The 41128-nt window shown below is 71.2% G+C and carries 40 protein-coding genes and 1 pseudogene; 17 read left to right on the forward strand and 24 right to left on the reverse strand.

What is annotated here, in order from left to right:
* The coding region (locus ITI46_RS11170; protein ID WP_209239320.1) for an AMP-binding protein at nucleotides 1–1226 on the forward strand (1226 nt) is incomplete at its 5' end.
* Nucleotides 1227–1237: 11 nt separating this feature from the next.
* Here the strand turns inward: ITI46_RS11170 and ITI46_RS11175 are convergent.
* On the reverse strand, nucleotides 1238–2080 hold the full coding sequence (locus ITI46_RS11175; protein ID WP_209239321.1) for a LysE family transporter: 843 nt from the start codon (nucleotides 2078–2080) through the stop codon (nucleotides 1238–1240).
* A 96-nt stretch (nucleotides 2081–2176) separates the two neighbouring features.
* On the opposite strand from ITI46_RS11175, the gene ITI46_RS11180 reads away from it, so the two are divergent.
* Entirely contained in the window at nucleotides 2177–3136 is a 960-nt protein-coding gene (locus ITI46_RS11180) for a LysR family transcriptional regulator (protein ID WP_209239322.1), read from the forward strand.
* 390 nt (nucleotides 3137–3526) lie between these two features.
* Nucleotides 3527–5314 (forward strand): CoA transferase, encoded by a 1788-nt coding sequence (locus tag ITI46_RS11185; RefSeq protein ID WP_247745808.1) that lies wholly within the window; start codon nucleotides 3527–3529, stop codon nucleotides 5312–5314.
* Between the two features lie 73 nt (nucleotides 5315–5387).
* Here the strand turns inward: ITI46_RS11185 and ITI46_RS11190 are convergent, their stop codons facing one another.
* Both ITI46_RS11190 and ITI46_RS11195 read right to left on the reverse strand, forming a co-directional pair.
* Nucleotides 5388–5984, reverse strand: coding sequence for a hypothetical protein (locus ITI46_RS11190; protein ID WP_209239323.1), 597 nt, complete (start codon nucleotides 5982–5984; stop codon nucleotides 5388–5390).
* Nucleotides 5985–6053: 69 nt separating this feature from the next.
* The gene (locus ITI46_RS11195) at nucleotides 6054–6623 is read right to left on the reverse strand and encodes a glycoside hydrolase family 25 protein (RefSeq protein ID WP_209239324.1); all 570 of its coding nucleotides are present in this window, start codon (nucleotides 6621–6623) and stop codon (nucleotides 6054–6056) included.
* Nucleotides 6624–6861: 238 nt separating this feature from the next.
* Here ITI46_RS11195 and ITI46_RS11200 point away from each other — a divergent pair, with 238 nt between their 5' ends.
* Genes ITI46_RS11200 through ITI46_RS11215 form a run of 4 tightly spaced genes read left to right on the forward strand, consistent with a single transcriptional unit; the run spans nucleotide 6862 to nucleotide 9864 of the window.
* Nucleotides 6862–7287, forward strand: a complete 426-nt coding sequence (locus tag ITI46_RS11200) for an OsmC family peroxiredoxin (protein WP_209239325.1) — start codon at nucleotides 6862–6864, stop codon at nucleotides 7285–7287.
* A 42-nt stretch (nucleotides 7288–7329) separates the two neighbouring features.
* Nucleotides 7330–8229, forward strand: a complete 900-nt coding sequence (locus ITI46_RS11205) for an Fpg/Nei family DNA glycosylase (RefSeq protein WP_209239326.1) — start codon at nucleotides 7330–7332, stop codon at nucleotides 8227–8229.
* Nucleotides 8230–8250: 21 nt separating this feature from the next.
* Entirely contained in the window at nucleotides 8251–9456 is a 1206-nt protein-coding gene (locus ITI46_RS11210; protein ID WP_209239327.1) for a saccharopine dehydrogenase family protein, read from the forward strand.
* Between the two features lie 18 nt (nucleotides 9457–9474).
* Nucleotides 9475–9864, forward strand: coding sequence for a VOC family protein (locus tag ITI46_RS11215; protein ID WP_209239328.1), 390 nt, complete (start codon nucleotides 9475–9477; stop codon nucleotides 9862–9864).
* Between the two features lie 9 nt (nucleotides 9865–9873).
* Here the strand turns inward: ITI46_RS11215 and ITI46_RS11220 are convergent, their stop codons facing one another.
* The 4 genes from ITI46_RS11220 to ITI46_RS11235 all read right to left on the reverse strand — a co-directional run bounded on the left by ITI46_RS11220 (nucleotide 9874) and on the right by ITI46_RS11235 (nucleotide 12537).
* Complete coding sequence (locus ITI46_RS11220; protein WP_209239329.1) at nucleotides 9874–10296, reverse strand: YchJ family protein; 423 nt, start codon at nucleotides 10294–10296, stop codon at nucleotides 9874–9876.
* A gap of 92 nt (nucleotides 10297–10388) precedes the next feature.
* On the reverse strand, nucleotides 10389–10952 hold the full coding sequence (locus ITI46_RS11225; protein ID WP_209239330.1) for a dihydrofolate reductase family protein: 564 nt from the start codon (nucleotides 10950–10952) through the stop codon (nucleotides 10389–10391).
* A gap of 177 nt (nucleotides 10953–11129) precedes the next feature.
* A complete protein-coding gene (locus ITI46_RS11230) occupies nucleotides 11130–11333 on the reverse strand; it encodes a cold-shock protein (protein WP_030405997.1) in 204 nt (67 codons plus the stop codon).
* A gap of 220 nt (nucleotides 11334–11553) precedes the next feature.
* Complete coding sequence (locus ITI46_RS11235; RefSeq protein ID WP_209239331.1) at nucleotides 11554–12537, reverse strand: multicopper oxidase domain-containing protein; 984 nt, start codon at nucleotides 12535–12537, stop codon at nucleotides 11554–11556.
* A 208-nt stretch (nucleotides 12538–12745) separates the two neighbouring features.
* Between ITI46_RS11235 and ITI46_RS11240 the strand changes: the two genes are divergently transcribed.
* Together ITI46_RS11240 and ITI46_RS11245 are read left to right on the forward strand one after the other, a co-directional pair.
* Nucleotides 12746–15253, forward strand: a complete 2508-nt coding sequence (locus ITI46_RS11240) for a ThuA domain-containing protein (protein WP_209239332.1) — start codon at nucleotides 12746–12748, stop codon at nucleotides 15251–15253.
* 95 nt (nucleotides 15254–15348) lie between these two features.
* Nucleotides 15349–17243, forward strand: a pseudogene (locus ITI46_RS11245) (OmpL47-type beta-barrel domain-containing protein).
* Between the two features lie 404 nt (nucleotides 17244–17647).
* On the opposite strand, the gene ITI46_RS11250 reads toward ITI46_RS11245, so the two are convergent.
* Complete coding sequence (locus ITI46_RS11250; protein WP_209239333.1) at nucleotides 17648–18187, reverse strand: TerD family protein; 540 nt, start codon at nucleotides 18185–18187, stop codon at nucleotides 17648–17650.
* 65 nt (nucleotides 18188–18252) lie between these two features.
* Nucleotides 18253–18897 carry a TetR/AcrR family transcriptional regulator gene (locus tag ITI46_RS11255; RefSeq protein ID WP_209239334.1) on the reverse strand — a complete coding sequence of 215 codons (645 nt, stop codon included), beginning with the start codon at nucleotides 18895–18897 and terminating at the stop codon, nucleotides 18253–18255.
* Nucleotides 18898–18994: 97 nt separating this feature from the next.
* On the opposite strand from ITI46_RS11255, the gene ITI46_RS11260 reads away from it, so the two are divergent.
* Nucleotides 18995–20365, forward strand: coding sequence for an NAD(P)/FAD-dependent oxidoreductase (locus ITI46_RS11260; protein WP_209239335.1), 1371 nt, complete (start codon nucleotides 18995–18997; stop codon nucleotides 20363–20365).
* 4 nt (nucleotides 20366–20369) lie between these two features.
* Here ITI46_RS11260 and ITI46_RS11265 read toward each other — a convergent pair whose 3' ends face one another.
* Both ITI46_RS11265 and ITI46_RS11270 read right to left on the reverse strand, forming a co-directional pair.
* Nucleotides 20370–20996: a DsbA family oxidoreductase gene (locus tag ITI46_RS11265; RefSeq protein WP_307808134.1), complete on the reverse strand. Its 627-nt coding sequence runs from the start codon at nucleotides 20994–20996 to the stop codon at nucleotides 20370–20372.
* Nucleotides 20993–21688, reverse strand: coding sequence for an SDR family NAD(P)-dependent oxidoreductase (locus ITI46_RS11270; protein ID WP_247745809.1), 696 nt, complete (start codon nucleotides 21686–21688; stop codon nucleotides 20993–20995). The genes ITI46_RS11265 and ITI46_RS11270 overlap by 4 nt, the downstream gene beginning before the upstream one ends.
* 214 nt (nucleotides 21689–21902) lie before the next feature.
* On the opposite strand from ITI46_RS11270, the gene ITI46_RS11275 reads away from it, so the two are divergent.
* Nucleotides 21903–22736 (forward strand): helix-turn-helix transcriptional regulator, encoded by an 834-nt coding sequence (locus tag ITI46_RS11275; RefSeq protein ID WP_209239337.1) that lies wholly within the window; start codon nucleotides 21903–21905, stop codon nucleotides 22734–22736.
* 113 nt (nucleotides 22737–22849) lie between these two features.
* Entirely contained in the window at nucleotides 22850–24175 is a 1326-nt protein-coding gene (locus ITI46_RS11280; RefSeq protein ID WP_307808135.1) for a DUF1266 domain-containing protein, read from the forward strand.
* A 106-nt stretch (nucleotides 24176–24281) separates the two neighbouring features.
* Here ITI46_RS11280 and ITI46_RS11285 read toward each other — a convergent pair whose 3' ends face one another.
* The 4 genes from ITI46_RS11285 to ITI46_RS11300 all read right to left on the reverse strand — a co-directional run bounded on the left by ITI46_RS11285 (nucleotide 24282) and on the right by ITI46_RS11300 (nucleotide 28744).
* Nucleotides 24282–26459, reverse strand: coding sequence for an MMPL family transporter (locus ITI46_RS11285; RefSeq protein ID WP_209239338.1), 2178 nt, complete (start codon nucleotides 26457–26459; stop codon nucleotides 24282–24284).
* A 2-nt stretch (nucleotides 26460–26461) separates the two neighbouring features.
* Complete coding sequence (locus ITI46_RS11290; protein ID WP_209239339.1) at nucleotides 26462–26719, reverse strand: hypothetical protein; 258 nt, start codon at nucleotides 26717–26719, stop codon at nucleotides 26462–26464.
* 131 nt (nucleotides 26720–26850) lie between these two features.
* A complete protein-coding gene (locus tag ITI46_RS11295) occupies nucleotides 26851–27519 on the reverse strand; it encodes a response regulator (protein ID WP_209239340.1) in 669 nt (222 codons plus the stop codon).
* Nucleotides 27520–27577: 58 nt separating this feature from the next.
* Entirely contained in the window at nucleotides 27578–28744 is a 1167-nt protein-coding gene (locus ITI46_RS11300; RefSeq protein WP_209239341.1) for a sensor histidine kinase, read from the reverse strand.
* A gap of 176 nt (nucleotides 28745–28920) precedes the next feature.
* On the opposite strand from ITI46_RS11300, the gene ITI46_RS11305 reads away from it, so the two are divergent.
* On the forward strand, nucleotides 28921–29349 hold the full coding sequence (locus ITI46_RS11305; RefSeq protein WP_209239342.1) for a hypothetical protein: 429 nt from the start codon (nucleotides 28921–28923) through the stop codon (nucleotides 29347–29349).
* A 22-nt stretch (nucleotides 29350–29371) separates the two neighbouring features.
* Here the strand turns inward: ITI46_RS11305 and ITI46_RS11310 are convergent, their stop codons facing one another.
* Both ITI46_RS11310 and ITI46_RS11315 read right to left on the reverse strand, forming a co-directional pair.
* Nucleotides 29372–29779 carry a RidA family protein gene (locus ITI46_RS11310; RefSeq protein ID WP_209239343.1) on the reverse strand — a complete coding sequence of 136 codons (408 nt, stop codon included), beginning with the start codon at nucleotides 29777–29779 and terminating at the stop codon, nucleotides 29372–29374.
* 97 nt (nucleotides 29780–29876) lie between these two features.
* A complete protein-coding gene (locus ITI46_RS11315; protein ID WP_209239344.1) occupies nucleotides 29877–30842 on the reverse strand; it encodes a TIGR03557 family F420-dependent LLM class oxidoreductase in 966 nt (321 codons plus the stop codon).
* A 146-nt stretch (nucleotides 30843–30988) separates the two neighbouring features.
* On the opposite strand from ITI46_RS11315, the gene ITI46_RS11320 reads away from it, so the two are divergent.
* Both ITI46_RS11320 and ITI46_RS11325 read left to right on the forward strand, forming a co-directional pair.
* A complete protein-coding gene (locus ITI46_RS11320) occupies nucleotides 30989–31915 on the forward strand; it encodes an SDR family NAD(P)-dependent oxidoreductase (protein ID WP_209239345.1) in 927 nt (308 codons plus the stop codon).
* A 59-nt stretch (nucleotides 31916–31974) separates the two neighbouring features.
* Nucleotides 31975–33165, forward strand: coding sequence for a zinc-dependent alcohol dehydrogenase (locus ITI46_RS11325; RefSeq protein WP_209239346.1), 1191 nt, complete (start codon nucleotides 31975–31977; stop codon nucleotides 33163–33165).
* A gap of 181 nt (nucleotides 33166–33346) precedes the next feature.
* Here the strand turns inward: ITI46_RS11325 and paaK are convergent, their stop codons facing one another.
* On the reverse strand, nucleotides 33347–34633 hold the full coding sequence (gene paaK, locus ITI46_RS11330) for a phenylacetate--CoA ligase PaaK (protein ID WP_209239347.1): 1287 nt from the start codon (nucleotides 34631–34633) through the stop codon (nucleotides 33347–33349).
* A 13-nt stretch (nucleotides 34634–34646) separates the two neighbouring features.
* Nucleotides 34647–35021, reverse strand: coding sequence for a hydroxyphenylacetyl-CoA thioesterase PaaI (paaI, locus tag ITI46_RS11335; RefSeq protein ID WP_209239358.1), 375 nt, complete (start codon nucleotides 35019–35021; stop codon nucleotides 34647–34649).
* A gap of 125 nt (nucleotides 35022–35146) precedes the next feature.
* On the opposite strand from paaI, the gene ITI46_RS11340 reads away from it, so the two are divergent.
* Entirely contained in the window at nucleotides 35147–35479 is a 333-nt protein-coding gene (locus ITI46_RS11340; RefSeq protein WP_209239348.1) for a hypothetical protein, read from the forward strand.
* A gap of 45 nt (nucleotides 35480–35524) precedes the next feature.
* On the opposite strand, the gene ITI46_RS11345 is transcribed toward ITI46_RS11340, so the two are convergent.
* A complete protein-coding gene (locus ITI46_RS11345; protein ID WP_209239349.1) occupies nucleotides 35525–35794 on the reverse strand; it encodes a DUF397 domain-containing protein in 270 nt (89 codons plus the stop codon).
* Complete coding sequence (locus ITI46_RS11350; protein WP_209239350.1) at nucleotides 35791–36642, reverse strand: helix-turn-helix domain-containing protein; 852 nt, start codon at nucleotides 36640–36642, stop codon at nucleotides 35791–35793. The genes ITI46_RS11345 and ITI46_RS11350 overlap by 4 nt, the downstream gene beginning before the upstream one ends.
* Before the next feature lie 154 nt (nucleotides 36643–36796).
* Between ITI46_RS11350 and ITI46_RS11355 the strand changes: the two genes are divergently transcribed.
* A complete protein-coding gene (locus ITI46_RS11355) occupies nucleotides 36797–37231 on the forward strand; it encodes an ATP-binding protein (RefSeq protein WP_209239351.1) in 435 nt (144 codons plus the stop codon).
* A gap of 20 nt (nucleotides 37232–37251) precedes the next feature.
* Here ITI46_RS11355 and ITI46_RS11360 read toward each other — a convergent pair whose 3' ends face one another.
* The 3 genes from ITI46_RS11360 to ITI46_RS11370 form a co-directional block, all read right to left on the reverse strand.
* Nucleotides 37252–38739, reverse strand: coding sequence for a hypothetical protein (locus tag ITI46_RS11360; protein ID WP_209239352.1), 1488 nt, complete (start codon nucleotides 38737–38739; stop codon nucleotides 37252–37254).
* Nucleotides 38740–38928: 189 nt separating this feature from the next.
* Nucleotides 38929–39525, reverse strand: a complete 597-nt coding sequence (locus ITI46_RS11365; RefSeq protein WP_209239353.1) for a hypothetical protein — start codon at nucleotides 39523–39525, stop codon at nucleotides 38929–38931.
* Between the two features lie 103 nt (nucleotides 39526–39628).
* Nucleotides 39629–41005 (reverse strand): nucleotidyl transferase AbiEii/AbiGii toxin family protein, encoded by a 1377-nt coding sequence (locus ITI46_RS11370; RefSeq protein ID WP_209239354.1) that lies wholly within the window; start codon nucleotides 41003–41005, stop codon nucleotides 39629–39631.
* Between the last annotated feature and the right edge of the window lie 123 nt (nucleotides 41006–41128).

Raw genomic sequence — 41128 nt, forward strand, 5'->3', positions numbered from 1 at the left:
ACCCGCCCCATCCGGCTCACCCGCCCCATCCGGCTCACCCAGCTCACCCGGCTCACCCGGAGCATTACGCCGACTACGAGGCCGCGTTGGCCGCGTCCTCGCCGGTGCCGCCCGCCCGCCAGCCACGGGGCGCGGACATGCTCTACTCCTCCGGCACCACAGGGCGGCCCAAGGGGATTCGGCCCGCGCTCTCCGGTGAGGAGCTGACGGAGGCCGCATCGCCGCTCGTCACGCTGTTCTCCGCGCTCTACGGCTTCGACTCCTCGGCCGTCTACCTCTCCCCCGCGCCCCTCTACCACGCGGCGCCGCTGCGGTTCTGCGCCGTGGTCACCGCGACCGGCGGCACCGTCGTCCTGATGGACGCGTTCGACCCGGTGCGGGCGCTGGAGCTGGTCGAGCGGTACCGGGTCACGCACAGCCAGTGGGTGCCGACGATGTTCGTCCGGATGCTGAAGCTGCCCGCGCAGGTGCGGCAGCGGTACGACCTGTCCTCGCTGCGGGTGGCGATCCATGCTGCCGCGCCCTGCCCGGTCGAGGTGAAACGGCGGATGCTGGAGTGGTGGGGGCCGGTGCTGTACGAGTACTACGCCTCGACGGAGGGGAACGGGCTGACCGCCATCACCCCGCAGGAGTGGCTGCGCAAGCCGGGCTCGGTCGGCCGGTCAGGGCCGCTGGGCGAGGTCCGGATCTGCGCGGACGACGGCACCGAGGTACCGGCCGGCACCACCGGCACCGTCTACTTCGCCCGCGACGAGCTGCCGTTCCGCTATCACAACGACCCCGCGCGCACCGCCGAGGCCCAGCACCCCCGGCATCCCACGTGGACAACGACCGGCGACATCGGCCACGTCGACGAGGACGGCTATCTCTTCCTCACCGACCGCAAGGCGTTCACCATCATCTCCGGCGGGGTGAACATCTACCCGCAGGAGATCGAGGACTGTCTGACGCTGCATCCGAAAGTCGCCGATGTGGCGGTGATCGGCGTACCGGACGCGGAGATGGGCGAATCGGTGCACGCCGTCGTCCAGCCCGAACCGGACGCGGCCGGCACGGCGGGCCCGGATCTGGAAGGCGAACTGCTGGCGTACGTACGGGAACACCTCGCCGGGTACAAGGTCCCGCGCACCGTGGAGTTCACCGACCGGCTGCCGCGCACTCCGACGGGCAAGCTCGCCAAGGGAGTGCTGAAGCGCCGGGGAGCGGCTGCGGCGGTCAGCTCCTGAGGGGGTGGCGCTCAGGTTCCGATCCCGGCGGCCAGGGCCACCGCCAGCGCGGCGATGACGGCGCTGGAGGCCAGACCGGTGACGGCACGGCCGCGCGGCCCGGTCAGGGCGCGGCCCAGCGCGGCACCGCCCGTGGCGAGCAGCAGCTGCCAGGTCACCGAGGCGAAGACGATCCCGGCGACGAAGGCGGCGCGGCCGGGCCCGTCGGTACCGCCGAGGTGCTGGTTGCCCAGCGTCAGCGCGGAGAAGTAGATGATCGCCCAGGGGTTGAGCAGCGTCAGCCCGAGCAGCCCCAGATAGGCCCGGGAGGGGGTGCCCAGCGCGGGGTCGCCGCGAAGGACCGGCGCGGCGGTCCCGGGCTCGTGGCAGCCAGGCCCCTGGCAGTCTGGGCGCTCGCGGGCGCGGCCGGCGTCCCGCTCGGCGGGCCCGCCGTCCGGCGGTGCGGTCTGCAGCTGCAGCCGGGCCGCGCGCTTCGGCTGCCGCAGCCGGTCAGCGCGCGCCTGGCGCAGGCCTCGTACGGCTGCGCGGGCCGAGCGGGCGGCCATCAGCACCAGCACGGCGGAGGCCGTCCAGCGCAGTGGAACCGCGATCGGTTCGACGGCCTGGGCGACGGCCGCCCCTCCCACGACGGCCACGGTGGCGTAGGCACCATCGGCGGTCGCCACGCCCAGGGCGCCCGCTGCGCCCACCCGCAGCGAGGTACGGGCGGTCAGGCTGATCAGCAGCACGGCGAGGGCGCCGACCGGGATGGCGACCGCGTACCCGGCCACCAGGCCGGCGACGACCGCGTCCGGCACGGAGGACGGCGCCGAAGCCGCTCCGAGGTTCGCCGTATGCGTGAGCGAGAGCGTCATACTTCGCAGCTTCACGGCCGCACACCGTTCGAGTCCATCGAAAGTTTCCGCACCGTATCGTTCGGCAGAGCGACATGGTGGCGCCATGATGGGTGGATGATAGATCCCCGTCTCCAGACGCTCCGGGTGCTGCACCGGTGCGGCACGGTCACGGCCACCGCCGAGGCGCTGCATCTGACGCCCTCCACCGTCTCCCAGCAACTGCGGCAGCTCGCGGCCCGGTTGGACCTGCCGCTGCTGGAGCCGGTGGGCCGCCGGGTGCGGCTGACACCCGCGGCGCTGGCGCTGCTGGAGCACGCCGACGCGCTGCACGCCCGCTGGGAGGCGGCAGCCGCCGAGCTGGCCGCCTACCGGCGCGGTGGTGCCGGGCGGCTGTGCTTCACCGCGATCTCCACCGCACTCGCCACGCTGGTCGCCCCTGCAGCGGCACGGCTGCGGCAGGAGTTGCCGCAGGTGACGGTCGAGCTGTCCGAAGACCCGGCGGAGGACCGGCACGGCCTGCTGCTGAGCGGCGCCGCCGACATCGCCGTCGTCCTGCCGTCGCCCGGCAGCCCGCCCCCGGACGACCGGCAGTTCCTGCACCAGCCGCTGCTCACCGAGCCGCAGGACCTGCTGGTGCCCGACGGCCACCGGTTCGCCCGGCGAGCACGTTCGCAGGACGGGGAAGCCGGGGACCCCGCCGGGGTGACGCTGGCCGACGCCGCCGAGGAGTCCTGGATCCGCGCCGGCGATCCGAACGACCAGCACCAGTTGCTGCTGGCCGCCTGCGCTGCTGCCGGGTTCACGCCCCGGGTCGCCCACGCGGCCGTCGACTGGACGCCGGTCGCCTCCCTCGTCGCGCACGGCTTCGGCATCTGTCTGATCCCCCGGCTGGCGCCCGTGCCCACCGGCCTCCCGGTGACCCGCGTACCGCTGTCCGGCCCGCACGCCCCCATACGCCGCGTACTGACCTGCGTCCGCCGGGGCGCGGAGCAGCAGCCCCTCGTCGCCCGCGGTCTGGCCGCGCTCAGGGCCGCAGCCGCGGAGTACGCGACGACTCAGCCCGGGCCGGGCTGAGTCACGGCGAGGGGACGCGCCCCGTTGCGGGCGCGGGGTTGCTCCCCCAAGCCTTTCGAGTAGGGGGTGCCCCACCAGCTGTCCCACCAGCCACCTCCCACCCGCAGGGTTCACGTACGGCGAGCGGGGCAGCCCCTGGCCAAGCGCGGCCGAGCCGCAGGCGCCGCCGAGCCCCAAGCAGGGTCCGGAGCCGCCGGCAGGCTCCCCCGAGCCGCACGCGGGGATCCCGAGCCGCACGCCGAGGCCCCCGCGCCGCACGCGGGGACACCGAGCCGCACGCGTGGACGCCCGTCCGACCGGCCCGCGGTCCGGCGATCCGACGGCCGGCCGCCGCAACGTCGGCCCCGCACCGCCCCGCCGTCACCCGATCCAGTGCCAGTGGGTGTCAAAATGCCTGCTATGGATCAGTTTTCTGCGGCCGGGAAGCCTGGGGAGGCCGGGGACTTCGCCGCGCGCGACTCCGCGAGCGCCCCGAAGTCCGACACCGAGTTCGTGCCCGGCGAGTTCGTGCCCGGCGAGTTCGAGCACGGAGGTGGCCATTCCGGCGGTGCCGCGCCGTCGGCCACCGGCGCCGCGGCATCAGGTCCCGGCGGACCGCAGTCCCCCGAGGGCGCAGCAGCCACCGCCGGACACTCCGCGCAGCAGTCGGGCGCGGCACAGGCGTGGACGGCGCTCGGCGGCGATCCGGCGCTGCTGGCCCGCGTCTCGCGCGAGCGCCGCGCGGGCCTGCTCCCCTCCGCGCTGCCCGTGCTGGAGCTGGCCTCCGCCACCGTGGCTGCGTGTTCTCTTGCGGCAGCCGAGTTCTCGTGCGTACGCGCCCGCAGCGCGCTGTTGCCGCCGGTCCGGGTGGACGACGGTGCCGTGGCCACCGCCTTCCTCAGCGACCGGCTGGTGCGCATCGACGGCCGGGCTCCGGTGACCTTCGCACCGCTGTCCCGCTTCTGGCGTACGGCTGACGGCTGGGTGCGCACTCACGCCAACTACCCCCATCACCGCGCCCGGCTGCTGTCCGCACTCGGCATGTCCGACCACGGCCCCGCGGAGGACGAGGCGGCGGCGGGCCGGGTGGCCACCGAGCTGGCGGGCCGTCAGGCGCTGGACGTCGAGGAGGCGGTGTACGCGGAGGGCGGGCTGGCCGTCGCCGTGCGGACCCCGGAGGAGTGGGAGTCGCATCCGCAGCGGGCAGCCGTCGCGCCGACCCCGCTGGTGTCCCTCAGCAGGCTGGACGGGGCCCCCACGCCGGCGCTGGACGGTCCGCCAGGCCCTGGCGGGCTGCGCGGTCTGCGCGTTCTCGACCTGACCCGGGTGCTGGCCGGCCCGGTCGCCACCCGTACGCTCGCGCTGCTCGGCGCTGACGTGCTGCGGATCGACGCACCGGAACGCCCCGAGTTCCTGGACACGCACGCGGACACGAACCTGGGCAAGCGCTCGACGCTGCTCGACCTGTCCAGCCGCGCTGGCCAGACCACCTTCGAGGAGTTGCTGGCCTCAGCGCACGTGGTGGTGACCGGCTACCGGCCCGGTGCGCTGGACCGGTTCGGGCTGGCACCGGAGTCGCTGATGGACCGTCGGCCGGGCCTCGTGGTGGGCCAGCTCAGCGCCTGGGGCGCCCACGGACCGTGGCAGCGCCGCCGGGGCTTCGACAGTCTGGTGCAGGCCGCCACCGGTATCGCCTGCCTGGAGGCGGCGGGCGGGTCCGGAACAGCGGGCAAGGTGAGCAGCTCCCCGGATCTCACGCCCGGCGCACTGCCGGCCCAGGCACTCGACCACGGCTCCGGCTATCTGCTGGCCGCCGGGCTGCTCCGCGCCCTCACCGAGCAGCGCACCGGCACCGCGGGTTCCCGGCTGGTCCGGCTCTCACTGGCCCGCACAGCGCACTGGCTGCTGCACGACCTGCCCGCGGCGGAAGCCGGTACGGGGGCCGGTACGGGGGCCGGTACCGAACCCGGCGCCCAGCCCGGCGGGGCGGCGCGCGAGGCGGCGGGCGCGGCGCAGCCCGCGTTCGACCAGGCGCCCTGGCTGACGGAGGCCGACAGCCCGCTCGGCCGGCTGCGGTACGCGCTCTCCCCCGTCGGCTTCGGCCCGGCTGGCTCCGCGACGCCGAGCGCGGCAGGCAGCCCCCTCGACTGGGCCCGGGTCACCGGCCAGGTGGGCGGCGATGCCACCGAGTGGGTCTGACGGCAACGCCCCGGCCGTCGCCGCTGGCGGCACCCCGCCCGGCGTCGCCGGTGAGCCGGGAACGGCGAGGGGATCAGGGGCCGCCCGAGAAGCCCAGCAGCCACTCGCCGAACACGACGAGGACGAAACCGAGCCCCAGTACCGCCGTCGCCACCCGGGTGCGGCCCCTGCGGCTGAGCGCGATGGCCGTGCCCGAGAGGATCAGCGCGACGCCGTAGAAGCCGACGGTGAGCACCGAGGGCGCCGACTCCAGCCGTACGACCAAGGCGACGGCCACCGCGAGCATGACGACGGCGGAGAGGACTATGCGTATGCGCCGCGCCTGGCGTGGCGTCAACGCCGGCCGGTCCTCCTCGGGCTCGTCGTCCGGCTCGGCCGGCCCGCTCGCCGCACGCCCCTCCGTCGGCTCGTCCGCCGCTCCGTCCGACGCGGGTTGCTCGTCCCGGCCGGAGGGCTGCCCGGGCCCGGAGGACTTCCCCGTCCCGGCGGGCTCGTTCGAGCCGGCCGGCGCGGGCGGCGGCGTTCCGGTGCTGTCGGAACGAACGCTGCTGTCGGAACGAGCACTGGCGTCGGCAGCAGCGCTGTCGTCAGCAGGACCACTGCCGTCAGCAGGAGCGCTGTCGTCGGTGCGGGCGGGGGCTGGGGAGGAGGGGGAGTTGGCTTCCGGCATGCACGGGAGCGTATCCCTCCCTGGTGACGGGCGGGACCCTAGGCCACCGCCCGTGAAGGCCGCACCGGCTCACTTCCCGCCCGAGTCGTCCTTCTTGCCGCCCGCCCAGGTGCGGAGCGCCTCGCGGCTGTCGAACTCGCCCAGGTTGGTGTCGATCGGGTCGCTCGTGTACTGGTGGAAGCGCCAACGGTGCTTGATGCCGGGCTCACCGGGCTTGCCGTTGTAGTCCGCGATCCACAGGCCGTCCCCGGCGAAGGATGTCTTGTCGCGGTTGAGCCAGAAGTCCCGGTTGCAGTACAGCAGGACCTTGTGGCCGTCGGCCTTGTCCTGCACGTACTTGATCCACTCGTCCTTCTCGTCATTGCTGACCTTGGGGTCCTCCCAGTCCAGCGCCAGGATGTCGCCCGCGACGAGTTTGATCTTCGAGAGGAAGTAGTCGGCCTGGGACTTCATGCTGCCCGGCCTGACGAAGTGGTAGAAGCCGGTGACCAGGCCGGCGTCCCGGCCGGTCTTGCGCTGCTCGACCCACTTGGGGTTGGTGTAGGACTTCCCCTCGGTGACCTTTATGAAGACGAACTCGATGCCCCGGGTGCTGTAGTCCTCCGGTTGGTACGAGGAGACGTCGATCCCCTTGATCATAACTGTGCGCCACCCACTCTCTTTTCACTCTCTGCATGATGCCGATTACGCTTTGATACCCGCTGAGCGTCACACCGTACCCCCGCGCAGGCCCTCGTACGGCCGGAAGTTGTCGAACGTGTTGAGCGGAAAGCAAACACCCGGCGCGTCAGGGAGTGCGCCGCAGGTGGTGGGGGCGCAGGATCGGGTACTGCGAGTCATACGACACGGTTGATGCCGACGTTATGGAGAGAGCGCAATGGCCACCACACGCACCGCCCACACGGTCTGGAACGGCAACCTGACGGAGGGTTCGGGCACCGTCACCTTCGACTCGTCGGGCATCGGCCAGTACCCGGTCTCGTGGGCATCCCGCGCCGAGGAGCCGGGCGGCAGGACCAGCCCGGAGGAGCTGATCGCCGCGGCGCACTCCAGCTGCTTCTCGATGGCGCTCTCCGCCGCCCTGGGCAAGGCGGGCACTCCGCCCACCAGGCTGACCACCAAGGCCGCCGTCGACTTCCAGCCGGGCACGGGCATCACCGGTATCCACCTGACCATCGAGGGCGAGGTGCCCGGCATGGACCAGGCCGCCTTCGCTGCAGCCGCTGCGGAGGCCGCCCAGAACTGCCCGGTCAGCCAGGCGCTGAAGGCCACACCGATCACCCATGAGGCCAAGCTGGTCTGAGGACCGGCGTCCTGGCCGGGCCGCATCCCGGGAGGAGGGACCATGCCGGAGCTTCCCGAAGTCGAGGCGTTGCGCGGCTTCCTGACCGAACGGCTGACCGGGCGCACCGTCCGGCGGGTGCTGCCGGTCGCGATCAGCGTGCTCAAGACGTACGACCCGCCGCTGGACGCCCTGGAAGGCCGGGCCTTCACCGAGGTCGTACGGCACGGAAAGTTCCTCGACCTGGCGCTGGGCGGGGAGCGCGCCGGCAGTGCCCGGCCGGATGACGGCCTGCATCTGGTCTTCCATCTCGCCAGGGCGGGTTGGCTGCGGTGGCAGGATGCGCTGCCCGCCGCGCCGCCCCGCCCGGGCAAGGGCCCGCTCGCGCTCCGCCTGGAGCTGGCGGGCGAACCGGCCGAGGGGTTCGATCTGACCGAGGCGGGCACCCAGAAGCGGCTCGCGGTCCACGTCGTACGGGATCCGGAGGACGTGCCCGGCATCGCGCGGCTCGGCCCCGACCCCCTCTCCCCCGGCTTCGACCGCGAGGCGTTCGCGGCGCTGCCGACAGGCCGGCGGCAGCAGATCAAGGGGCTGTTGCGGGACCAGTCGGTCGTCTCGGGAATCGGCAACGCGTATTCGGACGAGATTCTGCACGCGGCGAAGATGTCGCCGTTCCGGCTCGCGGCGGATCTGTCCGATGCCGAGGTCACCACCCTGTTCACGGCGCTGCGGGAGGTCCTCGTCTCCGCCGTCGAGCGGGCGCGTGGGATGTCGGCCGCCGAGCTGAAGGCGGGCAAGCGGCTCGGGATGCGGGTGCACGGCCGCGCGGGAGAGCCGTGCCCGGTGTGCGGGGACACCATCCGTTCGGTCTCCTTCCGCGACTCGACGCTGGAGTACTGCCCCACGTGCCAGACCGGTGGGAAGCCCCTCGCGGACCGGCGGCTGTCGCGTCTGCTGAAATGAGAGCCGACGGAGAGGTTGGTTGTGGCTGACGCGAAGGCGCCCGAGGGCGGGCCGCGGGAGTTCGATGTCGTGCTGTACGGGGCGACCGGCTTCGTTGGCGTACTGACCGGTCGGTATTTGGCCGCACATGCCCCCAGGACCACCCGCTGGGCGCTCGCCGGGCGCGATCAGCGGAAGCTGAAGGCCCTGCGCGAGCGGCTGGCCGCGGAGCACCCGCACACCGCGGACGTTCCGTTGCTGAGCGCCGACGCCGACGACCCCCGCGCCCTGGCCGAACTGGCGGCCCGCAGCCGGGTGGTGGCCAGCACCGTGGGGCCCTACCTGCGGTACGGCGCCCGGCTGGTGGCCGCGTGTGCCGAGGCCGGTACGGACTATCTGGACCTGGCGGGCGAGCCGGAGTTCGTCGACCTGATGTATCTGCGGCACCACTCCCGAGCCAAGGAGACCGGCGCCCGGCTGGTGCACGCCTGCGGCTTCGACTCGGTGCCGCACGACCTGGGCGCCCGCTTCACGGTGGAGCAGCTGCCTGCGGGCGTACCGCTGAGCGTGGACGGCTTCGTACGCTCCAACGCGGCCTTTTCCGGCGGTACGTTCGCCAGTGCGCTGCTGTCCTTCTCCCGGGCCGACCGGATGCTCCGTACCGCCAAGGCCCGCCGCGCCGCCGATCCGCGCCCCGCGCACCGTACGATCCGCACCCCGACCGGCACGGTGCGACGCGAGGACGAGCTGGGGCTGTGGGCCGTGCCGCTGCCGACGCTCGACCCGCAGATCGTGGGGCGCTCGGCGGCGGAGCTGGAGCGGTACGGCCCCGCGTTCACCTACCGCCATTACGCGGCCGTACGCCGGCTGCCGGTCGCCGTCGGCGGCATCGCCGGTGTCGGCGGCCTGTTCGCCGCGGCGCAACTGCCGCCGTTGCGGCGCTTCCTCGCCTCGCGGCTGGGTCCCGGCGAGGGGCCCGACGAGGGGCGGCGGGCGCGCAGCTGGTTCTCGGTGCGCTTCGTCGGGCGGGGCGGGGGGCGCCGGGTGGTCACCGAAGTGGCCGGCGGCGACCCGGGCTACGACGAGACGGCCAAGATGCTCGCCGAGGGGGCGCTCTGCCTCGCCCATGACGACCTGCCGTCCACCTCGGGCCAGGTGACCACCTCGGTCGCGATGGGCGAGGCGCTGACCGGACGGCTGATCCGCGCCGGGCTGGAGTTCCGCGTACTGGAAGAATCCGAGGACTGAGCCGTCGGAAGGCCATTCATGCGAGTAAAGGATTTCGACCATCTCGTGCTCAATGTGCGGGACGTCGAGCGCGCGTTGGAGTTCTACTGCGGACCGCTGGGTCTGGAGCCGGTCAGGGTCGAGGAGTGGCGGGCCGGCCAGGTCCCGTTCCCGTCGGTGCGGGTCAGTCCGACCACGATCATCGATCTGCTGGACCGCCCGCGCGGGGAGTCGAACGTCGATCACCTCTGCCTGGTCGTCGAGCCGCTCGACTGGCAGACGGTCATCGACTCGGGCGACTTCGACGTACTGGAGGGTCCGGTCAGCCGCTTCGGGGCGCGGGGCTCGGCCCAGTCGATCTACGTGCGGGACCCGGACGGCAACACCGTCGAGCTGCGCTGGTATCCGCAGGACGTCACCGGGGACTGAGGCGGGACCTCAGGACACCTTTCCGTCCACATACATCCAGACCCGGTCCAGCCGCGTGAACCGGCTGCGCTCCTGCTGCACGCCGGGGCTGCCGTCGGCTCCCAGGTAGTGGGCACGGAAGGTGACCGTTCCCTCGTCGTGGAAGGCGCTGCCGCCGGACGTGCCGAGGATCTCCAGCCCCGTCCAGCGGGGACCGCCGTCAAGGTCGAGGGCCGCGGGACGGGTGTCTGGATGCCACGTGCGCAGCAGATACGCCGTCTCCCCCAGCGCGAAGGCGGCGTAACGCGAACGCATCAGCTCCTCCGGGGTGGCGGGTGTCGCCTCGCCGCGGTGGAAACGGCCACAGCACTCCGCGTAGCGGGCGCCTCCGCAGGGGCAGGCCGAGGGCACGGCGGGGCGGCGAGCGGTGCGGGCGGATGTGCGTCGGGCCATGTGCTCATGATGCCGGACCCATGGACGGCGGAGGCATCAGGCCGGAAAAGGGGGAGGGAAACGAAAGCCCGGCGGCTCGGCGGACGAGCCGGCTAGCGTGCCACGCGGTAGCGGAGGTAGACGACTTTCGAGCTGAAGGTGCGGGTCTCGACGAACTCGAGGTCCACCCGGCGCTCGCGCTGGGGAAAGAACGGGATGCCACCGCCGACCAGCACCGGGTGAACCATGGCCCGGTACTCGTCGATCAGATCCGCCGCGGCCGCCTCGGCGGCGAGAGTCGCGCCGCCGATCGCGATGTCGCCCTCCCCCGGCTCGGCTCGCAACCGCTCGATCTCCTCCGCCAGGCCGCCAGAGGCCAGCCGGGCGTTGCCCTGCACAGCTGAGAGCGTGGTGGAGAACACCACCTTCGGCAGCGGCTTCCAGAGCGCGGTCCACTCGAGCATCGCCTCGTCGAGCGAGGGGTCCTGGTCGGCGGTCTCCCAGTACAGCATCGTCTCGTACAGCCGTCGTCCCAACAGGTGGACGCCGACCTCTCGGATGTCGTCGATCCAGAAGCGGAAGACATCCTCGTCGGGCGCCGTCCAGCCGAAGTCTCCGTCCGGCCCGACGATGTAGCCGTCAAGTGAGACGTTCATCGCATAGGTCACGCTGCGCATCAGAAGTCCTCCTCGGTACGGGCTCGACAGTACGACCGCCGGAGGCCCCGGAACTCATCGCGACTCGCGGGATCTCGCGTGGGCCGGCGTGGATGCTGCCGTGACCGGCCCCCGGAACAGGCGCTGGGGCCCGCACCGGATGGTGCGGGCCCCAGCGTGGTGCTACGCGTCAAGCGTTCAGGCGGGGGTGATGTTCTCCGCCTGCGGGCCCTTCTGGCCCTGCGTGACGTCGAAGTTGACCTTCTGGCCTTCGTGGAGCTCACGGAAGCCCTGGGCCGCGATGTTCGAGTAGTGGGCGAAGACGTCGGCGCCGCCGCCGTCCTGCTCGATGAACCCGAAGCCCTTTTCCGAGTTGAACCACTTCACGGTGCCGGATGCCATCTTCTTCTCCTTCAGGGTGGCTGGGAGTCGTACACCTCGTACGCTCCGCGTCGCCGCATTGACCCCCATCCAGAAAGGCTCCGGAAGACACAACGCGCCCGAGCCACAAAGCTCAGGCGCGCATAAGTATGGGTACCAAAACTGCAACGTCTTCACGCTACCACGCCCGGCGCAACAGCGCGTTGTCGCAGCTCAGCGGCGCTGTGGCAGGGGCCTCTGGTCAATGGTGCCCGTCGTGGCCCGGTACGGTGCCGTCCGGTTTGGCGATCAGCAGCAGGCCCGCCATCCCCATGTCGGAGTGGCTCTGGACGTGGCAGTGGTACATCCATGCCCCCGCTCCCACCCCCTCCCCCGCGATGAGCTGGAAGCCGAAGGAGTCGGCGGGGCCGGTGATCTTGTTGTCGATGATCCGGCTGGTGTCCTCGGGGCCCTCCAGCAGCCCGGTGCGGTTGTCCGCCCAGCGGTGACCGTGCACGTGGAAGGTGTGGTAGTACTCGCCGTGCGTGATCATGATGATCTCGATGCGGTCGCCCACCGTCGCCTTGAAGTCGGGTCCCTTCTTGAGGTTGTTGATCGTCATGTCGTTGAAGACGATGGTGAACTGCCGGTCGGAGTCGGGCAGGATGTCGCCCTCGCGGCGCACGACGACGGGACCGTAGAGGCCGTTGCGGATGCCTCCGGTGCCGTGTTCGGTGCCGACCACGTGGTCGTGGTAGTGCCAGTAGCCGGCGCTGCCGGGACGCCAGGTGCCGTCCTTGCGGCGGCCGGGCTTGTGGGTGCGCCAGGTGTAGGTGCGCTTGCCGCCCGGCTCGACGTGGCTCTTGTTCATCCTGGTGCCGTCGCTGGCGGTGTCGTAGTCCACGCCGTGCGGGTGCAGGCTCGCGGCGACGTCCATGGTGTTCTCGAACTCGATGTGCAGGGTGTCGCCCTCGACCAGCTCGATGAGCGGTCCCGGGATGGTCGCCTTGCCCTTCTCCAGGCCGTAGCCCATCTGCCCGTCGGGGAGCTTCTCCGCGTACAACTTGATCCGCCGGGTCTCGCCGCCGGCGCCGGCTCTGCGTACCGCCGCCGAGCGGGCCGGTGCGGCGGTGGACGGCGTGGTCGCGGCTGTCAGTGCGCTGCCGGCGACCGCCGCGACGGCGCCCGAGGCCAGCAGACCTCTGCTGAAGGAGCGGCGGCTCGGGGTACTGGGGTTTCCGGTCATCGTTCTGCGTCTCCCCCGGGAGCGATGGCGGGTGGGGTGGTGAACGGTGCGCCGTGCGTAGCGAGTTGAGGGGGACGGTAGCGCCGACCGCGCCGTTTATCCACAGTCAGGACAAAGTTCGTCGAGTTGCGGTCATAGACCTTGGCGAACCGCCGAAAGAGGTCTAGCTTCTGCCACGTTTCTGTGACCGAAGAGGGGTGGATCACGCATGCGGCTCCAACCGCACCCGAAACGGGCCAGACCCCGACGACTCCGCCGGTCCCGACGCAGCAGGATCGCCACCCTGCTGGCCGGTGCCCTCACCGCCGGTCTGCTCGGCGCCCCCGCGCTCGCCGCACCGCCGCCGGGGGCGCCGGCGCCCAAGCTGGCGCTGCCGAGCCCGCCGGGGAGCGAGGACGTCAAGGTGCTGGTCTTCCACGGCGCGACGGGTGAGGAGTCGCCCACCGTCGACGCCGCGATCGAGGCCATCGAGAAGATCGGGCAGCAGGGCCCGGCCCAGGAGCACTTCACCATCCAGGCGACCGACGACCCGGCGATCTTCGCCAAGCCGCGGCTGGGCCGCTTCAACGCCGTCGTCTTCCTCACCGGTGACGGCGATGTGCTCGACCCCGAGCAGGAGGCCGGGCTGGAGAGCTTCATGGAGGCGGGCGGCGGCTTCCTCGGCATCCACGACGCGGCCCGCGCCGAACCGTACTCGGAGTGGTTCGGCGGGCTGATCGGCGCCCGGCCCGCCGAGCACAGCCCGGCGAAGGTGCAGCGTGCCGTCGTCGAGGTCGGCGACCGGCAGCACCCGGCCACCAAGGAGCTGCCCGTCGAGTGGAAGCGCCCCGACAGGTGGCTCAACTGGCGCGAGAACCCCTCGGGGAAGGTGCACACGGTCGCCCGGGTGCGGACCAGCAGCTACGACCCGGGTGCGGACGCGGGCAGTTGGGACCACCCCGTCTCCTGGTGCCGCGACTACGACGGCGGCCGCTCCTTCTACACCGCCATGGGCGGCACCAAGGCCAGCTTCGCGGAGACCGACTTCCGCAGCCATCTGCGCGGTGCGCTGATGTGGACGACGCGGCTTGCGCGCGCCGACTGCCAGGCGGCGATCGCCGCCAACTACGAGGCGAAGCGGCTCACCAAGCCGAACCAGCCCGGCCAGTCCGACCAGATCGGCGAGCCGCACGGCGTGGTCACGGCCAAGGACGGCCGGGTGTTCTACATCGGCCGCGGCGGCGGCGACGCGTCCCAGCCCGTGGTCACCGACTGGAGCGACCCGGACATCGGCAAGGGCAAGGGCCAGGTGCACATCTGGAACCCGAAGACGGAGAAGGTCACCCTCGCCGGCGAGCTGACGGTCTTCGGCAACAAGGGCGGCGGCGACGAGCTGGTCAAGAACGAGGAGGGCCTGCTCGGCATCGAGCTGGACCCGGACTTCGCCGACAACGGCTGGGTGTATCTGCACTACACCCCGCACAGCGAGATCAACCGCGAGACCCATATGGCCGAGCGGCGGGTCTCCCGCTTCACTCTGGACAAGGAGACCGACAAGCTGGACCTGGGCTCGGAGAAGGTGCTGCTCAAGTGGCCGGTGCAGATCCACAGCTGCTGCCACGCGGGCGGCGGCATGGCGTGGGACTCCAAGGACAACCTCTACATCGCCACGGGTGACAACAACTCCTCGCGGTTCAGCGATGGTTACTCGGGCAACAACCCGGAGCCGGACTTCAAGGGTGTCTCCTTCGCCGACGCACGCCGCACCGCGGGCAACACCAACAACCTCAACGGCAAGATCCTGCGCATCCACCCCGAGGACGACGGCAGCTACACCCTTCCCAAGGGCAACCTCTTCACCGGCGAGGAGACCGATGAAGGCGGCGGCAAGACCCGCGGGGAGATCTATGTGATGGGCGTACGCAACCCGGCGCGGATCGCCGTCGACAAGAAGACCGACACGCTGTACGCGGGCTGGGTCGGCCCGGACGCGCCGACGCCGAGTCCGACCTGGGGCCCGGCGAAGTACGACACCTTCGCCAAGATCACCAGCGCGGGCAACCAGGGCTGGCCCTACTGCATGGGCAACAAGCAGCCCTACCGCGACCGCAATCTGCCCGACCCGGGCAAGCCGCTGGGCTGGTACGACTGCGACCATCTGAAGAACGAGTCGCCCAACAACGACGGCCTGGTCAACATCCCGCCGGCCCGGAACAACAACATCTGGTACTCGCCGCAGGGCGGAGCTCCCGACTTCCCGCGCGACGAGAACGGCGTCCCCAGCTACCAGCTCGACCAGCAGAAGCTCGCCCTGCCCTGGCTCAAGGGCGGCGGCCAGGCGGCGATGAACGGACCCCTCTACCGCTACGACGCCGGCAACCCGTCGAAGGTCAAGTGGCCCTCCTACTGGGACGGCAAGTGGTTCGTGGGCGACTTCTACGACGGTGACCAGCCGCGGCACGCGCTGGTGATGCCGGGCGGCGACACCGTGGGCGCGCTGCCGGGGCACGCAGAGAGCCTGGATGCGATCGTCCCCGTCGGCGAGAACGGCATCCGCAACCTCATGGACTGGAAGTTCGGTCCCGACGGTGCGCTGTACGTGCTCGACTACGGGCGCGGGTTCTTCACCTCGGACGACAAGTCGGCGCTGTGGCGGGTGACGTACAAGGGCGGCGAGCCGACACCGCTGCCCGGCGACATGGCCGAACCGGCACTGCGGAAGGGGACGGGCAGATGAGGGCGAGTGCGCGCGTGAGGCGCCGGCGAAGCCGGGAGCAGCGGGCACGGCGGGAGCGGCGCAGACTGCTGACCGCCCTGCTGGCCGCGCTGCTGATGGTGCTCGGCCTCACTTCCGCCACGGCGTGGGGCTCGGCACCGGCCGCACAGCCCGCCGCGCGCAGCGGCGGCGGCACGGCGGCGGCCGAGCAGGTGCTGACGTGGACGGCGAACGACGACATGACCAAGTACGCGTCTGCACCGACGACCGCGGTGGCGGGCAAGGCGACGATCGTCTTCGAGAACAGCGCGGCGACCGGCAACACCAGCGGGATGTCGCACACCCTCACGTTCGTCACCTCCGACCCGGACTACAACCAGGACGTAGACCTCAACATCCTGGCCTCGCCCAACGACGCGGAGGGCGGCAAGCACACCGCGGAGGTCACCCTGACCCCGGGCACCTACAAGTACCACTGCACCATTCCGGGGCATCAGCAGATGCAGGGCACGCTGGTGGTGACAGGCGGCGATCCGGGTGAGGACACCACGCCCCCGGAGACCTCCGCCACGGTCGAGGGCGACAAGGACGAGGAGGGCAACTACCAGGGCAGCGCGACGGTCACGGTGACCGCCACGGACGCGGGCTCGGGGGTCGACACCGTCGAATACGCCCTCGACGGCGCGGACTTCCAGCCCTACACCGCACCGGTGACGGTCACGGACGCGGGCGAGCACACCGTCAGCTACCGGGCCAAGGACAAGGCAGGCAACGCGGCGGAGGAGAAGACGGTGAGCTTCACCGTGGTCGAACCGCCGGACCAGGACACCACCCCGCCGACGACCGAGGGCAAGGCCGAGGGAAACAAGAACTCCGACGGCCACTTCATCGGCAAGGCCACGGTCACGGTGACCGCGACGGACGACAAGTCCGGCGTGGAGACGATCGAATACTCGCTCGACGGCGCACCGTACGTCACCTACTCCGAGCCGCTGGTCCTCGACCGGGCCGGCTACCACTCGGTGACCTACCGGGCCACCGACAAGGCGGGCAACACCTCCGAGCCGCAGAAGGTCTCCTTCCGGATCGTGGCGGGCGGCGGGGTGCCGGCGCCCGACTGCCCGGAGTACGACGAGCGCGAGACGGTGATCGTCGGGACCGTGGACACGGGCGTACCCAATCGGATGACGAAGCGCCGCTGCACCATCAACGAACTGATCGAGGACGAGAAGGAGTGGACGTCCCAGGCGCTGTTCCTCAAGCACGTACGCGGCGTCACCGAACAGCTCGTCAAGGAGGGCGTGATCGTCGCCCGGGAGCAGAAGCTGATCAACCGAGCCGCGCGGAGTTCCGGCATCGGTACCCCCGGCCAGAACACCGGCTACCGCGATCTGTTCGACGGCAGCAAGGAGTCCTTCGCCAACTGGGAGCAGGTGGGCGGCGGCCGGTTCGGGCTCAACGACGACGGCACCATGACCAGCGACCCGAAGGTCGAGGGCATGGGCATGCTGTGGTATCCGAAGCGGAAGTACGGGGACTTCTCACTGAAGCTCCAGTTCCGCGACGACGCGCCGGGTGACGGCCGTGCCAACAGCGGTGTCTTCGCCCGGTTCCCCGATGTGCACGACCACCCGGAGGAGAGTCCCGTCCGGAGTGGGTGGCCATCAAGTACGGCCACGAGCTGCAGATCCTGGACCGCCCGGACGGGGACATGTACAAGACCGGCTCCGTCTACGGGTTCGACCGCGTCGGCCTGGCAGGCGCGGGCGTCACCCCCAAGGGCACCTGGAACGACTACGAGATCCGGGTGATCGGCCAGCACTACGAGGTGTACCGGAACGGCACGCTGATCAACGAGTTCGACAACACGCGGGGCCAGGTCTTCGAACCCCCACGCGATGATGACCCGGGCACGGACGGGCGCCGCTACGCCTCCGGCTACGTGGGGCTCCAAGTCCACAGCACCACTGACGTGGTGTCGTATCGGAACGTCCGGATCAAGGAACTGTAGGAGCTTCGCCCTGGCGCGGCGCGGCGTTCGGCTGCGCCGTGCCGTGCTCGGGGCTGCACCCCGGCTGCGCTTGGTGCACCGGCTGTGCTTGGGCAGTCTGCTCCCCCAAGCTCTTCGAGCAGGGGGCACCCCCAGGGCGCAGGGTGGGCAAGCGCAGCCCACCGGGCCGCAGACGGCAACGAAACCGACCCGCACCCGGGCGGCGGCCGCCCCTTGTAGGGGGCTGATGCATCGTCCCCGAGTGCGGGCCGGTGCGCTGCGCTTGCCAGCCCTGCTCCCCCAAGCTCTTCGAGCAGGGGGTACCCCCATGCGCAGACCTCCCAAGCACAGCGAAGCGTTCGCCGCACAGCACAGCTGGCGCAGCAAAGCGCAGGCGGCCCAGCGCAGCTGCAGACGGCGCAGGATCAGGAAGAGCGTTGCTCCGGGATGCCCATGTGGGTGGCGAAGTCTTCGGGGGCGCCGTCGTAGCCACGCAGCACGACGCGGTGGTGCCACTCCCCCGTCTCGCCCCGGGCGAACTCGGCAACCGTCGCCGCCGTGGCCCCCGCGACGCCGGAGAAGTCGTTCGCGGACAACTCCTCATAGCCCTCACAGACCCGCACCGCGGTGTTCGGCACCTGGGCGAACGTCTTGTGGCCCTCGCCCTGCTGGATGGCGACGCCGACGACGACCCGCACGAACCGCTCGGCCAGCCGCTCCAGTTCGAGGGTCATCACCTCGTCGGAGCCGAAGCCCTGCCCCGTCTTGCTGTCCCGGTTGAGGATGATGGTGCCGTCCGGGGAGCGGCTGTCGAAGTGGACGAGGTAGGCGGGCTCTCCGTAGGGCGCTTCCTCCGTGTACGTGGCGGCCACTATGTCGAGGTCGTGCGGCGGCTCCCCCATGGGGCTGGGATCCCACTTGAGGGTGACCTCCACCTTGCCGAGCCCTTTGTTGAGACTGCTCATCCTGCCCCCTCGTCCTCTCCTCGGACCGCGTACGGCTCCATCGTGCCACGTCAACGCCGCGGAGATCAGGGCGAATTACGGGAGCTCCGCCGGGCGGCGCTGGAACGTTCGAAACCGGTCCATACCGCGTCCACCGCCGCAGACACCACGACAGCGCGCGGCACTTCGGGGCGGTCGTGCCACCACAGGGCCAGTCCCTGGAGGACGCTGCGGCACACCTCCCAGGCCATCTCGGCCTCGACCCGCGTCTGTTCGTCGGGCTCGTCGAAGAGAGGAATGCCGACCAGCCGGGCGAAGAAGGGGAGCAGCGCGTTCCGGCTCGTGTCGATGACCTCCTGGTGGTCTTCGCGTACTGCGGCGTCCCCGGTGGTGTCGCGGAAGAGCATGCGCCAGGCATACGGGTGGGTCTCGATGTAGTGGAACCAGGCGTCGAAAGCGCTCGCCACCTCCTGGGTGCTCAGCCGGTCGCTCGTACCGGCGTCGCCGGTTTCCGGCAGTCGCTCGCGCCACAGTTGCCGCAGCTCGGCGAAGTGCCGCTCCAGCAGGCGGCGGTGGAGCTGGCGCTTCGAGGAGAAGTGGTCGTAGACGACGGGCACGGACACGCCGGAGCGGCGGGCGATCTCCTCCATCGAGGCGCGCTGGTAGCCGTGCGCGGCGAACACCTCGGTGGCGGCCTCCTCGATGACGGCACGGCGCTGCTGTGCGCTCATGCGCTTACGGGGCTTCTCGGTTGACAACCTAGCGGTCCTTAGGTTTAGCCTTGGATTGGAACCTAGCAACTACTAGGTTACTGGGCAGGGGGCGGCAATGGGCAGCAGGTACGAGCGGTACGACGTGGTCGTGGTCGGTGCCAGGTGCGCGGGGGCGCCGCTGGCGGCGCTGCTGGCCCGGCAGGGGCTCGAGGTGTGCCTGGTGGAGAAGGGGGAGCCGGCTTCCGGCACCCCTTCGACCCATATCTTCGAGGCCGACGCGCTGGCCTTCCTCGACTCGCTCGGCGTCCTGGACGAGCTGCGCGCGACGGGCGCCCCGCTGATCGCGCGGGCGGACGCCCGGGTGGGCGATCTGCGCTGGCCGGCGACCTGGCCGGTGCGCCCGGGCGATCCCGGCGGAGTGATGTCGGTGCGCCGCTTCCGGCTCGACCCCGTCCTCGCCGGGGCCGCGCAGCAAGCGGGCGCCGCACTCCTGACCCGTACCGCGGTGACGGACCTGGTCAGGGCTGAGGACGGCAGGGTGACGGGGGTGCGGGTCTCCTCGGCCACGGGGGGCGAGGAGACCGGGCGCGGGGGCGAGCGGGTGCTGCGGGCGCGGCTGGTGGTGGGCGCCGACGGCCGCGCCTCCACCGTCGCGCGGCTGGCAGGCGCTCGCTCGTATCACGTGACGCCAAATCAGTTCGCTTTGTTCTGGGGCTACTTCGCGGACGCCGAGATCGGTGAACCCACCTTCGCCTTCCACCGGTGGGCCGACCGCGTGGTGCTCGGCCTCCCCACCGACGACGGGCTCTACCAGGTGCAGGTGGGGGTGGACCCGGCCCGGCTGCGCGCATTCCGCGCCGGGCTGCCCGGCAGCCTGCTGGAGTACGCCAGGGCCTGCGAGCCGGTGGCCAAAGCACTGGCCGGCGCCCGGCTGGTCGGCGAGCCGCACGGGATGACCCACTGGAAGGGATACTTCCGCGAACCGGCGGGCCCCGGCTGGGCCCTGGTGGGCGACGCGGGTCACTTCAAGGACCCGACGGCGGGGCGCGGTATCGGCGACGCCTTCCTCCAGGCGGCCCGGCTGGCTGAGACCGTCACCGGGCATCTCGGCGCTGACGCGGCGGAACTGGACGAGGCGCTGCGCCGCTGGGGTGCCTGGCGGGACGCGGAGTTCGTGGAGCCGTACTGGTTCGCGGCCGGCATCGGCAGCCTCGCACCGCTGCCGGCCGTACTGCCCGAGGTGTTGCGGGGGATGCGCCGCGCGGGTGTGGCCGACAGCCTCTTCGACATGGTCAACCACCGGGCGATGCCCAGCGACATCGTCACCGGGCCCCGGCTGCTGGCCGCGGTCGGCCGCCTGCTGGCCCGCGGCCGGGTGGGCGTTCTGCGGGAGGTCGCCCGGCTGGCCGCTGACGACCGCCGCCGCCGGGCCCTGGACCGCCACCCGCGGTACGAGGCGGACTCCCCTCGGCACGAGATGAGCTGAGCACTCAGCCGCCGCCCTCCCGCAGACAGTCCAGCAGCTCCGTCTCCGTCGGTTCCTCATGGAGGACCCGGCGGCCGGCGACGAGGAGGACCGGCCCCGACTCGCTGCCGAGCGGCCGCGTACGGGCCAGCTCGGCGTCGAGTCGGCCGCGGAGATCCGGTTCCTGTCGTACGCCCTCCTCGGCCGCCAGCCGCGCCAGCACGGCCGGGTCGGCGAGGTGCAGCCCGTCCGTGAAGTAGGCGCGGAAGAGGCGGGCGGCCATCGCCTGCGCGCGGTCCTGCGTCGCGGCCTGGGCGGTCAGGTGGTGTGCGGCGTAGGTGTTGGTGAACACCGCGCGGTCGAAGCGGAAGGCGAGGCCGTCGGCGGTGCCGAGGGTGCGGTCGGCGCGGATGGCGCGGGCGGCCTCCTCGCCCCGCTCCCGGCGGTGCACCTCGAACAGCGGCTCACCCTCGGCCGGGGCCTGCGGCCGGATTTGATAGGGGCGCAGCACGAGCTCGGCCGCGCCGCCCTCCGCGCGGCGGCGCTGGACGGCTCGCCGCAGCCGGGTGAAGGCGAGGTAGGAGCGGGCGCAGACGAAGTCGTGGACGAGCTCGACGCGGGTCACGCCGCCCGCGACGGGGCCGCCGCTCACCACGGCAGGGCCCCGTGGTCGGCGAAGTAGCCGCCGGTGGGGCCGTCCGGGGCGACGCGTGCCATCCGCACGATGATCCCGGCACCCTCGGAGACCGCCCGCCGGCCTCGGTGGCCGTTGAAGTCGGTGGCGGTGTAGCCGGGGTCGACTGCGTTGATCCGGAAGCCGGGCAGGGCGTGCGCGTACTGGGCCGTGACCATGTTCAAGGCCGCCTTGGACGAGGCGTAGGTGAGCGCGGGCAGCCAGTCGGGCACGGCGGCCTCGCGGACTTCCGGGTCGCCCACGGCACCGATGCAGCCCAGCCCGCTGCTGACGTTGACCACCACGGGCGCCCGCGAGGCGTGCAGCAGTGGGAGGAAGGCGCGGGTGGTGCGGACGACGCCGAAGACGTTGGTTTCGTAGACCGCCCGCATGTTCTCGGCCGTCGTCTCCTCCGCCGTCAGATGCGCTCCGGAGACACCCGCGTTGTTGATGAGGACGTCCAGGCGCTGCTCACGTGCGCTGAGGAGTTCGGCCGCGGCGCGTACCGACTCCTCGCTGGTGACGTCGAGCGGCAGCACCCGCCCGCCGGTCTCGCGGGCCGCGTGCTCGCCGCGTTCCGGGTCGCGCGCTCCGAGGTGGACGGTATGGCCCAGGGCGTGCAGCTGCCGGGCCGTCTCCAGGCCGAGTCCCCTGGTGGCTCCGGTGATCAAGGTGACCGGGGCGGTCGGTGATTCCGGTGGTGTTGGTAGTGATGTTGGTGCCGGTGATGTCGGTGCTGCCGCTGATGACCGCGGCGTCGATGTGTTGCTCATGGCTCCCACCCTGGGGCGGGGCCGCGCCCGCCGGGAGTAGCCGGGTCTTCCTGGGAAAAGGGGTACCAGGCTCGGCCCTTGCCCTCCGCCGCCCGGCCAGCAGACTGGTCGCATGAACGAGCTGGGCCGCGCGCTGCGGCGGTGGCGGGACCGGGCGGACCCGGCGGACTCCGGGCTGCCCTCGGGCCGGGCACGCAGGGCGGCCGGGCTGCGGCGCGAGGAGCTGGCCGGGCTGGCGGGCATCTCGGTGGACTATGTCGTACGGCTGGAGCAGGGCCGGGCCGGCTCGCCGTCCGGGCAGGTGCTGGCGGCGCTGGCGCGGGCGCTGCGGCTCTCGGACGACGAGCGGCGGCACCTCTTCCTGCTGGGAGGCCGCGCGCTGCCGGGCGGCGGGCACATGCCGGGCGAGCTGTCGCCGGGTGTGCGGCGGCTGCTGGATCAGCTGGCGGGCACGCCGGTCAGCGTGTTCGACGCGGCGTGGACGCTGCTGGAGTGGAATCCGCTGTTCGCCGCGCTGATGGGCGACCCGTCACCGCTGCGCGGGCGGGAACGCAACGTGGTGTGGCGGCACTTCACCGGGCGGTCCGGCCGGGTACGGCACACCGCTGAGCAGGCGGAACTGTTCGAGGCAGCGGTGGTGGCCGATCTGCGTACGGCGACGGCGCGCTATCCGTCGGACCCCGCGCTGCACGGCCTGGTCGCCGAAGTCTCGCAGCGCAGCCCCGCGTTCCTGCGGCTGTGGGAGGAGCACGCGGTGGGCCGGCACACCATGGCCGCCAAAACGGTGGAGCATCCCCAGGTCGGAGCGGTCACGCTGGACTGCGATGTCCTGGTCGCGCCCGATAGCGATCTGCGCGTGGTGCTCTACACGGCGGCGCCGGGCACCGAAGCGGCGGAGAAGCTGGCGCTGCTCAACGTGGTGGGCCTGCAGCGGCTGTGGGCGTGAGGAGCCGCACGCTCCGCGCACGCCGGGGGGGCGAAGGCATCGGCGGGGCGGGGGAGGCGAACTGTCCGGAAGCTCCCGCCCCGGCGTCCGCTCACCCCGCCGGGAGCGGTAGCGTGACCGTTCGATCATGGTCAGGGGCCTCGGCACGGATGCGGCGGGGCCGGGAACGGGGCGCGAGGGTGTACGCGGTAGGCGAGCAGGACGATCACGACGACATCTTCCCGGTCATCGAGTACGAGGGTGCCGAGGGCTGCTGGGAGGCGCCGGCCGATCTGGAACGGCGGCTGTACAAACTGCACGAGGTCGACGAGAGCTACACCTATCTGCGCCTGCTCGCCGAGCACGGCGTCTACCACCCGGTGCCCATCCAGCAGGCCAACCGGAACCCCGCCGAACGGGAGTTCGTCACCAGCGAGGTCACGGGGTCCGACGGGATCACCCGGACCATCACCCAGGTCTACACCGACGGGATGCTGACCCGCCCGCACCCGTATGTCGTCTTCGAGTTCATCACGCTGGGCACCCTCGCCGACATCCTGCCGCCCGAGGTGGATGTCCTGGTCGTCAACGCGGCGACGCCCTGCCAGACGATGTTCCAGGTGGACGACGAGGAACGGGAGGTGTGGTCGGACCTGCACGAGGAGCTGTTCGATCCGCACGCGCTCACCGACCGCCTCGTCTCCCGCCGCACCGGCGCGCCCGAGCAGGGCCCGCTGCTGCACGGTCTCGCCTGCGGGGCACACCTGTGCTACGGCAACGGCGACCCGTGGAACACCCTGGACTGGCACGGCGCCGGGTACAGCGCCGAGGTGGAACGGCTGGAGGAGAGCTGGGGCGTCAGCAGCCGGGAGGACTGGCTGGAGACCCAGCAGCGGCTGCTGGAGTGCGAAGTCAGCCCCTGGTTCTGGGACTTCGTGCTGGGCGCCAGGATCTCGCTGGCGAAGGAGAACGGCAACCGCGGCCCGGTGGACGCAGGGCTGTGGCGGGACAGCGTCGAGGCGACACTGCGGCGCGTCATCGACGCGCCGCCGGGGCCGGAGTTCGAGACGTTCATCGCGGACATGCGCGAACTGGTCGGCAAGGTCCTGCGCTACGAGGCACGGTTCCGCGCCGACGAACTGCTCGGCCCCGACGAGGTGATCCGCACCATCGCGGCCTGGGATCTGGGCCGGGCCTCCAAGATGGCCCGCTGGGGCCGGGGCGCCCGCTATGCGACCCGCGCCGAGATGTACGACGCCATGGAGCGGGTCAGCGCGGGAGTGCGGAGCACCTACCGCTCCTGGGCGGAGTTCTCGGCGGCGTATGTGATGGGCCGCTGTCTGCACTTCGACGAGGAGCGGTTCGGCGAGTGGTACACCGAGGTGCTGGAGGCGCACCGCGCGCTGCTGCGGGCGCCCGCGAGCCCGTGGAACACGGTGCCGTTCCAGTTGCCTGGTTGAGCACCGTGTCGGGCTGCGGGTTCGTTGTGGCTGGTGGGGGTGTCCCCTGCTCGAAGAGCTTGGGGGAGCAGTTCCCCGCGCGTGCCGCGCCCCGCGCGTACTTGTGTCAGCTGCCTTCCGGTCGCTCCAGCTCCACCTTCGGCAGCCGTGCGGCGAGCGGTGCCGGAAGCCACCAGGCGCGGCGGCCGAGCAACTGCATCGCGGCGGGCACGATCAGGCAGCGGATGACCAGCGCGTCCAGCAGAATCGCCACCGCGAGGCCCAGCCCGAACTGCTGCAGCATGCGGCTGGGGCTGAGGACGAAGGCGGCGAAGACCACGATCATGATGGCCGCCGCCGCGGTGATCACTTTGCCGGTGGCGGCCAGGCCCTCGCGTACCGCGTGGCCGTGGTCCCGCGTGCGCGTCCACTCCTCGTGGATGCGGGAGATCAGAAAGACCTCGTAGTCCATCGACAGCCCGAAGACGATCGCGAAGATCATCACCGGGATGAACGCCTCGACGGGCCCCGGCTGCACCCCGAACCAGCCCTCCTGGAAGACCGGGGTGACCACGCCCAGCGCGGCGGAGATGCTCAGCAGGTTCAGCACGGCCGCCTTGAGCGGGATCAGGACCGAGCGGAACACCGCCACCAGCAGCAGCGACGACATCCCTACGACGATCGCCACGAACAGCGGCATCCGTGCGGCGACGCTGTCGGCGAAGTCCTGCGTGGCGGCGGTCGGTCCGCCGACCAGAATCTCGGCGCCCGTCTGCCGCTCCAGCGGCGGCAGTACGTCGTCCCTGAGCCGGTGCACGAGATCGGTGGTGCCCGCGTCCTGCGGCGCGGTCCCGGGGAAGACGACGACCGTGACCGGCCCTCCGTTCTCCGCCGGCAGTGCGGGGGTGGTCGCGGCGACGCCGTCGGCCTCGGCGAGGGCCGTGCGGACCGCCTGGCCGTCCGCCCTGTCACCGTCCACGACGACGATCAGCGGGCCGTTGAAGCCGGGCCCGAAGCCCTCGGCCAGCAGGTCGTACGCCTGCCTGCTGGTCGTCGTACGCGGGTCGTTGCCCGCGTCCGAGAAGCCGAGGCGGATCCCGAGCGCCGGCGCTGACAGCGCGAGGAGGGCGAGGAGCGCGGCGAGCAGCGCGGGCAGCGGGCGGCGCTGTACCGCGGCCGCCAACTGCCGCCATCCGGCCCCCTCTTCCTTGCCCTTGGCCGCGGACTTCTCCGCGCGCTTGAGCACCTGGCGCCGGATCCGCTGCCCGAACAGCGCCAGCAGCGCGGGCAGCAGGATCAGCGAGGCCGCCATGGTGGCCAGCACGGTCAGCGCCACCGCCAGGGCGACGCCCTGCAGGGAGCCGAGGCCGAGCGCTATCAGGCCGAGCATGGCGATGATCACGGTGCAGCCGGCGAAGAAGACCGTCCGGCCCGCGGAGTCCACGGCGAGCCGGGCCGCGCGCTCGGAGTCCGCGCCACGGGTGAGCTCGTGCCGGTAGCGGTAGAAGATCAACAGCGCGTAGTCGACACCCACGCCGAGCCCGATCAGCATCATGATCGGCGGTGTGAAGTCGGCGACGGTGAACACATGGGAGGCCAGCGCGATCAGCCCGATCGCGCCGCCCACCGCGAACAGCGCGGTCAGCAGCGGCAGTGCGGCCGCGATCAGCGAGCCGAAGAGCAGCACGAGGATCACGAGCGCGGCGAGCAGGCCAGCGCCTTCGGCCGAGCCGCCTTCCTCCTCCTCGGCGCCGCGCACGGCCTCGCCGCCGAGTTCGACCCGGAGGCCGTCTCCGGCAGCGGACCTGGCGGTGCCGATGATTCTTGTGATGTCGGCCTTGGGAACGTGCTGCGCCTTGTCCTCCAGCGTCACCGTGGCGTAGCCGATCGTGCCGTCCTCGGAGACGGCCGAGGCGTCGGCGTAGGGGCTGCGCACCTGGGCGACGCCGGGCAGGTCGCGTACCTGGCCGAGCATCCGCCGCACCGCCGGCTCTCGCTCATCGATGCCCTCACGGTCCTTGAGGACGATCTGGATGCTGTCCCCGGCCTGTGCCGAACCGTGCTGTTTCAGCAGGTCGGTCGCGGCCTGTGATTCGGTGCCGGGCAGTGAGAAGTCGTTGCGGTAGTCGCTGCCTGCCGCCTGCGAGCCGGCGGTGATCGCGGCCAGCACGACCACCCACAGCAGCACGGCGCCCCAGCGATGGCGCTGGGACCAGCCGGCGAGTCGTCCGAAGACGCCGCGAGCGGCAGCGGCGGCTGAGCGGTCGGAGGTTCCGGTTACGGGTGTGCCGCGTTCGGGGGCCATGGTCACCGGCCCCCGTTCCGACGCGGCGGACGACCGGCCCAGCGCGCACCGATCACCGCGCCGGCGAGGGCGCTCAGGATCGGTACGCCGATGAAGGCGGCCAGCAGCGTGCCGCTGCGGTCCACATCGAGAGTGCGGTCGAGGACGAAGGTGCAGAGCGCGCCCGCCGTCTCGGTCAGCAGAAAGCCCGCGGCTCCGCCGAGCAGAAAGCCCAGCAGGGCGGCCGGGGCCTTGGTGGCGTACAGGAACGGAGTTCTCATGGCTGGAGCGTGCGGGGCCGGTTCGCCCGCCGGCGTCGGCCTCCGGCGGGCATCCCCGCTACGCCCGTGGTTGCGGCCGGACGTCCCCGGCTACCCCGGGAGTTGCGGCTCCGGTGGCGGGCCCGGCGAGGTCACCCCGCAAGCCAGCCAGGGCTGACCATCCCGGACTCGTAGGCCAGGACGACCAGTTGGGAACGGTCACGTACGTCCAGCTTCGACATGATGCGACTGACGTGGGTCTTGGCGGTGGCCGGGCTCAGCACCAGCCGCCCGGCGATCTCGTCGTTGCTCAGCCCGGCCGCGACCAGCTCCATCACCTCGCGCTCCCGCTCCGTCAGCGCGTTCAGCCGGGTACTGGCCTCGGGCACCTTGGCCCGGCGGGCGAACTCGGCGATCAGCCGACGGGTGACGGAAGGGCTGATCAGCGCGTCACCACGGGCAGCGACCCGTACCGCCTGCACCAGTTCCTCCGGTTCGGTGTCCTTCACGAGGAAGCCGGTGACGCCAGCGCGCAGGGCCCCGTAGATGTAGTCGTCCAGATCGAAGGTGGTCAGGATGACCACCCGCACCTCGGCGAGCCGGGAGTCGGCGGTGATACGGCGGGCCGCCTCGAGGCCGTCCACGTCCGGCATCCGGATGTCCATCAGGACGACGTCCGGCCGCAGTTGCCGGCAGGCGGCCACCGCAGCCGCACCGTCGCCCGCCTCGCCGACGACGGTGAGGTCGTCCTCGTCCTCCAGGATCGAGCGGAATCCGGCGCGGACCAGCCGTTGGTCGTCGGCCAGCAGAACCTCGATCATGAGAAGCCGGCTCCGATCGTCATGTGCCCCGGCTGCCGGACCCGGCCGCCCGGCCCGCTCAGCGATTCTCGTACGGTATACGGGCGGTGACGGCGAATCCGCCGTGCGGCCCCGGCCCCGCGGCGAGTTCACCGCCGAGCATAGCCGCCCGCTCCCGCATTCCGGCGATGCCGCTGCCCCCTGTGCTGCCCTGACCCGCGGCCCTTCGGTCCAGCGCGCCCGTCGCCTTCCCGTCGTCCTCGACCGCCAGCGCAAGCTCCCGCTCCCCGAACTCGAGGCGTACGTCCACCGAGGTGGCCCCGTCCGCATGCCGGGTCACATTGGTCAGCGCCTCCTGCACGATCCGGAACGCCGCGAGATCGACCGCGGCGGGAAGCGGCCCCGCCCCTCCCCGGCTGTGCACCCGCACCTCGAGCCCCGTCGGCCTGGCCGAGACCACCAGCTCGTCCAGCCGGGCGAGGCCCGGCGCGGGCTGCGTCGGCGCCGCCTCGTCCACCTGGCGCAGCACCCCCAGCGTGGCGCGCAGCTCCCGCAGCGCCTCCCGGCTGCTCTGCTTGATCGTTGCCAGGGCTTCCTCGGCCTCCCCCGGATGCTTCGCGAGCCGGTGCAGGGAGGCGCCCGCCTGCACGTTGATCAGGGAGATCCGGTGCCCGATGACGTCGTGCAACTCGCGTGCGATCCGCAGCCGTTCCTCGGTGGCCCGGCGCCGCGCCGCCTCCTCCGCGAAGGCGAACCGTCTGTGCCGCATCGTTCCGAGCGCCAGCACGGCGACCAGCCAGCCGGTGAGCATGAAGAGGGCGACACTGTTCATGTCGTTGCTCCCGGCGAGCACCCCGATGCCCACCCCGATGACGACGACGGCGGCGAGCGCGAGGGCCGCCTGCAACCGGCCCTCGGCCGCGACGGAATAGAGCGAGATGATCACGGCGACCACCAGCGGGCCGTCGTACGTGCTGGTGACGTAGTACACGGCGGTGGCGGTCGCGACGAACACCGTCACGGCCACCGGATACCGACGCCGCACGTACAGCGCCCCGCACACGGCTGCGGTCAGCAGCCAGCCCAGGACGGTCACCGGCCAGGGCTCCGCCGGTTCGCGTATCAGCGGCGCCGAGCCCCAGACGGCCCCCAGCAGCAGCACACCGCAAGCCGGCACCACATCCGCTGCGCGGCCGTCCGGCAGCCGCAGGCGCAGGCGCAGCCGAGGTGTGGTGTCAGGTGCCATACAGCCAGCCTAAGCAGCCTCGCCGACAGCGGAGTCGGCCCGACGGCCGAACCGCGCGAGAGGGACCCGCAACCACGGATGTACGGCTGCCCGGCGCCGTCACAACCGCAGCGGTAGCGCAGTTGCCCGCCCAGGGCCGACGCCCGGGCCTTGGCCCGGCCCTCATTCTCGGCGGCATGAACGCGTACGAGCACAAGCACACGGCCCCGCCACTGCTGCGGCGCCCGGACTGGCCGGTGGTGATCGGGCTGGCAGTTGTCGCACTGGTCAGGCCGCTGTTCTCGATCACAGGGCTGAGTGACAGCCTCGGCAAACCGGCCACCCCGCTGATCCTCACGGCCGCCATCTCGGCAGTGTGGGTCGGCGCCGGTGTACTGAACCGGGTGCGCGAGCCGCTGCCGACCCTCGTCGCCGCCGGTCTCGCGTACGCGCTCGGCACCCTCGTACTCAGCGGGGTGCTCTCGCCGCTCCTCGACGGCGAGTTGGCCGGTCCACTGGCCCAGCCGCAGTCGATCGTGCCGCTCTTCGCGGTCAACGCCGCGTGGGGTGCGCTGTGCGGAGTCTGTTCCCTGGGCCTGCGCAGAGCCCGGGGACACGGCGATTGAGGGCGGGCATCCGGCATACGCGTCAGTCCAGTACGGCGGCCACCGCCTCGATCTCGACCAGCTGGTCGGTGTAGCCGAGCACCGTGACGCCCATCAGCGTGCTGGGGACGTCGTGGTCGCCCATGGCGTCGCGGTAGACCTCCCAGGCGGCCCCGAGGTCTTCCTGCCGGCTGGAGGCCACCAGGACCCTGGTGCTGATCAGGTCCCGCAGGCCGGCGCCCGCTTCGCCGAGGGCTGTGCGCAGGTTGTCCACCACCAGGGCGGCCTGGCCCGCGTAGTCGCCGACGGGGGTGACGGTGCCGTCGGCGGTCAGCGGGCAGGCACCGGCGAGGAATATCAGGCGGGCCTCGGGCGGCGCCGTGGCCGCGTAGGCGTATTCGGCAACGTCGGAGAGGGCGTTGGAGCGGACCAGAGTGACGGCTCGCGGCACGGGGGTTCCCTTCGGGGGTCCGGCTGGGTTCCCCGGCAGCTCAACGCAGCGGCCGCGGCCCGCGCAACCGGTTATTCGCACCCGCCCGGGAGAGGGCTCAGCCGCCCAGCTCCTGCTTGAGGCGTCCGATCAGCTGCGCGTCGCAGAAGTCGAGGAAGCCCCTGGGGTCCGGGCCCGCGTTCATCAGCACCAACCGGTCGTAGCCGGCCTCCGCGAAGGGCCGGGCGACCTCCAGATACCGCTGCGGGTCGTTGCCGCAGGCGAAGCGCTGCCTGATGTCCTCTTCGCGGACCTGCGCGGTGGCGGCCTCGAAGTTGACCGGATTGGGGAGTTCGCTCATCACCTTCCAGCCGGTCAGCGCCCAGCGGAAGTACTTGAGCGCCGACTGTGCGCCCTCGCTCTCGCTCTCCGCCCAGGCCATCGGCACCTCGGCGTAGCCGGGCCCGGTGCCGCCGGCCTCCCGGTAGTAGCGCACGATCTCGGGCTTCTCCTCGGTGGCGAAGAGGGCGTCGCCCAGTTCGGCGGCGATCCGGCAGGAGGCCGGGCCGCTGGCGGCGACCGCCATCAGCGGCGGTTCTGGAGGCAGATCGAAGACGCGGGCGTCCTCAAGGCGTAGGTGTTTTCCCTCGTAGGAGCGGTAGCCCCCCTGCCACAGCAGCCGGATGATCTCCAGGGCTTCCCGGAACCTGGCGTGCCGTTCGGAGACGGCAGGCCAGCCGCTTCCGGTCACGTGTTCGTTCAGACGTTCCCCGGAACCGACGCCGAGAACGAAACGACCCTCGGAGACGAGGGCCATCGTCGCGGCGGCCTGGGCAACGATGGCCGGGTGGTAGCGCATGCTGGGGCAGGTGACACCGGTGACCAGCCGGATGCGCTCCGTCTTGGCCGCGATGGCGCCGAGCACGCTCCAGGTGAAGGCCGAGTGGCCCTGGTCGTCCAGCCACGGGTGGTAGTGGTCGCTCATCTCCACGAAGTCGAAACCGGCGGCCTCGGCGGCGATGGCCTGCCGGATCAGCTCCTGGGGGCCGTACTGTTCGGTGGCGAGCTTGTAGCCGATCTGCATGTGTACTGCTCCTTGGTCGCTCTCCCCCCTCGGGTACCTCCGCGTCCTCTCGCACACTCGCACCGTCCCTCGGCCCGCGAGGGGTGTGACACGGCGGATGCGGGGAACCGCCGGGGACCGACACCTCCGTCCGAAGGAGAGCGGGCATGGACACACTCTCGGATCTGTCGGTGCTGGTGACAGGCGGTTCCCGGGGGCTGGGACTGCTGCTGGCCCGGCAGTGCGTGGAGCGGCGCTGCGATGTGACCGTCGCGGCGCGCGACGAGGAGGAGCTGGACCGCGCCGTCGGGCTGCTGCGCCGCAGGGCACGCGGCACCACCGTGACCGGACGGGTGTGCGACGTGACCGACCGGGCGGCCGTCCATGAGCTGGTGGAGAACACCGCGGCCGACCAGCAGGGCCTCGACGTGGTGATCGCCAATGCCGGGAACATCCAGGTGGGGCCGGCCGAGGAGTCGGGCACCGACGCCTTCCGCAGCGCGATGGACACCATGTTCTTCGGCTCGCTGCACACCGCCATGGAGTCCCTGCCGCACCTGAGGGAGAGCCCGGCGGGCGGGCGGCTCGGGCTGATCGGCTCGGTGGGCGGGCTGCTGCCCGTGCCGCACCTGGTGCCGTACTCCTGCGCGAAGTCCGCCGTCGCAGCGCTCGCGGAGGGGCTGCACGCCGAGCAGGCCGAGCACGGGGTCAGCGTGACCGCCGCCCATCCTGGCCTGATGCGGACGGGTTCGCACCACCAGGTGGAGCTCTCCGGCGACGAGGGCAAGGAGTTCGCCTGGTTCGCCACCCTCGCCGGGCTGCCCGGCCTGTCCATGGACGCGCTGCGGGCCGCCGAACGGATCGTCCGGGCGCTGGAGCAGCGCCGGACCCGGGTGGTGCTCACCCCTGCGGCCCAGCTTGGCGCCAAGGCGTACGGCGTCGCCCCGACGCTGGTGACCCGCACCAATGAGCTGGTGGCGCGGGTCATGCCAGGACCGGAGCCGTCCGGGCGGGAGGGGCGGTCCCGCTGGCAGTCGGCGGTCAGCGCGCTGAACGAGCGTGCCGCTCGGCGCTTGAACCAGACGAGTGCGTAGGGGCTCCGCCCATAAGGCGCGGGGAACTGCCCCGCCAAGCATAAGGACCTGGAGGTCGCATGAGGGCTCTCACCTATCAGGGCAAGCGGAATGTCTCGGTGGAAACCATGCCCGATCCGGAGATCACGGAGCCGGACGACATCATCGTCCGGGTCACCACGAGCGGGATCTGCGGCTCCGATCTGCACCTGTACGAGGTGCTGGGACCGTTCCTCGAGGAGGGCGACATCCTCGGGCACGAGCCGATGGGAGTGGTCGAGGAGGTCGGCCCCGAAGTCGCGGCGCTCTCCCCCGGGGACCGGGTCGTCGTGCCGTTCAACGTCAGCTGCGGCACCTGCTGGATGTGCCGGCAGGGCCTCCAGTCGCAGTGCGAGACCACGCAGGTGCACGAGTACGACAGCGGTGCCGCGCTGTTCGGATACAGCAAGATGTACGGCCATGTGCCGGGCGGCCAGGCGGAGTTCATGCGGGTGCCGTTCGGCAACCATCTGCCGGTGAAGGTGCCGGACGGGCCGCCGGACGAGCGGTATGTGTATCTGTCCGACGTGCTGCCGACCGCCTGGCAGGCGGTGGCCTACGCCGACATCCCCAAGGGCGGCAGCGTCACCGTGCTGGGCCTGGGCCCGATCGGCGACATGGCGACCCGGATCGCGCAGCACCAGGGCGCCGAGCTGGTGATCGGCGTGGACCTGGTACCCGAGCGGCTCGAGAGGGCCCGCGCGCACGGCGTACACACCCTGGACCTGCGCGAGCACCACGATCTCGGCGCCTCCGTACGGGAGTTGACGCAGGGCCGCGGTACGGACGCGGCAATCGACGCGGTCGGCATGGAAGCGCATGGCGCGCCCTTCGCGAAGGCCGCGCATCAGGCGGTCGGGCTGCTGCCGGATGCGCTGGGCGCGAAGATGATGCAGCGTGCCGGTGTCGACCGGCTGGCGGCGCTGCATGCGGCGTTCGACGTCGTACGGCGTGGGGGCACCGTGTCGGTCTCCGGCGTCTACGGGGGTGCCACCGATCCGCTGCCGATGGCGAAGCTGTTCGACAAGCAGATCCAATTGCGGATGGGCCAGGCGAATGTGCGCAACTGGGTGGACGACATTTTGCCGCTGCTCACTGATGAGGACCCGTTGGGGGTCGACCATTTCGCCACGCATTCGCTTCCGCTGGAGAAGGGCCCGCAGGCGTACGGCACCTTCCAGCGCAAGGAGGACGGCATGGTGAAGGCCCTCCTCAAGCCTTCGGCGACCTGAGCGCTGGGGAGGGGCTGCCCCTTGCGGTGGCTTGCAGGCTGCGGCTCGTTTGTGGCTGGTCGCGCAGTTCCCCGCGCCCCTTCGGGGCGCGTCTCCCCTGCACCTGCTGTGCTTGGGAGGTCTGCGCCAGAGGCGCAGGGCTGGCAAGCGCAGCCCCCATGCGGGGTACGCAAGCTCGGTCCTAGCGCATGTCGCGGATGCGGCGGAATTTACCGGCGGAGCGTTCGATGGTTTCCGGGTCCACGATGTGGGCCCGCACCGTCACACCAATGCCCTCTTTGATGCGGCGGACAATGGTGTCCGCCGCATCCTCGCGTTGGGAGCCGGTGGCTGTCGGTCGGGCCTCCACCAGCACGGTGAGGTGGTCCAGTCGGCCCTCTCTGGTGAGCTGGAGCTGGAAGTGCGGGGCCAGGGCCGGGATCTGCAGGACGATCTCCTCGATCTGGCCCGGGAAGACGTTGACGCCGCGCAGGATGATCATGTCGTCGCTGCGGCCGGTGATCTTCTCGATGCGGCGGAACGCGGGCCGTGCCGTCCCCGGGAGCAGCCGGGTCAGATCCCGGGTGCGGTAGCGGATGACGGGCAGCGCCTCCTTGGTGAGCGTCGTCAGCACCAGTTCGCCCCGCTCGCCCGAGGCGTACGGCTCCTCGCCCAGCGGGTCGACGATCTCGGGGTAGAAGTGGTCCTCCCACAGATGGAGCCCGTCCTTGGTCTCCACGCACTCCTGGGCGACGCCGGGCCCCATCACCTCCGACAGCCCGTAGATGTCCACCGCGTGCAGATCGAACCGCTCCTCGATCTCGCGCCGCATCGCCTCCGTCCACGGCTCGGCCCCGAAGATGCCGACCCGCAGCGACGTGCTGCGCGGGTCGACGCCCTGTCGCTCGAACTCGTCCAGCAGCGTGAGCATGTAGGTCGGCGTCACCATGATGATCTCGGGCTGGAAGTCGTGGATGAGCTGCACCTGGCGTGCCGTCATCCCGCCGGACGCCGGAATGACGGTGCACCCGGCGCGCTCTGCGCCGTAGTGCGCCCCCAGTCCGCCCGTGAACAGCCCGTATCCGTACGAGACATGCACCTTGTGCCCCGGCCGGCCGCCCGCCGCGCGGATGCAGCGCGCCACCAGGTCCGCCCAGGTGTCCAGGTCGCGCTGCGTGTACCCGACGACAGTCGGGCGCCCCGTCGAGCCACTGGAGGCGTGAATACGCCGTACGTCCTCCATGGGCACACCGAACATACCGAAGGGGTAGGTGTCGCGCAGGTCGGCCTTGGTCGTGAAGGGGAACTTCACGAGATCGTCCAGCGTGCGGCAGTCCTGCGGCCGCACCCCGGCCGCGTCGAACTTCTTGCGGTACAGCTCGACGTCCTCGTACGCGTGCCGCAAGGTGCTCTGCAGCCGGGTGAGCTGGAGGTGCCGCAGCTCGTCGGTACTCAGCCGCTCGCCGGAGTCCAGCAGTTCGTCCGTCATCGCCTGCCCCCGTTCACTTCACCGGCGTCGCCGTACGGCTTCGGCCCCGGAACTCCGCGACCACCTGCTCGCCGCGCAGCACCGTCACGTCGTAGATCCCGCTCCGGCCGTACCTGGTGCGCTCCTGCGCGACGGCCAGCAACTCGTCGCCCTCCCATGCGGGCGCGACGAAGGTGATGTCGGCCCCGGCCGCCACCGTCACCGGCCCATGGCTGTTGCACGCGCAGGCGAACGCGGTGTCCGCGAGAAGAAAGACATAGCCGCCGTGCGCGGTGCCGTGCCCGTTGACCATGCCGGCGGTCACCTTCATACGGCAGGTGGCGAACCCTTCGCCTCCGTCGAGCAGCTCGATACCGAGAGCGGTGGAGGCACGGTCGGCCCCCAGCATCGCCTCCACGGCTCCGTTCTTCACCCGCGGCCTCCCGTTGATACCGACCGACCATTCGGTGTGCTCAGTAATCCAGTGGCCAGGGGCAGCTGTCAAGAGAGAATGCATCGCGGAGGTGGAGGACGATGGAGCGCGTCGACGCTTCGCTGCTGCGCCGTAATGTGCAGGTGGCGTATCTCGACCTGAGCACGGAGGAGGCCATTCGGCGCTGGGGCGAGCCCGAGGTCACCTGGGATGACCTCGGGCCGTGGAACACCTTTGTCTTCCGGCTCGCGGACGGAACCCTGGCGGGGCTGGTACGGGAAGTGGAGAACGCGCCGAAGCCGGGCTACATCCTGGTCGCCGCCAACGAGGAGACCAGCACCCCGGCGGGTATCGACACCGCCGAGGCGCTGGCCGCGTTCCTCTCCGAGGCGGACTTCGACGAGGGCCGTGTGCGCCTCCGCTGGCCCCGGTGAGGGGGTGCCCCTGTCCGCAGCTTGCGGGCTGCGGGTGTGTCGTGGCTAGTCGCGCAGTTCCCCGCGCCCCTGACGGGGCGCGTGTGCGATGAACGCCGACCATGCGGCCGGTGAGATCGAGAGGGAGGGGATGGAGGTGTCCTTGGAGTCCCGGACGTGGATTTGTTCGGGGGTGGTTGCGACCTCGATGCAGGCATCGTTCTGCGAGCTGCTGTAGCTGCTCTTTCTGAAGTCCATCGCGACCTCGACGCAGCTGTCCCCCTGAGAGCCGCTGTAGCTGCTCTTGTACCAGTTCAGCTCGGCCGGGTTTCTCATAGCGCTCCTCGCATTCGCTTCAGCAGGCTCAGGGAATCTGCCGGGGTCAGAGCCTGTGAGCGCAGTTTTGCATAGACCATATGCAGCCTGCTGAGCGCTGTCGGTTCGGAGATCAGTTGCCCCGTCTCCTGCCCCTCAGAGTAGGCGAACCACTGATGCTCGGGCGTCTCCAAGAGTTGCAACGGTCCGTCCAGGCCCGCGTGCTCCGGCTGGACGAGTGGCATGATCTGCAACTCCACGTTGGGCAGTTGGGCGCAGTCGATGAGGTGGTCCAACAGCTCCCTTGTGACCTCGACCCCTCCCGTTCGCCGCTCCAAAAGGGCCTGCTCGAAGATGAAGCTGAACATCACCGGCTTCTTCCGGTGCAGCAGCTCCTGCCGGTCCAGCCGGAGCGTCAGCCGCTCTTGGAGCTGCTCGTCAGTGGGCACCGGCGGCACCTGACGCATCACCGCTTTCGCGTACGCCTCGGTCTGCAACAGCCCCGGGACCACACGGCACTCGTAGATGTACAGACTGAGCGCCGAAAGCTCCATCTTGGCCCATTGGCGGAACCAAGCAGCAATGCCGTCGTTGCCCCGCGACAAATGCTTCGCGGCCTCGCTCAAGGCCCCGGCCGCGTCGAACTCCCTCTCCGCCACTTCGATGAACCGAGGCGGCGGAAACCTCCGTCCCTGCTCAACGCCCGCACACGTACTCAGCGAGTAGCCCGACCGCTCGGCCCACGCCTCCTGCGTGAACCCAGCCCGCTTGCGCAGCTGCTTTACGACGGCGCCGAACGTACGGAGACTGTCCGAGCGTTCAGGCTCCCTCCCACCGCCGCTCTCGGCTTCCTCGTCATATTCGGCCATTTCCAGCCACCTCCCTGTGGCGGGGGAACGTCCCCAACTCACCCAGGGTTACTGGTCATTGACCGCACTGTCCACTCTCCGCACCCCTACGCTTGCGCAGCGTAGGGGTTGCTGAACTGGTCATGGGTGGCGGGCCGGCGCCAGCGTGAGCGCCATGAATCAGCGTCAGCCACTCCCCTTGACTACCGAGCGTATGTTCGTACAGCGGTTCTCCGCCACCCGGCGCGGCGCCCGTTTGGCGCGACTTCTCGCACTGCACCAGTTCGACGCCTGGGGCACTCCGTACGGCAGTGAGCCGTCCGACAACGCGGCAGCGGTCGTCGCCGAACTGGCCGCGAACGCGGTACTGCACGGCCGCGTGCCGGGGCGGGACTTCGAGCTCGCACTCAGCGTTCCGGAGCCGGGTTCCCTGCTCATCGAGGTGACGGATACCCGGGGCGAGGCACCGGTCGCCCCGATGGCGCCGGCCCCGTTCGACGAGTCGGGCCGCGGGCTGCTGCTCGTCGCGGCGCTGGCGAGCACGTGGGGCGTACGGCAGCGCACCCCTGCCGCCCCGGGCAAGACCGTCTGGGCCCGGTGCCCCGCATAGAAGCCGCACAAGCGCGGACGTCAGCCGGCGGCACCCCGGCGCCGGAGCCAGTACGCGGCACAGGCCGCAGCCAGCAGCACCGTGGAGCCGACCGCCCACGGCAGCGCATCGGCGGCGATCCGCCGGGCCCGCAACTCAGCGGTCATGCCGGTGACTTTCAGCGGCAACGTGGCGATGTCGTTGGAACGGTCGGGGTCGTGCGCGGGGAACTTGCTGCTGTGCTCGATGCGGACCCGGCCCTCGGCGCCGGGTACCGCACGGTCGATGTGGAGCTTGATCTCCTCACCGTCCAAGAAGCTCGGACACACGACAGCGCGGCGGTGATCCCGCACCGAGCACATCGGGTCGCCCGAGTCTTCCGGGACACCGGTCACGGTGGTGCCCTGCGGGGCGGTGAACCGGTAGGTGTATCCGAGGTAGTTGGGCTCTGCCTTGCTGCCGTCGGGCCAGCGGTGCCGGACCCGGATCGGTACGGCGACCGATTCGCCCTCCCTGCCCCGCAGCGCCGTGCCGGGGACCGAGATGTCGACATGGTTGTCGGCCTTGATCCACAGGCGTGAATTCTTGCGGAACGGCCCGAGCCCGTCTGCCTTTCCCGGGCGGAGCCGCAGCGCGGGGGCTTCGGACTTGCCGTCGCGCCAGTCGTCCCAGTGCTTCCGCTTCTCGCGGTAGGAGCCGCCTGGATTGAGGTCGGGGTCGTCCGGGGCGCCGACGGCGTAGGCGTGGTAGTCGAAGACGGTGTAGAGGATGTCCTTGGGTACGTGGAAACCGACCGGTCGGTCCACGGTCGCCACCTCGCCGGGTTCCGGCGCCCGGCCGTCGAGCTTGCACAGCGCGGTGTCGTGCGTGACGGGCGTGTACCCGCAGCTGCGGTACAGCGGTGAGAGACCGACACGGTCGCCCGGTTCCAAGGTGAGGCCGACGCCGTTCTCCGCGCGTACCGGTCCGGAGGCCCGCACACTCAGCCGCAGCCGGGCCGTGCCGCCCGGCTCCTGACGCTTCCGCTCGAACTTTCCGCTCACCTCGAAGCGCGGGACGCCGACGACGAGTTCGGTCGTACGCTTCACCGCCTCACCCCCGGCACCGGCTGTCGCGGTGACGGTCAGCTTCGCCCGGTCCCCTGCCTTGCTGCCTTCCGCGGTGTGGAGCTCGAACGGCTGCACGGCTGTGCCGGACTCGCGGGCGCGGTAGGAGCACTCGATCCGGTCCTTGCCGCTGCGGTGGCAGTGCTTGCTCAGCCCGGCGATCTCGGCGACGCCGGACAGCCGGCCGGTGTCGATGCGTACCGCGACCCGGGCGGTGCCGCCTTTCGACTTGAGCTTGAACCCGAAGCCCTGTTCCGGCTGTTTCTGCCCCTTCTTCCATTCGTCCAGATAGCGCGTGGCCTGCGGCCCTTCCAGCTCCACCGCCGCCTTCCCGCCGTCGCGGGGTGCCGCGCCGGCGGGCTGGGCGAGGGACATGGCGAGGCCCGCCATGATGGTGCCGAGTCTGAGAAGTGTTCGCCGCATACGGTGTACGACTCCGTGCGGGCCGAAACGGTTCAAATCCGCGTGCCCCGCGTGGGGGGCTGCGCTTGCCCACCCTGCGCCCCTGGCGCAGACTGCCCAAGCTTGCGGGGAACAAATAAGGGGCGCGGGGAACTGCGCGACAAGCCACAACGCACCCGCAGCCCGCAACGCACAGCAAGGGGCACCCCCTCATCGTCTCCGCACCACAGCAGCCAGCAGCACGAGCAACCGCAACCCAATGGCCACGAGAGGGGCCACCCAAGCCGTGGTGTGCCAAGGGCTGTCCCTCTCAAGAAGTCGGGTCGGCTCAGGGTCGACCCGACCCCGCGGGTCGAAGGTCACCTCGACCCGCTCCCCCTTGTCCGCGTACTTCTTCTCCAACGTCATGGAGTCCGGACGCCCACCCGCGCACCGGAGCTTGTGCTTGTAGTCGACGGTGGTGGTCGTATGAGTCACGCCATTGCTGTCCGTGTACGTACTCGTGTGCACCTGCCGGTCGACGTCCAGCACCCGGCAGTCCGTGGACTCCCCCCGCGCGCGCAGCGTTTCGTCCTCCACCTTGTTCGAGATCCCCAGCACGCCCGCGGCCAGCAGCACACTGGTGACGATCGCGACGAACGGCTGGAGGGGATGGCCCGGCTGGTACAGGAAGCCGGTGGCGAAGGCGAGGAGGAACGCGACGACGACCAGCGCGTTGCCGAAGAACACGCTGACGCCAGGGCCCCCGTCCACGGCGTACGTGGCACCTCCGTACGCCATGCCGACGACGAGCAGCGGCGCGCCCACGGTCCCCATCGTGTGAAAGACGATCACCGGCCATATCCGGCGCCGCTGTCGCTCGTGCACGTACACGGCAACCACCCCCTGTTGCAGAGGGTTTACCCTGCGATCACCCCTGGCCGCCAGCCCCGGACAGCTTTTCGGCGGCTTGGTTCAGCCACTCCTCCTCCCAGCGGTCCCGCTGCCAGGAGTGCTCCATCCCGCGCCGCCGGAAGGCGACCAGCAGGGGCAGCACGTCCGCGACGCCGTACTCGGCGCGGCCGAGCAGCTCACGGGTGACGACCAGTGCGGACTGAGGCGGCACGTACGAGGTGAGCAGCCGCTCCAGCAGGCCGGGCAGCCCGCCCTCGGTGAACGCCGTACGGCTCTCCTCGATGAGCGGGGCGAGCCAGCGGACGAACTCCAGATAGCGGACGGACTCGCCGAGGCTGCCGTCGTCCAGCGCGAAGGTGTCGTCCAGCGCGAAGGTGGGGGCGAGGGCGTGAGTGAGGCGCTGTCCCCAGTCGCTCTCGGAGACGGTCAGGTGCGGGTACTCCTTGGTGAACTCCGACCACTCGGTGCTGCTGTCCACATGGTGGCCGAGCCAGTCAAGGAACAGCGGACTGCGGTCGTAGTAGCCGTCATCCACCCCGCGGAAGACGGCCCGCAGCAGGTCGAAGGGGAGCGAGACCGCCTCGTCCTCGGCGAGCAGCACGGCGTCGTACAGGTCCTTGGCCTCGGGGTGGATGTCGTCCATGAGCCACAGGATCTTCCAGGCGAGGGAGAGTTCGGGGGTGGCCGCGCGGACGGACAGCGGCGCGTCCCCTTCGGCGCCGCCCGGCCGGGGAATCGCGGTGCGGGCGGCGGGCTGCGGGAGGGGTTCGGTGAAGACGAAGTCGAGCTGGACCGTGCCGCCGGGCACGCCTTCGGCCGTCCACGGGATGACCAGGCGGCGGCCGGGAACCCGGTCGTACGTCCAGATCTCGTCGCGCACCGCGCGCCGCGAGTCCAGCCGCACATCGCAGCGCGAGTCGCGGGAGCGGAGGTCGGCGCCGTGTGCGAGCCCGTCCAGCATCCGCTCGGTGCGCTCGTCGGCCAGTTGCCAGGTGTCCGGTTCGACCACGAAGTCGAGATCGCCGGGCTCGCGTGCGGCCTGTCCGTACCAGGCGCGCAGCAGCACGCTGCCCCGCAGCACCAGGTGCTCGGACCAGGGCGAGTCGGCGACCGCCGCCAGGACCAGGTCCAGCGCCCGGCGGCGGGCCGCGAACCAGCGCTCGCCGGTCTCCGCGTCGGCGAACTCCGGGTTCCCCAGCCGCATCGCCTTGGAGTAGTGCCGCGCGGAGGGGTCGAAGACGGGGCGCTGGACCACGGCTTCGCCGTGCACGGGCCGCAGGGTGGGCGGCAGGTCGAGGGCCCGGCGGGTGTCCTCGTCCAGCTCCTGGTGCGGCACGGCCTGCTCGGCGGACCAGGGACCGTATCCGATCTCCCGCCACGCGGAATCACTCATTGCCCGCCCCCTCCTCTTCGGCCAGCCATCCGGCGTCCAGGGCCTCCGCACTGTCGTACACCACGAACTCCCGCTCCACCGAGAGAATTTCATGCGGGAGGGACGGGGGTGACGGGAGGGACG

The sequence above is a fragment of the Streptomyces oryzae genome (assembly GCF_017676365.1).
Lineage (GTDB): Bacteria > Actinomycetota > Actinomycetes > Streptomycetales > Streptomycetaceae > Streptomyces > Streptomyces oryzae.

Excerpts from the sequence above, each read along its gene's own strand:
- ITI46_RS11180 (WP_209239322.1), top strand. The coding sequence starts at position 2,177 with ATGATAGATCCCCGTCTCCAGACGCTCCGGGTGCTGCACCGGTGCGGC.
- ITI46_RS11240 (WP_209239332.1), top strand. The coding sequence starts at position 12,746 with ATGCGGCTCCAACCGCACCCGAAACGGGCCAGACCCCGACGACTCCGC.
- ITI46_RS11220 (WP_209239329.1), bottom strand. The coding sequence starts at position 10,296 with ATGGCCCGACGCACATCCGCCCGCACCGCTCGCCGCCCCGCCGTGCCC.
- ITI46_RS11315 (WP_209239344.1), bottom strand. The coding sequence starts at position 30,842 with ATGCAGATCGGCTACAAGCTCGCCACCGAACAGTACGGCCCCCAGGAG.
- paaK (WP_209239347.1), bottom strand. The coding sequence starts at position 34,633 with ATGACGGACGAACTGCTGGACTCCGGCGAGCGGCTGAGTACCGACGAG.
- ITI46_RS11370 (WP_209239354.1), bottom strand. The coding sequence starts at position 41,005 with ATGAGTGATTCCGCGTGGCGGGAGATCGGATACGGTCCCTGGTCCGCC.
- ITI46_RS11305 (WP_209239342.1), top strand. The coding sequence starts at position 28,921 with ATGAACGCGTACGAGCACAAGCACACGGCCCCGCCACTGCTGCGGCGC.
- ITI46_RS11360 (WP_209239352.1), bottom strand. The coding sequence starts at position 38,739 with ATGCGGCGAACACTTCTCAGACTCGGCACCATCATGGCGGGCCTCGCC.
- ITI46_RS11200 (WP_209239325.1), top strand. The coding sequence starts at position 6,862 with ATGGCCACCACACGCACCGCCCACACGGTCTGGAACGGCAACCTGACG.
- ITI46_RS11340 (WP_209239348.1), top strand. The coding sequence starts at position 35,147 with ATGGAGCGCGTCGACGCTTCGCTGCTGCGCCGTAATGTGCAGGTGGCG.
- ITI46_RS11300 (WP_209239341.1), bottom strand. The coding sequence starts at position 28,744 with ATGGCACCTGACACCACACCTCGGCTGCGCCTGCGCCTGCGGCTGCCG.
- ITI46_RS11255 (WP_209239334.1), bottom strand. The coding sequence starts at position 18,897 with ATGAGCGCACAGCAGCGCCGTGCCGTCATCGAGGAGGCCGCCACCGAG.
- ITI46_RS11190 (WP_209239323.1), bottom strand. The coding sequence starts at position 5,984 with ATGCCGGAAGCCAACTCCCCCTCCTCCCCAGCCCCCGCCCGCACCGAC.
- ITI46_RS11195 (WP_209239324.1), bottom strand. The coding sequence starts at position 6,623 with ATGATCAAGGGGATCGACGTCTCCTCGTACCAACCGGAGGACTACAGC.
- paaI (WP_209239358.1), bottom strand. The coding sequence starts at position 35,021 with ATGCTGGGGGCCGACCGTGCCTCCACCGCTCTCGGTATCGAGCTGCTC.
- ITI46_RS11215 (WP_209239328.1), top strand. The coding sequence starts at position 9,475 with ATGCGAGTAAAGGATTTCGACCATCTCGTGCTCAATGTGCGGGACGTC.
- ITI46_RS11225 (WP_209239330.1), bottom strand. The coding sequence starts at position 10,952 with ATGCGCAGCGTGACCTATGCGATGAACGTCTCACTTGACGGCTACATC.
- ITI46_RS11285 (WP_209239338.1), bottom strand. The coding sequence starts at position 26,459 with ATGGCCCCCGAACGCGGCACACCCGTAACCGGAACCTCCGACCGCTCA.
- ITI46_RS11290 (WP_209239339.1), bottom strand. The coding sequence starts at position 26,719 with ATGAGAACTCCGTTCCTGTACGCCACCAAGGCCCCGGCCGCCCTGCTG.
- ITI46_RS11350 (WP_209239350.1), bottom strand. The coding sequence starts at position 36,642 with ATGGCCGAATATGACGAGGAAGCCGAGAGCGGCGGTGGGAGGGAGCCT.
- ITI46_RS11295 (WP_209239340.1), bottom strand. The coding sequence starts at position 27,519 with ATGATCGAGGTTCTGCTGGCCGACGACCAACGGCTGGTCCGCGCCGGA.
- ITI46_RS11260 (WP_209239335.1), top strand. The coding sequence starts at position 18,995 with ATGGGCAGCAGGTACGAGCGGTACGACGTGGTCGTGGTCGGTGCCAGG.
- ITI46_RS11250 (WP_209239333.1), bottom strand. The coding sequence starts at position 18,187 with ATGAGCAGTCTCAACAAAGGGCTCGGCAAGGTGGAGGTCACCCTCAAG.
- ITI46_RS11275 (WP_209239337.1), top strand. The coding sequence starts at position 21,903 with ATGAACGAGCTGGGCCGCGCGCTGCGGCGGTGGCGGGACCGGGCGGAC.
- ITI46_RS11325 (WP_209239346.1), top strand. The coding sequence starts at position 31,975 with ATGAGGGCTCTCACCTATCAGGGCAAGCGGAATGTCTCGGTGGAAACC.
- ITI46_RS11235 (WP_209239331.1), bottom strand. The coding sequence starts at position 12,537 with ATGACCGGAAACCCCAGTACCCCGAGCCGCCGCTCCTTCAGCAGAGGT.
- ITI46_RS11205 (WP_209239326.1), top strand. The coding sequence starts at position 7,330 with ATGCCGGAGCTTCCCGAAGTCGAGGCGTTGCGCGGCTTCCTGACCGAA.
- ITI46_RS11230 (WP_030405997.1), bottom strand. The coding sequence starts at position 11,333 with ATGGCATCCGGCACCGTGAAGTGGTTCAACTCGGAAAAGGGCTTCGGG.
- ITI46_RS11345 (WP_209239349.1), bottom strand. The coding sequence starts at position 35,794 with ATGAGAAACCCGGCCGAGCTGAACTGGTACAAGAGCAGCTACAGCGGC.
- ITI46_RS11320 (WP_209239345.1), top strand. The coding sequence starts at position 30,989 with ATGGACACACTCTCGGATCTGTCGGTGCTGGTGACAGGCGGTTCCCGG.
- ITI46_RS11175 (WP_209239321.1), bottom strand. The coding sequence starts at position 2,080 with ATGACGCTCTCGCTCACGCATACGGCGAACCTCGGAGCGGCTTCGGCG.
- ITI46_RS11355 (WP_209239351.1), top strand. The coding sequence starts at position 36,797 with ATGAATCAGCGTCAGCCACTCCCCTTGACTACCGAGCGTATGTTCGTA.
- ITI46_RS11185 (WP_247745808.1), top strand. The coding sequence starts at position 3,527 with ATGCCTGCTATGGATCAGTTTTCTGCGGCCGGGAAGCCTGGGGAGGCC.